This is a genomic window from Pseudomonas fluorescens, from assembly GCF_902498065.1.
In the GTDB taxonomy this organism is placed as follows: Bacteria; Pseudomonadota; Gammaproteobacteria; order Pseudomonadales; family Pseudomonadaceae; genus Aquipseudomonas; species Aquipseudomonas fluorescens_BJ.
The window spans coordinates 115344-173014 of the sequence record NZ_CABVIR010000003.1 but is presented as its reverse complement, the minus strand read 5'-3'; the positions used below and the strand labels follow the sequence as shown (position 1 = coordinate 173014).

The window sequence follows — 57671 nt, the reverse complement described above, 5'->3', positions numbered from 1 at the left end:
GCGGTAGGCCGCGAGGATGCCGACGTAACGGCTGCCCTCTTCCACGCTGAGCTTGAGCGAGAGGGTTTCACCCGGACGCAGTTCCAGTTCTTCGCTGGACACCAGGTCTGGGGCCAGGGATTCCTTGGCGCGCTCGTAGAGGCTGAAGAAGTCGGCGTTTTCGAAGGTCACCGGATGCTTGAGCTCGAACAGACGCACGACGATTGGCGACGGACGCCCGTTGAGGTCCGGGTTCAGTTGATCGCTGCCGGTGAGCTTCAGGTTGACTTTGGTCACTTTGGAATACGGCGACAGCGACGAGCAACCGGCCAGCAGCACCAGCACCGCGAACGCAGTCAGCATCTTGAGAAAAGCGGTCGAGCAGCGAGACATGCGCATCATCCTTGGTGGTCGGTGTAGAGGGTGGAGATCAGGCGAATCTGTTCTTCATAAGCCTGAGCGAAGTCGCGAGCCAGCAGCCGCTCGCTCCAGTCATCGTCCTGACGCAGGGCCTGGTGATAACGACCGTAGGCTCTCCAGCGGCTGCCGGACGTGGCCAGCAACGGCTTGTTATCTCGCTCGAAACGCAGGGTCAGTTGCTGCGGCGCGAAGTGCTCCAGCGTGCCGCGAACAGCGGCGCGGCTGGCGGTCAGCAAGGCCACCTGATGCGCCTGCAAATCGCGGAACGCGCGGGAGACCGACTGCTCGGCCGGCAACTGGCCCGGTTTGTTCGGCTGCAACAAAATGCCCAGCGCTTCGCTGGCATCGACGGCGGATTTCAGCGGGTTTCTGTTAGTGCCTTGCACGGTGGTCTGGGCCAGACGCAGCTCGTTTTTCAGTTCGCTGCGGGTGCGCAGGCTCTGCTGCAAACCTCCGACGCTTTGCTTGAGCAGGCGCGCAGCGTTCAGCGCCAGGGCTTCGCGAGCATCATGGTCGAGGCCTTTGAGGTCCACACCCAATGCGGCGCCGAAGTGCTCCCAGAAACCTTCGCTTTGATGCTCACGCGCTTTCGGCACAGGGCCTGGCGAAGGTTCGGCCGGGGCATCGATCAGCTCCGGGACCATCAGGCTTTCCATGTCGATGCGCGCGTAGTCGGCGTGTTGACGAGTGTCCTCAATGGTCGTGCTCGGAGTGATCAGCTCTTCAATTTCCGAGTACACGCGCTCTTGCTGATCAAGGGCGTTCAGCGGATCGAGGTCGAGGAACGCGTCATCCGGGATGGTGCTGCCCGCTGCTTGTGGGCGACCGACTTCCACATCAAAGGTTGCCGGGTCGCGCACCATTCGCGCACGGATCTCGAAATCACCCAGCACGTAGACGCTGCCATGTTCGATGCGAATTGCTTCGCCCTTGCGCAGGCGTGCACCGCTTTCGCTGTCCTGAATACCGTTGCTGCTGGTATCGGTCAGGAAAAACGTGCCTTCGCGGTAGCTGATCATCGCGTGGTGGTTGGACAGGTGACGCTTGCGGTCCGGGATGATCCAGTCGCAATCCTCGCCCCGGCCAATCACGCCACCTGCCTCTTTGAAGGTCTTCTGGCACGACTCCGTGGGCACGAATTGCTTGGTGTTGAGCATTTCGAAAACCAGTTCCATGGTGATACTCCTTGCGGTCACTTTCCGCGATTGACCGCCTGCGGATCACCCAAGGGGCGATAGGTGTTGTCGTTGAATTTGTAATTGCCGTTGCAGCCGCCGAGGCCGCAAAGAACGACGAGGGTCAGCAAGACGGCTTGCCAGTGACGAACAGACATCAGAGGGTCTCCAGAGGTAGACAAAGCACAAAGCGCCGGTCCATTCGGGCGGCGCTGAAATAAGCAGACGAGGTGAAGTCGGCGGTCTGTTGCCTAGCCATCGAAGTCACCGTAATGGATGTTCAGGCGCCCGAGGCGGTACAGCAGCGTGCGGCGTGGCAGGCCGAGTTCGCGGGCGGAGAGGGTCTGGTTGCCGTCGTTTTTGCGCAGGCAATCGAGCAGCAGACTGCGTTCGACCCGCTCCAGGCGTTCACGCAGGTTCAGGCTGCTGTCTTCCGGCATGGCTTCCATGCGCAGGGAGAAATGTTCGGCCAGCAACTCGCCGCCCTCGCACAGCAGTACCGCGCGTTCGACCAGGCCTTTGAGTTCGCGCACGTTGCCGGGGAACGCATAACCGGACAGGTGATCCAGTGCCGCATCGGACCAACGCACCGCATCCCGTTGCAAGAACGAACAGGCCTTGTCGGCGAAATGCCGGGCCAGATCGAGGATGTCGCCTTCGCGCTGACGCAGCGCCGGCAACTCGATCGGAAATTGCGCGAGCCGGTAGTACAAGTCCTCGCGGAATTTGCCTTCGCTGACCAGTACCGACAAATCCCGGTGCGTCGCGGCGATGATGCGCACGTCGATCTTGTGGGTGTCGTTAGAGCCCAGCGGGCGGATCTCGCCTTCCTGCAACACGCGCAACAACTTGGCCTGCAGCGACAACGGCATGTCGCCGATTTCATCGAGCAACAAGGTGCCGCCATTGGCCGCGTCGAACAGCCCGGCGCGGTCGCGATCAGCACCGGTGAAGGCACCTTTGCGGTAGCCGAACAACTCGCTTTCCAGCAGGTTCTCGGGGAACGCCGCACAGTTCTGCACGATGAACGCCTGGGAACGGCGTGGGCCGCAGTCGTGAATGGCGCGGGCAACCACTTCCTTGCCGGTGCCGGTTTCGCCGCGCAACAGCACGGTGTACGGGCTGTGCAGGACTTTGCTGATCAGCGAGCAGGTTTCTCGCATGGCTTTGCTTTTGCCGATCAAGCCGTAACCACTCGCGTTCGGGACGCTGGCTTTGAACGGTCTTGCATCACCCGTTGGCAGACGCAGACGGTGCAGCAAATGCAGTTGGCCAAGTACGAACGAGCCCAGCTGTCCGAGGGAATCGGCAAAGCCTTGCAGGTCGATGTGCCGGCGGCTGGCGCACAGCAACAAGCCTTCGACAGCCTTCTGCTGATTGACCAGCGGCACGCACAGCAGCGACTGCCAGGGCGTGGCCTGCGGTGGCAGGAAGCTGGTTTCGTGCAGGCTGCCGCTCAGTTCGCCGAGGCTCACCACACGGTTCTGGCACAGGGCGAATTGCAGCAGTTGTTCACCGTTGTAATCCGCCGGCAGGCTCGCCGATTCGCGCGGTTGCAGAATGCCGTTCAAGCACTCGGCATTCATTCCCAGGCACGTGTGGGTCGCGTCCAGCAGATACAGCTGCGTCAACTCGCACCCGCTGAGCTCCGCCACCCCGCGCACGAAGTCACCCAGCAGCGCAGCGCCGTCCGCCGCCCGCGACAGGCTGGCGAACTGCGCCAGCAAGGCTTCGGCATACACCAGCGGCTGCGGCACTTGAGTGAACATCACACCCACCTCAGACGAACTCGCAGGTCACGCTGGCGCCACCGTCGAGCGTCGCGTGGACACGCTTGAGGCTTTCCCCGGTGGCCATCGCGTCTAGCAAGCGGTCGGCCACCAGCGGCAGTACGTGCAGGTCCAGCAAGTGGTCGATCAGGCGTGCGCCGCTGTCGCTTTGGGTGCAGCGTTCGGCCAGGTGATCGACGAGGTCTTGCGAGTACGTGAAATCCAGCTGGCGACGGTTCAGGCGCTCGCCCAAACGACCGAGTTTGATTTCGATCAGCTCGCGCAGCACCGGGCCGCCGACCGGGTAGTAAGGCACCACACGCATGCGCGCCAGCAGCGCCGGTTTGAAGTGTTTGCTCAGCACCGGGCGAATGGTTTCTTCCAGCACTTCGGCGGTCGGCCGCGCGCCGTTTTCGCAGAGTTCGCTGATGCGGTCGCTGCCCAGATTCGAGGTCATGAGGATCAGCGTGTTGCGGAAGTCGATCTCGCGCCCTTCGCCGTCGTTGGCCACGCCTTTGTCGAAGATTTGGTAGAACAGGTTCAGTACGTCCGGGTCGGCCTTCTCGACTTCATCGAGCAGCACGACCGAGTACGGCTTCTGGCGCACGGCCTCGGTGAGCATGCCGCCCTCGCCGTAACCGACGTAACCCGGTGGCGCACCGATCAGGCGCGACACGGTGTGCTTCTCCTGGAACTCGGACATGTTGATGGTGGTGATGAAACGGTCACCGCCATACAACAAGTCGGCGAGGGCCAGCGCGGTTTCGGTCTTGCCGACGCCGCTCGGGCCGACCAGCAGGAACACGCCAACCGGTGCATCGGGTTTGTTCAGGCCGGCAGCGGTGGCGCGCATCGAGCGGTCCAGTGCGTGAACGGCTTGTTCCTGACCACGGATGCGGGTGCGCAGGTCAGTGGCGAAGCTGGCGACCTTGGCGTTGTGTTCGCGGGCCAGTTGCGCCAGCGGCACGCCGGTCCAGGCGCTGACCACTTCGGCGACCAGGCGCGGGCAGACTTCGAAGCTCACCAGGCGTTCTTTGACCTGCAGCTCGGTCAAGGCTTTGTGAGTTTCGTTGAGCGCGGCCTCAAAGGATGCGACATCGTTAGCCGGCGTTTCGAGGGTTTCGATCACGGTGCCTTCGGCGTCTTCCTCAACCGTGACGGTCGGTTCGACAGCAGCCGCTTCACGGGCCTTGGCCAGTTGCTGGCGTAGATCCAGCAAGCGCTCGGCCAGTTTTTTCTGTTCAGTCCAGAGGGTTTCCAGTGCGAGCATTTCAACTTCGGCGGCCGCCAGACGATCTTCCAAAGCGTCCAGCGCTTCGTGATCGATCAGCAAACCGGCCTCGGAATCACGACGCAGCGCCTGACGCTGACGCCCCCCTTCTGCCAGTTCGCCACGCAGACGTTCAAGGCTCTCCGGCGCAGCGGCGAGGCTGATGCGTACGCGGGCGCACGCGGTGTCGAGCACGTCGACCGCCTTGTCCGGCAGCTGACGACCGGCGAGGTAACGGGCGGACAGTTCGGCTGCCGCCACCACCGCGTCATCGCGCAGGTAGATACCGTGGCTCTTCTCGTAAACCTGAGCCAGGCCACGGAGGATGGTCACCGCTTCGCTGACGGTCGGTTCGTGCAGTTGCACCGGTTGGAAACGACGAGCCAGGGCCGGGTCTTTTTCGAAGTACTTCTTGTACTCCGCCCAAGTGGTTGCAGCGATAGTGCGCAACTCACCACGGGCCAAGGCTGGCTTGAGCAGGTTGGCCGCGTCGGAACCGCCGGCATTGCCGCCTGCGCCGATCAGCGTGTGGGCTTCGTCGATGAACAGGATGATCGGTTTCGGCGACGCTTTGACTTCATCGATCACGCCTTTGAGACGACGTTCGAATTCACCTTTGACGCTGGCGCCGGCCTGCAACAGGCCCATGTCCAGCGACAGCAACTCCACGCCTTTCAACACTTGCGGCACTTCACCGGCGGCGATGCGCGACGCCAGGCCTTCAACGATCGCAGTCTTACCGACACCTGCTTCACCGACCACAATCGGGTTGTTTTTGCGGCGGCGGGCGAGGATGTCGACCATCTGCCGGATCGCACCATCGCGGCACAGCACCGGGTCGAGTCCGCCGTCGCGGGCCTGTTGAGTCAGGTTGTGGGTGAAGCGCTCCAGCAGCGACTCGCCCGGCACAGCTGGTTTGCCGGTGGCCGGTTGCTCTTTCTGCGACAGGGCGAATTCTTTCAGGCGCTCGATGTTCAGCTTGGCCAGCAACGACTGATAGCGGCTGCCGGCGTAGCGCATCGGGTTGCGCAGCAGTGCGAGGATCAACGCGGCGTGCTCGACCTGGCTCTGGCCCAGTTCAAGGTTGGCCACCAGCAACGCATCTTGCAGCCACTGCACCAGTTCCGGGGCGAACACCGGGTTGCGCGAAGCGCTGTGCTCGACCCGCGATTGCAACGCGGCGCTCAGCTCGCCGGCATCCACTTCGGCGTCTTGCAGCGCGCGTGCGAGCAGGCCTTGCGGGTGCTCCAGCAGGCCCAGCAGCAAGTCTTCGACGAGAATCTTGCTGCCGCCACGGGCGACGCAGCGCTCGGCAGAACTTTCCAGATCACGACGGGTTTCGGCGTCCAGCGCCTGGATAAGTTGTTGCAGGTCTACGTTGATCATTGGTCATCTGTCCTTAATGAATTTTGCTGCCCAGGGTCACCACGCCGTCCGCTTTTTCGCGGCCCAGCCAACTGGTCCATCCCAGGCGACAGGCGTTCTGCTCGCCGATGCGCAGTTCGCGAATTTCTTCCTGGCGCAGCACCAGGCGAATGTCGTAGTCGAGCGGGTCACGCAGGGTGAACCGCACCAGCGCGCACAGCGGTTGGTAGCCGAAACCGATCGGCAGGAATTCGTGAAAGCGTGGCCAGTCGAGTTCGCGTATGTGAATGCGGAACTTGCCGCTGCGGTCGCGCACGTGTTCGCCCAATACCAGGTCTTCACCGAGCAGGCTGTTGGCGCGGCCCAACCGATTGCGCTGCTCGTCGAGAATTTCCACGCGACGCTCGATGCACTGCTCGATGGTCAGCTCGGCGTGCTTGAAGTAGTAACGCAGCACCGCTTCTATCAGCGCCGCCGAGTGCGCGCGCAAGCTGAGCAAGCCGAGGTACGGCAGCAGGCGTTTCCAGTTCAGTTCCTGGGCCTTGCGGATCTCTTCGCCGCCGAGGCCAATCAGGGCAAACAGTTGCGCCGAGAACGGATCGAGCGCACCACTCTGGAAGCTTGCTCGGTAGCGGTACTTGCGCCAGATCGGCAGCATCAGCCGTTGCAGGCGATGGTGAAAAAGGTCGAGAAAATTGCGGGTCGGGTTGCCGTCTTCGCTGTCGCCCAACGCCTGCTCACCGTAGAACGCCGGCAGCGGTGAACCGGAACCGACCAGGCCGATCAGGTTGAACCGCAGGCGCGCGCGCACCTGTCCGTGCTCGCGGAAAAACTCCACGCGATCAACGTCACTGCCAGGGAAACCCAGGCTCGGGTTGGCCTGGAACTCCAGCTGATCGTAAAGGTCGTCTTCGCTCAGGTGCGGGTGGGCCTCGCGCAGCCGGTCAACCACCAGCAGCACGGCCTGAAACAGCGAGTACTCGCGTATTCCTCGGGTCAGTCCGCTTAAAGAAGCGGCTGCAGGCCCATACGTGGTGTCCATTGGTACACCTCTCCTTGTGTACTTTTTACCCGCAGCTCGTGGTACGAATTGAGACTGGCGTAAAGCGCGAAAAACTCGTTGAGCACCGAAGCGAACACGAACAGGTCGCCCTCGCCGATATACCCTTGCGGGTCGATGGTCAGCTCGGTGCGCAACCCGCGAACCGGCAACCCTCGGTGCAGTCGATCGACATGCTGGTGCTTGATCGACTTGAGCCCGCCGAGCAGGCATTTGCTGACTTTTTCCGCGTGTTGGTCGTAGTAGCGCGGCAGGTCGTAGGTTTCGAGAATCACCTTCAACGCATTGACGTCGGCCAACGACAGGTAGTTGAGCGACATGTTGCTGATCAGCTTCCATAGGAAGTCACGGTTCAGCGGCGGCGCGAAACTTGAAGTGGCCGGGGTAATGTTGCGGAAGCTCAGGAACTCCGGCGTGTTTTCGCAGACCTTGCAGATGTCGCCGAGCTTGAGTTTGCGCGGCAGGTTCTGGTTGGTGCACATCAGCTCGATCGACAAGGTTTCGTGAGCTTCGGTGTGGCGGATGCCGAAGCTCAGGTACGTGTCGAGGCCGTCGTGCAGCAAGGAGGAACGCTGGCGAATGCTGTAATGCGGACGGCTGTTGGGCACGTCAAAACTCGGGTCGTGCTCGAAGGACTCGAACGGCACGTACTCCTGATAACCGAGGCCGCCAGGCTTCCAGCCGGTCACGGTCTCCACCGAGAACACGCCGCAGTTTTGCAGATCGAATTTGGCCGGCAGCAGCAGGTATTCGTCCTGCTTGCCGTCGAGGCGGATCGGCAAGGCGTCGTGTTTGAACAGGTTGACGATGGGCGTGCAGTAGAGCTTCACGTTGTCCAGGGTCGGACGCATGCGCATGATGCCGCTCTTGCGAATGTCGAAGCGCAATTCGAGGCCGCGCATTTGCTTGAGCGCGTCTTCCGGCAACGCTTTGAGCAGGTCCAGTCCGTTGACGTCGACGAAGAGGAATTTGTCCTGGAAGGCGAAGTATTCCTGCAAGTAGCGGTAACCGCGGAAGGTGTTCAGCGGATACGGGATCATCGCTTCTTCTTCGGCAAAACCCACCGGCTGCACGCGGTCACCGGGCATCTTGAACGCCATCGGCGTGCCGTTGACGCCGTTGATGGGCTTGCCGGCGCCGTCCAGCGGGATCAGCTCGATGCCTTCAAGGTTGCGCAACAGGCTCAGGTAAAGCATCTGGCTGATGTAGCGCTCGCCGGCGAAGTGCAGACGCAGACGGCTCAACTCAAGCTCACCGAGATGACCCTCAGCACTCATCTCCAGACGCATGCTCAACAGCGAACCATCGCCCTTCACCGAGTAATTCAGCGCGGCCAGGTCCAGCGACAAGACTTCGGTCGGGTAGCAGGTGCGGAAGCGGCAACGCACGTCATCGATCGGCACGCTCTCAACCGGCGTGTCGCGCTCGACCATCAACGCAGGTCCCGAACGTTTCAAAGGGTCGAACTGCAAAATGCTGAACGCCGGCAGTGGGCGCATGTAGTTGGGCCACAGCAGGTGCATCAGGGAATGGCTGAGCTCCGGCAGTTCGTCATCAAGCTTCTGACGCAGGCGACCGGTCAGGAATGCGAAACCTTCCAGCAACCGCTCCACGTCCGGATCCCGCCCGGCCTGCCCGAGGAAAGGCGCCAACGCCGGGCTACGCTCGGCGAATCGACGACCTAACTGGCGAAGTGCTGTGAGTTCACTTTGGTAGAAGTGGTTAAAGGACACGCGCAATACCTGTTTGTCGTTAGCTGACGTTGACTTGACCGCTGCCATCCAGGCGCGCGGTGAAACTGATCTGGCGCTTGAAACCATCAACTTCCAACAGGCCTTCGATACTGAAGGACAGGCGAAGCTGATCGTGTTCACGCGGCAGGGAGATGACACGCACCTCGCTCAGGCGCGGTTCGTAGGCTTCGACGAAGCTTTCGATGGCCAGGCGGGCCTGACTCAGGGAGTCGTGCAGGCTCAGGCGCATGTCATTGAGATCGGGTAACCCGTAGTCGGACAGCGTTTGCACGCTGCCCGCACGGGTGCTGAGCATCTTGGCCAGATGGGCAGCCACGGAAGCCATGGCGGAGACCTCGCGGCTCCAGCCGACGCGTTTGTCCGCGTCGCCACCCAGGCGTTCGAAAAGGCTGCCGTATCCAGTCATGAGTCAGGCTCCGCTTACTCTTTGTCCAGCTTGCCAACCAGCGACAGGGTGAAATCGGCACCCATGTACTTGAAATGCGGGCGCACGTTCAGGCTGACGCGGTACCAGCCAGGCTCGCCTTCGACATCGCTGACGATGATCTGGGCAGCGCGCAGCGGACGACGGCCACGGACTTCGGCGCTCGGGTTTTCCTGGTCGGCCACGTACTGGCGGATCCACTTGTTCAGTTCCAGCTCGAGGTCGGTACGTTCTTTCCACGAACCGAGTTGCTCGCGCTGCAGCACTTTCAAGTAATGAGCCAGGCGGTTGACGATCATCATGTAGGGCAGTTGGGTGCCGAGCTTGTAGTTCAGTTCTGCGGTCTTGCCTTCTGCGCTGATGCCGAAGAACTTCGGCTTCTGCACCGAGCTTGCGGAGAAGAACGCCGCGTTGTCGGAGCCTTTGCGCATGGTCAGGGAAATGAAACCTTCCTCGGCCAGTTCGTATTCACGACGGTCGCTAACCAATACTTCGGTAGGAATCTTGGTCTCGATTTCGCCCATGCTTTCGAAGTGGTGCAACGGCAGGTCTTCAACCGCGCCACCGCTTTGCGGGCCGATGATGTTCGGGCACCAGCGGAATTTGGCGAAGCTGTCGGTCAGCCTGGTGCCGAACGCGTAGGCAGTGTTGCCCCACAGGTAGTGCTCATGGCTGTTGGCGACGGTTTCCTTGTACACGAACGATTTGACCGGGTTTTCTTCCGGGTCGTACGGGTTACGCAGCAGGAAACGCGGCACGGTCAGGCCAAAGTAGCGGGAGTCTTCCGACTCGCGGAAGCTCTGCCATTTGGCGAATTGCGGGCCGTCGAAGTGATCTTTCAGATCCTTCAGGTCCGGCAGGCCGGTGAAACTTTCCAGGCCGAAGAACTTCGGGCCGGCCGCGGCAATGAACGGCGCGTGGGACATGCAAGCCACGCTGGACACGTACTGCATCAGTTTCACGTCCGGCGAGCTTGGGGACATGAAGTAGTTGGCGATGATCGCGCCTACCGGCTGACCACCGAACTGACCGTATTCAGCGGTGTAGATGTGCTTGTACAGGCCAGCCTGCATCACTTCCGGCGAATCTTCGAAATCGTCCAGCAGGTCTTCTTTGGAGACGTTGAGGATTTCGATCTTGATGTTTTCGCGGAAGTTGGTGCGGTCGACCAGCAACTGCAGGCCACGCCACGACGATTCCAGGGACTGGAAGTCCGGGTGGTGAAGGATTTCGTCCATCTGACGGCTGAGCTTGGCATCGATCTCGGCGATCATGCGGTCAACCATGGCTTTCTTGACCGGCTCACCGTTGTTCTGCGGCTTGAGCAGCTCTTCGATGAACGCCGACACGCCGCGCTTGGCGATGTCGTAGGCTTCGTCGTCCGGCGTCAGGCGGGTTTCGGCGATGATGCTGTCGAGAATGCTGTATTCGCCGTTCTCGTTACTTTTTTGTTGCGCTGCACTCGTGCTCATTTTGGCTTCCTTGGCTGATGAAGACTCAGGCGTCCTGGGCGGCGGCGTTCAGGCCCAGCTCACCCAGTACGCGACTGCGGGATTCGTCGTCGGCGAGAACGCCTTCGATGGCTTTGCGGAACGCAGGCGCGTTACCCAGTGGGCCTTTGAGGGCCACCAGCGCATCGCGCAGTTCCATCAGTTTTTTCAGCTCGGGCACTTGCTCGACCAACGAGGCCGGGTTGAAGTTTTTCATCGAGTTGATGTGCAGTGTCACGGCCAGTTCTTCAGTGTCGCTTTCTTCCTGAAGGCGGTTCGGTACGCTCAGTGTCAGCTGCAGCTCTTGCTTGGCCAGCACTTCGTCAAAGGTCATTTTGTCGATGCTGATCGGCTTGCGATCTTCGACTTTGCGTTCGTCCTTGCGGTGGGTGTAGTCACCGATTGCCAGTAGTTTCAACGGCAGTTCGATCTCCTCCTGCGCACCACCGGTGGCAGGTTTGAAGGTGACGTTGATGCGTTCCTTGGGGGCTACCGAGCCTTCTTTGGCCATGGCTTTTCTCCTTGCGGTTGTGGCCCTGGGGCCTATTCAAGTACCACTTCGAGATCGAGGTGGCACAGCCTGCGATAAATCTCTTCCTTGCGTTCACGTACGGCATGGTTTTGCGCCAACAACTCGCAGCAGCTATGCAGTAAATTCAGCACTTCCAGCGCAAGATCGGGCTCCCAGGCACACAGGCCTGAGTCCTGTAATGTTTGGTCGAGGGTTTCGAGTTGGGTCTTGGCCAGTTCGTATTTCTTGGCCATGAAGCACAGCCGCGCGAGGGCGAACTGCCAGAAAAATCGAACGCGGCCGCCGTGGGCGCCTTGCAGGCCTTGCTTGAGGATTCGCACGGCGGCCTTGAGGCCGTCCTTGCGCAAAATCGGCAAGACTTCTTCGAGCGCCAGTTCCCAGGGCGGCTGGGTGTCGGCGGTCTCGACAATGCGTGGCGCACTGGGGCTTTTCAGGTGCGGCATGACATTGGCGCTGATCCAGGCGCGGGTGGCAGGGTCGGCAAACGGCGCGCCGTCGTGGAAGCGTAATTCGACGATGCCAGGCAGATGCTGAACCAAAAGCGCGAAGTGGATTTCCACTTCGCGCATTGCCATCTCGGCGTTCAGTGCCTGGAGACACTCCCAGACCATTCGTTGGCCATCGAACCAAAACGGTGCCTTCGCCAGGCTCGCCTCCAGTTCCACAAGCAGGTCGGCGTATTTGCCCTGATCGTAACGGTCCTGATAGGCCTTGAGCTTGTCCGCCGGCAAGCCGCGCAGCGCGGTGATCTGTTCGGCGTTGCGCTCGGGGACGGCGTCGATAGGCAGCCACAGCAACGTGCGATTGAGGCGCAAGGCGCGCAGGTCGGTCGCCTTCTGCTTGAGCCACCAGGCACACAACGGACGGGCATTTTCCTGCTGGGCACGCAGGGCCTTGTGGGCTTCCTTTTCGTTGTCGATCGGAGCGCCGGGGGTGAACAGCTGCGCGGCGGCTTGTTTGACCTGAGCCACGGCAGCACCGACCACGCCGGGTTCCGGCTGGTTGTCGGCGGCGCGTTGCACCCTATTTTTCAGGCGGCGGGAGATCGGCAACAGCAGCGGCGCGTCATCGCCCAAGTGCTCGGTGCACGCGGCATCAAGGCCTTCCAGGTGTTCCACAAGACGGCGGAACATCGGCAACTGCTCTTTGATCGCGATATTTTCGGTCAGCACCTGCTCAAGACGCGGCACCAGCCAACTGATTGCCGCGGAGCGGGTGCGGGCCTTGTTCGGGTGGACTTCGGCCCAATGACTTTCGCACAGGTAGTGCAGCAAACCGAGACCAGCGAGCAGTCCCTGAAAAGATTCGCGCTGGTACAGCGCCCAGGTCAGCCAGGCACCGACGCGCAAATCCTTGGACTGGGTGCGCAGCAGGTTTTCGCTGTTTTCACGGATTTTCAGCCAGTCGATCTGACCGACTTCGTGCATGGACGAGCCCTTGGCCAACTCACTTTCCAACGCCTCATAGTCGCCCGAAAAGCGAACATCCTCGCCCGCGAAATTCTCTTTGGAAATAGAGACTTTTGCGAGATCGAGATAATGCGCAGACAGTTTGTTTGAGTAGGACATCCTTAGCCTTTAGTGTTGATTTCACTCGTATGCCAATTGAAGTTTCAGTGGCTTGGGGAGTTAACGAAGAGCCATGAGAAATCACATCCAATTGAGATTTTACAAAGTGGATGCATCGGGCAAACGTCACAGCCACTGGCTGTCACTTTATTAAACAATTTGGCGCGAGATGTTTTGTTGACTTTCGAATATCACCCTAAATTACGCTGAGCATTTTTTAGAAGATTCGAGTTCAGCACAATGGAGATTTCCCTGTAAAAAATTGATCTCGAATCGCTCGACAGGAGGTCGAACCTCCGCCTTGGAAACAGGGGGCGAAGCATGACAAGACTTGAAAAAAATAAAAGTAGGACGTTTCCGAAAATGTATTACGCAACGTGAGTATGTGATGGAAAAAGTCAGTCACCAGCGAGCCATCGTTTTGATTGCACGGTATTGTTTTAACTCGGAAATTCTTCTCACATTTGCCAAAATCGAAAGAAAATCAAAATTTTAATAACTACCCCTACAAGCGCTGCCTACCTGGTTCACAAGGCTTTGTATGCGGAACGCTCTTACAAGCGTCCGGGAAGTTTCTTACATCAATATGTTTCAAACCTTGTTGGCGCGAGTTGAATTTTTTCTTTCGCATAAACGCCGTGACCTATTGCGGGGAAGTCGCTTTGCGGCAGAGTTGCTCCCCGAGTTTCGAGGCTATCGTTATAAGCATCTGGAGGTACAGGCATAGAACGATATCAATAGCTTCTCTTTTCCGACGACATCAGTAATATTCGGTAACTCGGGAAGTTTCGCACACAGTTTCTAGCCCCTTCCTACATCATTCCTTTACCGCGCGCTGATAGTTTTTCGGATTCTTGTGACTCGATCAGTTGAACCATGACAAGTGTGTCGTAACTTTTTATCTCTTTGCTCAAGGATGAGCTAAAAAAGCAAAAGGATAAGCGCATGTTCGCATCGGCTAATGCCGCGCAATTCACCCTTACGATTCCGACGGTTCGCAACGATTTTAAAGTGCTGGCATTTGAAGGTACTGAAACCATCAGCGCGTTGTACTCGATCAGCGTCGATCTGGTCAGCAAATACCCGGATTTCGATCTGGAAAGCTTGCTCAACCAACCTGCATTTCTCCAATTCGGCCTTACGGGCGAAGGCATTCACGGCCATATCAATGGGGTGTCCGTGGGCGATGTCGGCAAACGCCTAACGCGCTATCGCATGAACCTGGTACCGGTACTGCACGACTTGCAGTTCAGCCATGATCAGCGGATTTTCCAGAACCAGACGGCGCCTCAGATCATCGCTCAGGTACTAAAGGGGCATGGCATCCAGGCCGATGCGGTGACCTTCCACGTCAGAACGAGCCCCGAGCGCAAGTACTGCACTCAATACCGGGAAAGTGATTTCGAGTTCGTCCAACGGCTGTGCGCCGAGGATGGCATTGCCTGGCATCACCAGCATTCCCGGGAAGGTCATGTGCTGGTGTTCACCGATGACCAGACATACTTCCCCAAACTGGGTGAAACGCCCTATCTGCAAGACGCCGGCATGGTGGCGGAGCATCCGGTGGTCAACCAGTTTTCCATGCGTTACAGCACTCGCCCCAGCATCGTGACCCGCCGTGACTACGACCTGAAACGCCCGAACCGTTTGCTGGAAAGTCGCTTTACTGCTGAGTTCAGCCCTGAGCTTGAAGACTATCGTTATCCGCAATTTTTCGAGAGTGAAAAACACGGCAAACAGCTCGCTCGGCAAGCACTGGAGCGACACCGCGCCGACTATCAATTAGCGGAGGGCAAAAGCGATCAGCCGTACTTGCGCAGCGGCCACTTTTTCAGCCTGACGGATCACCCACGTGGAACGTACAACGATCTATGGCTGTTGCTCAGTGTGACCCACTGCGGAAAACAGCCCCAAGTGCTCGAAGAGTCGGCCCCCCTACCTAGAGATGGTTTTACTCAGGGCTACCGCAACAGTTTCAGCGCACTTCCCTGGGACGTGTTTTATCGGCCACCACTGCCAGCACCACGGCCGGCGCTGGTCTGCCAGACAGCCCGCGTCACCGGGCCTGTCGGCGAAGAGATCTACTGCGATGAATATGGTCGCGTCAAAGTGGAATTTCATTGGGACAGGGCTGAGCACAACAGCGAGAAAAGCAGTTGTTGGCTACGGGTGGCGTCCAGCTGGGCGGGGGATTATTTCGGCGCGGTGACTATTCCGCGTATCGGCATGGAAGTCCTCGTCACCTACCTCGAAGGCAATCCTGACGACCCGCTGATCACCGGTTGCCTGATCAACAAGGTCACGCCGGCGCCCTACCCCTTGCCCGAGAACAAAACCAGAACGGTACTGCGCAGCCACAGCTCGCCGCACACCGGAGGCTACAACGAACTGTCGATTGAAGACCGTGCCGGACTGGAACTGATCTACCTGCGCGCTCAGCGGGATATGGAACAGAAGGTCGAGAACGATAGCCGACTGGACGTGGGGAATGAACGCAAGGAAACCATCAAGGGCAACAGCATTTCGGTGCTCGGGGCTGAAGAACATCGCACGGTTACGGCCGATCGCAAGGTTCAACTCAAGGCCAGTGACTATCTGCAAGTTTGGGGGAGCAGCCACAACCAGATTGGCGAAGCGTTGGTGGTTGAGGCCGGTGAGCACGTCCATATCAAGGCGGGTGCCAATTTGGTGCTGGACGCGGGCGCCAGCATTACGTTGAAGGCAGGTGGTCACCATGTCGTGATTGATGCGGGTGGGGTGTTCAGCAGTAGCGAGGTTGAGGTCGGTGGTTCGCCGGTGACGGGGATGGCGGCGCATGCGTTGTTGCCGGGGACGGTGGCGGGGTTGTTGGCGGCTGTTGTGCCTGAGCCGTTGGAAGAGGATCAATTGGATGAGCTGGAGGAAGAGGAGGAAGAAGTCGAAGAAGAGGGAATTACTTTGCGGATCGGGGTATTTTTTGATGGGACCGGGAATAACCGATCCAACAGTGAGATGGTTGCTGGTTGTTATGCGCGGGATGTGAATCTGCTGGAGGAAGCCGAGGATATTCAGCGGTTTTGTGAGGCATATGGGTATGACGCTAAGGGGAACACGCCGGATACCAGTTATGGGAATGACACGAGTAATGTGGCGAAGCTGCATACCCTATACACAAATGACAGTGAGCGGCTATTGGCTGATGACGAAACCATAGGGTACATCCCCGTTTATCTGGATGGCATCGGTACTAGCAGTGGTGAAGAGGACTCACCTTTTTCACTAGCAACCGGCGTGGGTGCACAAGGTGTATTAGCGCGGGTTGCACAGAGTCCATCGCGTATTCTAGAAAGGGTTGAGCGGTTCAAGCTATTTAATCCTGATCGAAAAATTGCACGTGTCGAGTTCGATATCTTCGGTTTCAGTCGCGGTGCGGCAGCTGCACGGCATTTTGCCAATGAAGTAAAGAAAGGAAAGAAGAGTCCATTGGCAGCGCTGCTATCCGCCAACGCGACGCTATTTACCGAGGACTTTTCCTGGTGCACCAACACCGATGTCGCTATCAACTTTATCGGCATTTTCGACACCGCTGCCGCAGTAGCTAGCGTGGCTGACGGCGACTTTAGCGTCCACGACGCCAACAACCCCGGTGTCAACTTGTATCTGGCGCCCGATGTGGCAAAAAAGGTCGTGCATTTGGTGGCGCGGGACGAGCGCCGCCATAACTTCTCACTCAACAGCGCCGGTGCTGCTGATATCAAGCTGCCTGGCGTCCACTCTGACTTGGGTGGCGGGTATATACCCAACTTCATTGAACGAGTTCTGCTGAGCAAGCCGCGCTGCAGCCTCGATGTAGATTTTCACGTGCCTTCTACATCGTCAGCCGCGTATCGCTGGGCCCAGCAGGAGCTGGGTCGCCTTCAGGATCAACTCAATCTGTATGGGCTAACACTAGAGGTGAAAACCTGGGCGGTGGAGATGACTAGCAACGCTAAAGGCGACAGATCCAAATCGAAAAATGTTTATGCGGCAGTCCATAGCAAGCGGACTGTGCACAACGATCTGGCCTTGATTTACCTGCGCATCATGCGGGAGTTGGCAGCGAGAAATGGCGTGCCTTTCCGCGTTATCAGCGGTAAAGATCCAAAATTAGCTTTACCCGAGGAGCTCCATACCATCTCGCAAAAACTGATGACGTATGCGCTGGGCGAAACTCGTAGTGCGGGCTTGAGCGTGTTCGAGGAAGAGTTGCTCTATCAACGCTACATTCATCTATCTGCCAACTGGAATGCGGCCAAAGGCTGGAACAACAGCGACCTGAACATCGTATTCATCAATCGCCCCGCCGAAAACTATGAACGCGGGGTGCATCCAAATGAGTAAGCGCCCATGGAGAATCACATTAGGCTTTGCGCTGCTAACTGCGTTGTTGGCGGGATGTGTCTCTCACGAGATCAGATCATTACCTTACGACGCTTGGAGCCTCGATTTTTTTACTCCCGACTATATGGAAGTCTGGATCGAAACGGCAGATGCCGTGGATATAAATGAGCACGTGTTTCGAGGGGCGGGTAGCGGTATACCGGCTATGGGGTATCCACGTGCGATGAGCAAAGGCGTACCTTCCGAGTTCAGGGGCAAACCAGCGGGATGGGGAGAAAATCCTGGGGGAAAAGGCCGTTACGTCACCGGGGCTGATCTGCCTCGTTTGGTCTATGTACGCTGGCAATCCACAGCAGAACCGCAGACCTACGAGGCTTACATCGAGATCCCCCAATCAGCGCGCAACACCATGCTTAAAGGTGAAGAAGCTTTTTGCGGGGCTTCTGGCAAATGGAAAACCGATTACCGAAAGTTTTTGACTGTCGGCTTGGCGCCAGGAGGGATCGCCAAGGTGTGGGTTGGAGGGCCCTGTCTTAAATCGACCGAGGTCACCCGAGTCCAAGGCACGATTAGTCCAGAAGGCCCATACAGTGGGCAGTCTGACGGTGCCTATTACCCCCTTCAGGAGGAGTCCAAAGCCTACATCGACAAATTCGGTATTCCCTATGGAAGTTGGTAAAGAGTACGAACACTTCCGGTGGTTAAACGCCGCCCGACAGCGGATGTCGTTGATATCAATGAGCAGGTGTTCCGGAGGGCGGGCAGCGGCATACCGGCTATGGGATATCCACGCGCGCTGAGTAAGGGCGTACCGTCTGAGTTCAGAGGCAAACCGGCGGGATGGCGAGAAAATCCAGGAGGAATGGGGCGGTATGTAAAGGGCGCTGATCTACCCCGGTTGGTCTACGTACGTTGGCAGTCGATGGCCGAACCGCAAACCTACGAAGCCTGCTGATGGAGCGGGCGCTTGATCATCTGCAAGCGCAAGAGATGGCGGCGCATAGCGCCAAGGTGTTGCCAGTACTGAGCATCCCCACGCAAAGCGCGTGGGAATGCTTAAAGACCTACAGAAAACTCAATCAAGCATTCGGGCAAGGCACCGGTGCCCAGTCGCCCAAGTCCGGGTTTTTGCACATGCTGTTGACCTGAGTGGTGCCAGCGCTGGCGACCTGTTTGCTTTCAGCCTGTTTGGCTTGTGCGGTCTGCAGGGTTTTCTCGGTGGTGACCGCTTCTTTCGGCACGGTTGGCAGCACGGGTTTTTTCGCCGGTTTCACTGCTTTTTTGCTCTTGGTCGGGGTCACGGCTGGCGTGGTTTCGGCGCTCGCCACGGTGACCACGTCGGTGCGCTGCACGCCGACTTGCTGCAGGTCTTTTTCATAGGCCTGGGTGTAGTTGCTCAGGTCTTCGCTGGCTTTACCGTTAACCGCGACGATCAGGTCGTTGGACTCTTTGAGGCCCGCGACGATTTCTACCAGGCGCTTGCGGCCCTCGGTGTCGTTGACGGTCTTGGCCTTGCGGTCGGCGACCAGTTTGGTAAACGCGTTCTGGTAGCACTGCTGCGAAGTCTTGGCGTACGCAGTGCTGCGATCGATGTCGGCGGCGCTTTTGTTGACGTCGGTGGCGTAGGACGCGATGCGCTGGTTGTCATCGGCGATCTGCTTCTGGCGCTCGGTGTAGTAACCGGCCGCGCCGCCTGCCAGGGCACCGCCCGCTGCACCGATGGCGGCATTGCGGCCACGGTTCTCGGAATCGGTCAGGGCGCCCAGCAGTGCACCGCCGACAGCGCCGACAGCCGCGCCGGTGACGACCGACTTGGTCATGTTCGAATCGGTGGCACGCAGATGCTGCACCGGCTCGTAGCAGTTCGGGTAGTACTCGACCTTGGTGCTCGAGGCGACCTTGGAGGTCGGCGACGTGGCGCAACCGGTCAGTACGGTGCTGAAGCCGACGGCGATCAGCAGCAAATGACGCTTGGAAAGCGAAGCAACAGGTTTACGGGAGGAAAGCATAGGTGTGTTCTCTTTTAAGTTTGACTAGCTCAGCACGGCCCACCGCCGCCTGAGTCCCTTCCAAGCTCGCTGTACAACGAACGATCAAGACCGCTGAGCGTTCGATGCGAGCAATTCCTTCAATATCGCCGCCGGGTCGGCTCGTCGTTGCTGACGATAATCACCGACATGGCGAACGAATAACGTCGCGCGCGTGACCAGGCTCTTGCCCAGTACCGGCTTGCGATCCAACTCTTCCTTGATACGTTGAAACTGCGCCTGGATCACGGCATCGGTATAGCGCGTGCCGGTTGCCAGGTTGTCGATGTAAATCGCCACCGCGCCGTCCAGCGCGCTGCGGCCGTTGTCGATGGCCGTGGCGAACAGCTTGGCGCTGGCCTCGTCCTTGGCGTCCACGGCCTGCTGGCGACTCTTCTGTAAATTGGTCAGGCGAATGTTGTAGTTGTTGACGGTTTCGGCCACCAGGGCCGCCGACTGGATCAGGTTGCCGGCCGCTTCCTCGCGCTGCTGGGCGATGAGCGAGACGTTGCGCTTGAGCTCTTCGTTGACCAGCCCCAACTCGGCTTGCAGGCGCGGGTCGATGCTGGCGGCGATGATGCTGTCCAGGCGTTTGGTCGGGTCCTGGGCGTCGTCGATGGCATCGGTCAGCGAAGCCAGCCGACCTTCTTTCTGCCATTGGGCAAACAGTTCCTTGTAGCGCGAACGTGGCGCCGACAACGCGCCAATCGCGACCCGGAACCCGGTGGTTTCGTTGTTTTGCTCGGTGCCGTCGGCGGCGAACAGCGGGTACTCACGGCGCATCCCGGTGAACAAGGTGCCCTCGCCTTCCAGGTAATTGCCGCCCTTGACCACGAAGCCACCGTAGGTGCCCTGACGGCGTCCGGCATGCACTAGCTGGAAGGACTCCTGGACCATCTCGGCGGCGTTGCCGATTACGTCGAACAGGCCGATGGGGTTTGGCAGTTTGGTGCCGATCGGCATCAGACGCGCTGCCTGGCCGGTGCCACCGGCGACCTGATTGAAGACGGCCCAGTCCGCCAGTGGCCCGTCACTTTCGCTGCCTTCCAGACGACGGGGAAACAGGCGCCCTTCCAGGTCTTGACGGCTAATGGCCTGCCCGCCACGGGCCGCAAATTCCCATTCAACCTCGGTCGGCAACCGGACGAAACCCAGCCCGCCCTCTTCAGCCGAGGTGCCGCGACCGCTCACCGGTAGAAGGTCCTTGTGGTATTTCATCAACCAGGCGCTGTACACCGCCGAGAAGCGTTCGGCCTCGAATCGCGACAATTTCACTTTGGGCAAACGCCCGGCCATGCCTTGCGGCGCCTCGGCTTGCAATGCCTCGCAGGCCGGCGCTGGCTCGCCGCTGGCCAACGATTGCGCCTGGGCCATGACCTGGGCGTATTGGCGGGCAGTGACTTCGTATTTGCCGATGAAATAGAGCATCGGTTTGAGCGGCGTCTTGGCGTCAGTCTTGGGCATCAACGGCGTGATGGTCTTGCCCCAACCCTTGGGCAGATCCTTGAGGGTGAACTGGCCGTTGATAAAGTCCCGGCGGTAACCGGAGATGAACGACTGTTGATAACCGGCCTCGCCCTCACTGAATGGATAGCCGAGGCTGATCTCGCGGTCGTCCAGAGTGCCCTGGGCCAGAATGTAGACGTAGCGGAATACCATCTGCCCTTCGCACGGCAGCGGCAGGCTGACGTCATCGGGCAACGGCTTGGGGTTGTCCAGTTTGTCTGTGCTTTCATCAGCCCAGACCATGCTGGCCAGGCTCAGCGCCACGGCGGCGCCCAGTAACTTATACATCTCTGACTCCTTCAAACGCCTGGATACGCGCCACTCGCCAGCCACCACAGGCCGCTGCCACGGCGCTGACGCCGAGCACGGCCACCAGGGCCAACGCGTAGTGACGCGCCAGCAGATGGCTGGCGTACTCGCCTGGCATCTGCACAAATAAATGGTTCAGGCCCGATTGCGCCAGGCCATACAGCCCGGCACTCAACAGGGCGGCAAGGCCGGCGCTGTACAGCGCCTGCAACACCACAAACCAAAGCAACGCTGCCGTGGAAAACCCCAGCAGGCGCAACACTGACAACTCTCGGCGCTTGCGCTCCACTGCCGCCAACGCGCCGGCAAAAATCGCCGCGAACGCTCCCGCCAAGGCCAACCCGGCGATGATCCAGAACACGATCGACAGGTTGCGGCTCAGCGATTGCACCTGGGCGATGGTCTGAGCCTGGGTCGAGACCAGCAGGTTCTGCGCAGCGAAGTACTGACGCAGCGGCTCGACATCCTTGAGGCTGCGGGCATACAGGCGAAACGCCGGATACACCCGCTGCGCCAAAACGCCTGCCGTATCTCCCGGCCAACCGAACGCTGGCACGGCGCGGCCGTCCCGGTAATCTTCAGCCGCTTCCAGTAACGTCAACGGCGCGAACAATCCGTCCCGGGCGAAGGCTTCCAGCGGCAGAACGTGCAGCACCTGGACGCGAGTGCGCTGCGCCTCACCACGACCGGCCACCTGCCGGCCGAAACTGGCCTGCAGCCAATCACCGGCCTTGGCCCCGAGCTTTTCCGCGGCGGTCTGGCTGAGCAGCACCTGATCCAACCCTTGGGGCACCGGCAGATTGCCGAGCAAGGGGTCGTTGGCGACGGTGGGGATCATTTCGACGGTTACCGTCGCAGCGTCAGCGGTCAGATCCGCCGTCGCGGCAATTTGCCGGGTGCGCGGCAAGGCGAAAGCCACGTCGCTGCGCTGGCTCAATTGTTCGATAAACGCGGCGCTGAACCGGCCGCCGCCCAAGGGGATGACTTCCCGGGTGGCCGGGTCGTTTTCCAAGCGCTCGGTCAAACTGCTGACCAGGCCGAATTTCAAGCCGAACAGCACCAACAGCGGTGCGACCACCGCCACCAACGCCAGAACCGAACAGGCCGACAGCCACGCATCGTTGCGGTAATCCTGCCAGGCAAGGGAAGCCACCAGCGCGCGCATCAGCAGGCCTCCCCGAGGGTGGCGGTGACACCGCCATCGACGTCGCGACGACAACTGATGCGCCGCACCTGCAAACCGCTGGCGCGGGCCAGCGACTCGTCGTGGGTGGCGACAACGCAGCACACGCCGTGTTCGCGGGCCTGGGTCACCAGTAACTGCATCACGCGTTCCGCGTTCAGCGGATCGAGGGCGGCGGTCGGTTCATCGGCCAGCAGCAGACGCGGCCCATGGGCCAGGGCGCGGGCGCAACTCACCCGTTGCCGTTGACCGACGGACAAGTCGCCCGGTTTTTTGCCCAGTTGCTCGGCGATATCCAATGCCCCGGCCAGGCGATCCACGCTGCCGTCGTCTTTCAAGCCGAGCAGTTTTCGCGACAGATCGATGTTGCCGCGCACGTCCAGAAAACCCAGCAGGCCACCGGTTTGCAGCACGTAGCCCAAATGCCGGCGGCGCAGGTCCGCCAAGGCACTTTGAGCATCTGCACGCCACAGCCCGGTGATGTCCGTCCTGGTTTGGTCGGGCGCAAAATCGAACTGTCCGGCCTGATCCGGAGCCAGCACCAGCGCCAGCAAATCGAGCAACGTGCTTTTGCCGCACCCACTGGGACCGACCACCGCCAGTTGTTCACCGGCACGCAGTTGCAGCCGTGGAATCACCAGGCTGTAGCGCTGGCTGCCGGCGCCCCGGCTTTTGTGCACCGCGCTCATGTTCAGCATCACGGCAGCGTCGACAACGGAACGCGGTACAAGGCATCACCCGGTTCGGCATCGCCGAAACGCACCCAGTTGGCCAGGTCGTTGTGGAAGGTTTCGTAGAGGCGGATTTTCGAATCCAGCTCGTCGATAAAGTCTTCCTGCTCGGCCACACTCAGGGAAAGCCACAAGTCCTGAGTCATGCTCAACGACTTGCTGCGGTAAGGCAGCCCTTCCAGGTACTCACCCAGAACCCCGCCATCGGCCAGGTTGCCGCCCTTGCGCAAGGCCGAAGGATCGCGGCTCATGTAGGCACTGGCGCTGGCGATTTCCTGGAAGAAATTCTTCGGCGAGGTCTGGGTCTTGCGGGCGGCATCGACGATCAGTTTCAGCGATTGCTGCAAGTCGTTGAGCTGCAATTTGGTCAGCATCACGCACACCTGAAACGCCGGCAGTGCCGAGTTGGTCAGGTCGCGGTCGGCGGTCCAGGCGCTGACCAGTTGCGGCGCCTGACTGGCGGCTTTACGCCCCAGGAAGTCCATGTGCATCGCGTAGCCGACGGCCGCCGATTTGTCGCTCAGACTCGGCGCGGCGCTCAGCAGCGGCACGGCTTGCGGCTTGTTGCTACGCACCTGATGCACCAGGTCGGCAAACACCGAACCGATCTCGTCCACCCGCTCACCGAACTTGCGCACATCGGCGCCCGGCACCGGAATGTACAGGTCGCCGATCTGCGGATTGGCATCGGCGGTCAGGGTGCGATATTGGCTTTGCGCACCACCGTGGGTTTTCTTGCCAGCATCGCTGAGCAGGTGCAAGGCGTAGATCTTGATCTGCTTGCCCAGCGCTGCCTGACGCACTTCGGCCTCGTTCATTTGCGTGGCGGCATACGGGTCGTTCTTGCGCAAGGCACCGGCATCGGTGACCAACAGGATCAAGCGCCCGCCATAACCGTGCCAGTCCATGCCCTCGACTGCTTCCATCACACCGGCAAACGCATCTTCGTTGAACGAATGGCTGGAAACCGTGGACGCCTTGACCTGCCGCGCCAGGTCCATGAAGCGCTGCGGGTCGCGGCCCTGCTCCAGGGTGATCAAGGTTTTGGCGACGTATTCCAGGCCCGGGGTTTTCTGGATACTGCTGCGAAACCCCACCAGTCCGAAGCTGACGCTGTCCTGCTCGCCGCGCCCGGCAATGCGGGTTTGCAGTTCGTGCACGACGTCGCGCACCTGATCGATGTAGGGCTGCATGGACACGGTGGTATCGACCACCAGCACCACGGCGGTGCGGAACGCGTCGGCGTTAGCGGTAGTGATTGGCGTGTTGCTGGCAGCGACCTTCGGAGCATTACCGGGGTCGATGGACGCCACGTTCAGCAACTGCACCGGCTGACCGTTTTCATCGAAGCTCTCGCGCGAATCGAAGATCGGCAACAGGTAAAACTGGTTCTGCGGCACCGCGCTGGCCGCCGGTTCCAGGGCCAGCACGCGTTGATTGTCTTCAGGGTTCTGCTGGGTCTTGAGCAGCAGGTTTTTGGCCGCCGACGGATCGGCCAGCAGCTTCTCCACGTCGCCGGGCTGACGCAGGAACATCACCGGCGCACGACCGGAGCGTTCGGTGAACTTGAGCACCAGGCTCTGCTTCCAGTCGCTGACCTGCGCGGCCGGCAACCAGCCGTCACTGCGCCCGTCGGTGGCGGCGCCGACCCGCAGCCACGGGCTGCCATCAACCTCTTTGCGTTGATAGACGTAAAGCACGGAAAACGCCGGCAAGGCCTTGTCAGGCGCGCCCCCCGCTTCGCTGGCGAGCTTCGCCCCCGGCTTGCTGAGCACCCGCTGGAACAAGGTTTTTTTGCCGGCCATCAGCAGCGGACGTTGACCGCCATCGACCTCCGCCGCCGCCACGGCTGGCTTCATCGATGGTGGCATGGCGGGCGCCGTATTGAGCGGGGGTGTAGAGGTCGTCGGTGCTGAAACCACCGGCGTCTTCACGTCGGCATCGACTTCAGCATCACTGCCCAACCACCAATAACCCATGCCGCCCAAGGCCAGCGCCACGGCCACCGCGACGGCAGCGAGTGCGAACACGGGGCCCTTTCGCTGCTCCGAGATCGAGGACTGCGGCGTCGGCTTGACGGTCGGCGGAACTGGCGCAGTTCGGGATTGAGGCTGCGCGGGGCCGCTAGGTATGTCGATGGACACCGGCGTCAATCCCGCCAGGTCATCGCCGGTCGATTTCAGCGACACCGGAATCGCCAACGGCTGAATCAAGGTCGCTTCAACTTCAACCGATGCCTTGGGCAGATTATCCAGCGCCTGCAACAGCGCTGCCGCGTCCGCAAAACGCTCCGCCGGATTCTTGGCCAACAGCTTGCGCAGCACGTCCTGATAACGACCGTGGTGCACCGGCAGCTCCGGCAACGGTTCGGTCAAATGCGCCAGGGCCGTGGAGAGCGCGTCGTTGCCGGTGTACGGCAGCTTGCCGACGAGGATTTCGTAAAGCACCACGCCCAGCGCATACAGGTCGGCCCGGCCGTCAATGTCCTGGCCGCGTGCCTGTTCCGGGCTCATGTAGCTGGGAGTACCGACGGCGAAACCGGCCTGGGTGAATTGGGTGCGGTCGTCCAGGGACTTGGCGATGCCGAAGTCCGAGAGCACCGCCGTGCCATCGGCACGGAACAGAATGTTCGCCGGTTTGACGTCGCGATGCACCAGCCCCAGCCCATGGGCATAGCCCAGGGCCGAGGCGATCTGGCGGATGTAGATCAGGCCCTGCTCCGGCGTCAGGCCGGCGGCGATACGTTCCTTGAGCGTGCCGTTGGGCAGGTACTCCATGGCCATGTAATACAGCTCACCGACATTGCCGATGTCATGGATGGTGACCGTATGCGGGTGAGACAGGCGCGCCAGGGTTTTGCCTTCACGCAGGAAGCGCTCGCAGAAGCTCGGGTCGGCCGCCAGCGCGGCGGCCATGATCTTCAATGCCACCTTGCGCTCCAGCGAGCGCTGGGTCGCGAGGTAAACGCTGGCCATGGCGCCTTCGCCGATCTCATCGCCGATGTCGTAGCCGGGGATCAGAATGTTCACGGTGGGGTTCATGAAGGCACCTTCACGACGATGACGGTGATGTTGTCCGGAGCGCCGCGCATCAGGCCCAGGGACACCAGGCTGCTGGCGATCTCCCCAGGCTCGTCGTGGCTCAGCACCTCGCTGATTTCATGGTCCTCGACGGTCTTGTTCAACCCATCGCTGCACAGCAGGTAACTGTCGCCGGGCATCAACAGCAGCTCGACCATCGCCAGGTCCAGTTGCGCATCGACCCCGATGGCGCGGGTGACAATATTGGCCCGCGGATGCACTCGGGCTTCGGCTTCGCTGAGCAGGCCGCTGTCCTGCAAATCCTGAACGTAACTGTGGTCCCGCGAGATACCTTCAAGCAGGCCGTTGCGCAGGCGATACAAGCGGCTGTCACCCGCCCACAGGCACACACCGCGCAAGTCACGCGTCGCCAACACCACCACCGTGCTGCCCATCATGGTCACGCCGCGGTTGGCGGTTTCTTCACGCACAGCGGCGTTGACTCGCAGCAGATCGTTTTTCAGCGCCGCGACGTATTCATCCAGCGAACGGCCTAAGGCAATTCGGCGCAGGCTATCGACAATCAGACTGCTGACGTAGTCGCCCGCCGCGTGCCCGCCCATGCCATCGGCGACCACCCACAGGCCGTTTTCCGGCAGGTCCAGACAAGCGTCTTCATTAACCTGGCGAACCATGCCGACATGGCTCTTGCTTGCAGATTTGAAGGTTTTTCCAGCGGTTAGGCGCATCTACACAACACCTTCTTGGCCGAGCAAAAATTGCGCAAAATCGGCGGCGACAGGCAGGCCCTGACACCGCAATAAAGCGGGGGCGATACGCTCCGAACCCTGGCCCCACCACAGGCTTGTGCCTTCGCAGGCCTGTTCGGCAAGCGCGATCATTCGCGCCTTCGGGTCAGTGGCATCAAAGCGATGCAGGCCGGCAAAACGGCTGCTTGGCATGCGTGACAGGCACCCCGGGCTACCCAGCGTCTCCAACCCTGCACCGAAGGCTTCGAAGCTCGCCTCCACGCTCAACGTGCTCAACAGCAATTGCTCAACCTGTTCAAACCAGACATCCGGACCGCCCACCACCGACGCCGGATCAGCGTCGTGATCCAGCAGCACCGCGACGGTCAGCGGAAAATACCGGCCAACCCGATCGATGCTCGGCATCACCACCCCAACGGCGGCCTGCGGCCCACATACACCGGGCCCGACCATAAAGCGCCACAGCGGACTGACCAGATAGGCATCCAGCCAACGGTCCCCGAGGCTGGTCTGGCTGGCGAGCAGGCCCGCCGCCAGCCACGAATCCCAGGGGCCGATAAAACTCGGCGGCAAGCCTCGGCTGACAAAATCCCCGCGGCTGGCCAACTTTCCATAGAAGCCCGGCGTGTTCATAACCGCTCCGGCAAGCTGAAACCGCTGAGCACGCGGCTCTTGAACGGGTTGAAGGCGCTGTTGGCCCGCAGTTCATAAGAGGCGCTGGCACCGTCGACCCGCAGTCGCAGGTTGAAGCGATCCGGCGAATTGCCGGCCGTCAGATCCGATTGCTCCAGCAGACGGAACCAGGCCCAGGGCCCGTCCAGGGTGATCCCGGAACGACCGTTGGCCGAAGGCGGCATGATAGAGATCCGCACCACGCCGATGCTGCCGGGGTTGGGCCATTGCATGGAGGTCGGGCGGCTCGGGCCGTGGTCGTAGCTCAATTGCTGGCCATCGAGGTCAAGCAAAAACTGGCTGATGGTGGCGTCCATCGCCACTGGCTTGAGTTCGAAGCGCACCATCGGTTGGGTACCGCCGGAACGGAAAAACGCATCCCGGATGGTCGCTGCCCGCTGGAAGGTTTGCAGCACGCCCGGGGCGATACCGAGCTTCTGCGCGGCGCCCGGTTGCCAGCGCCAGGCCTGGGTCGAGGTATCCACGTACGGCTGCAGGTATTTGCGGAAGTAGTTGTCCATCACCCCGCCCACGCCGAAGAACTGGCCGAAGTCGTCCAGGGTCGCGTCCCGCGCACTGCCCGGCGACATCGGATAACGCCCGGCCAGGGACTGGCGGTAGATGTTCACCACTTCGCTGGTCCAGGCCGCATTCAGTTGATTGCGTACCCCGCCCATCATGCTGTTGGTGGTGGAGTTGACCACCGACTTGACCAGGCCCTGTACCAGCGGCGGCTGACGTTCGGCGTTGAGGCTGACCCGTGTCGCGGCCGCTGCGGCCTGGTTCTTGGCTTCGCCGAGCAAGGCGTCGCCGCTGGCGCCGACCATGGCGCTGACCTGCACGTACAGGGCGTTCATGTCGGCCAGCAGGCCGTCGATGGCCGCTGGCTCGCCGTCGTTCTTGCTGACGATGCTGTTGAGCTCGGCAAAATGCGCGGTGATCGGATCGTCACTCGCCTCAGGTGTGTTTTGCGTCGCCTGCTCCTGGCCGAGCAAGGTGCCCAGGCGCTCCTTGAGCTTGTCGACCCCGCCTTCCACCGGCGCGCCCTTGGCGGCCAGCAGGCGATCTTCCTGTTGCAGGTCGGTGTCTTTCGCCACCGCCACCAGCAGTTTTTTCAACGGCGAGGTCGGACCGGAAATCACCCGCAACACATCCGCGGCCTGAGCCACGCTGGTGATCGGCACAAAGTCGATATCAGCCAGCAAGGCGTCCCACTGACGCTGGTAATCCTGGAAATACAGGCGGCGCACGTCGGCGGCCAGGCTGGCAACGTTCTGTTGTTCTGACTGGTCGTGACCGAGCACCCACTGCTCCTCGGCCAGGGTGCCAGTCTGGTTCAGGCTGGTGAGTAAAAACCCTTGCCGATAACCCTTGGCCGTGAAGAAACCGCTCAAGGGTTCGCCCAGCGGCTTGCCACTCTTGCGCCTGAACACCAGCGCAGCATCGCGCCCGGCCGCTTCGTTGATACGAAAGTCCGGAATGCCGTCCGGCAGTTTCTGCCGCTTGACCCGGTCATAGACACGCTGGGCCACCGGCAGTTGTTGCAACTGTCGGCGCAGGTCGTCGATCAGGCGCGGGTCCAGACGTGCGGTGGGCGGATGGCGCTCGAACAGCGCCTGCAAGTGCTCCGCCAGGGCCAGACGCTGCTCGGCCGGCAAGTCGCGCGGCAGGCTGCGGTCCCAGTCCAGGGCGATCCACGCCTTGATGAAGTCGGCATCGTAATGCTCGCTGTCGGCGAGCATCAGGTAGGCCTTCAAGCCTTCATAAAGGAAGTCCGAATTGCCGCCGCCGTGCAGTTGTTCTTCGATGCGCGTGAGCAAGCGTGGCGCGAAGACCGCGATCAACAGCTTGCGATAGACGCTGGCGGACTCGGCTTCAAGCATGTCGCCCTGAAACAGGCCCAGGCCTTCGGCCCAGTTCGGCGCGTCGCCGGCCAGGTGCTTCACCGCGTTGAGCAACGGCAATACGGCGAGCACGTCCCGCTGGGCCGGGCTGAGGTTTTGCACGGTCTGGCCCAGGGGCGCGACTTTCTGATCGACTTGCGCGATATACGCTTGGTTGGCGCGGTAGCTGACCCACCACAAGGTCCCGACCACCAGCACCAGAACCACGGTCGAGGCCAACACACCCCGGGCAATCCACTTGCGCCGACGTTCGACTTTCGGGTTGACTCCCACCAGCCCACGCTCGGCAAAGGCCACGGCACTGAAGAGTTTTTCGATGAAGTAACTGCGCCCGGTGCCGTTCTGGCGCGCCAGATGTTGGCGGTCCAGGCTCATGCTCTCGGCCATGGAGCCGATCAGACGGTCAATCGGGCTGCCTTCCTGGGTGCCGCTGGTGAAATACACCCCGCGCAACAGCACCCGCTCTTCAAAGGCGTTGGGTTTGAATACGCCCTCAAGGAAGCTTTGCAGGCAATCCTTCAACGCGCTGAACTGCTGCGGGAAGCCGTAGATCAGATCGCGCCGCGCCGGGTCGCGTTCCTGTTGCAAACGCTCCACCAAACGATCGTTGAGGCGCTGCTCGAGGCCAGCGAATTCGCTTTTCAGATGGGCCAGCGGGCTGTCATTGCCTTTACCGTCGTCCAGGGCAAAGGTCATGCCCCAGACCTGAGTCCGCTCTTCCTTGCTCAGGGTATCGAAATACTCCATGAACCCCGGCACCAGATCGAGCTTGGTCAGCATCAGGTAAATCGGAAAACGCACGCCCAGTTGCGTGTACAGCTCCTGGATACGCTGGCGGATCGCGGCGGCATGGGCGGCGCGCTCGGCATCGCTGCCCAGCAGCAGGTCGGAGAGGCTGATGGCGATGAACGCACCGTCAATCGGGCGCCGGGGCCGCTGTTTTTTCAACAGGCCGAGAAAACCCAGCCACGCGGCTTTATCGACTGTCGCGTCGCTGTCCTGGGTGGTGTAGCGCCCGGCGGTGTCGAGCAGCACGGCCTGATCGGTAAACCACCAATCGCAATTGCGCGTGCCACCGACGCCGCGTACCGCCCCGGCGCCCAACTGCGCCGCCAACGGAAAATGCAGCCCGGAATTGACCAGCGCCGTGGTCTTGCCCGAACCCGGCGGGCCGATGATGACGTACCACGGGAGTTCGTAGAGATTGCGGCGCTCGTCACCACCCAGCTTGGCTTTCTTCAACAGCACCAGGGCTTCGTCCATGCGCTGGCGCAGGGTTTCAAGCTCTTCGGCCGTGGCAATGCTGGTCGGGTCCGGCGGGGTTTGCGCCGCCAGGCTGCGCATCACTTCGGCGGCCTGACGGCGGGCCTGGATGATGTGAAACACCCGGTAGGCAATCCACACCGCGAACACCAGAACGATCAGCGCCCAGCGCCGACCTTCGGGCACCAGGAATTCGAACAGCGGCCCGACAAACCAGATGATCAGGCTCAGGGCGATCAGCCCCAGCAGCGGGATGACCCAGCGGATGATAAAACTGAAAAACGCCTTCACTCGACCCCCTCCGCCAATACTGTGATTTCGACCCGACGATTGCGTGCGCGGCCCTCTGTTGTAGCGTTCGAGGCCAGCGGCTCGGTGTCGCTACGGCCTTCGGCGCTGAAACGCTCAGGCTGGCCGGTCTTGGCCGAGAGGATTTGCTGCACCGAAGCGGCCCGGGCCTCGGACAAGGCCCAGTTCGATGGAAACCGCAGGGTGGCAATCGGGCGATTGTCGCTGTGGCCGGTCACCCGGACCTGACCCTTGACCTTGCGAATGGCATCGGCGATGCGCAGCATCAGCGGCTGGAAATTGTCGACGACGCTGGCGCTGCCCGAGGCGAACAGTTCATCGCCACGGATGGTCACCACTGAACGGTCAACGGCATCTTCCACGGCCACCCGACCGGCCTTGATTTCATCGGCCAGGAAGCCTGCCAGACGCGGGCGCTCGATCAGTTTCGGTTGCACCACCGGACGGTCGATGGCCTGCACCGGGATTTCGCCCAGGGCATGGATGTTCTTGAACACCGGTTCAGCATCGGAAGCCAGTTTCAAGCGCAGGCCGAACAGCAGCGCCAGCAGCAACGCCACGCCGATGACCACGGCGATCCATGGCGGCATGAATTGCGCCAGCCGATCGCGGGCCACGGTGACGCCGCGCCAATGGGGCGAGAGTTCACGCTCGTAATCGCCACGGGCGCTGCGGATGACCGCACTGGTGCGCTCACGCAAGGCTTCCAGTTGGCTGCGACCGTCGTTCATGACCCGATAGCGCCCTTCGAAACCCAGGCACATGCACAGGTACAACAGCTCCAGCAGGTACAAACGTTCGCGGGGGCTTTGCAGACAATGTTCCAATAGCTGGAACACCTTCTCGCCGCCCCAGGCTTCGTTGTGCACGGTGATCAGCAGGCTCTGTTTACCCCAGTCGCTGGTGCCGCCCCACGGCGTACTTAACACCGCTTCATCCAGGGCGGTGCACAAGGCGTAACGGGCCAGCAACACATCGTTGCGCACCACGCCGGCGGCCTCGGCGCGCTCCTCGAACTGGCGCAGGTAGGCCAACAATTGCGCCCGCAGGCTCGCCGGCGCCGGATGGGCGATGGTGTTGCGCAAGCGGGTCAGCAGAGCCAGCAGCGGGCCAGCGGCGCTCTCCAGGGGGTTGAGACCTTCGGCTTTGTCGCTCACGAGCGGCGCAGCCGGCATCGAAAGCGGCGCGGGCTGGGCGCGGCCAGCCGCCGGGCGGACCGGGTCGGCGCCACGACCACCGGGGGTCGGCATGAACTGGGTACGATCGTCATTGTTCATCGCGGTTTATCCTCGGATCGCCCAGAACGCCAGGTTCAACCCCGGGAACTGCCCCGCGATGTGGAACGCAAAACCGCCGGAGTTGGCCAGTTGCTGCCAATGCTCGCTGCCCCGGTCCAATTCGTAATAGGTGGAGCCGGCGTGGTAAGGAAGTTGCCGTGGTGCCACCGGCAGCGGCAGTAGGCCGATGCCCGGCAATTGCAGGTTAACCAGATTGCGGATGTGCTCCACCGAGCCGACTTTGCTCTGTTGGCCGAAGTGGCCGCGCAGGGTTTCGGCGGGCACGTCGGCGCGCACCACCAGGATGAAGCTGGCGCTGTCGAGCAGGGTCTTGTCGGCCAACATCGCGACATGGACGCCGTAGGCTTTTTCGACAATCGGAATCGGCGTGGCCTTGCTGTCGATCAACATCGAGAGCGCTTCACGCAAGGCTTGCACCACCGGCGCAAAACTCAGCGCCAGGTTATCGTGCTGGTACTGCGGGTATTCCTGCGGTCGCCTCCCGGAAGCGGTAAAGGTCGAGAACTCACCGGCCAGGCTCACCAGTTCGCTGTAGAACCGCTCGGGGTGCAACGGACTCAACTGGCTCAAGTGCTGGATCAACGGCTGAGCGCGGTTGACCAGTTGCAGCAGCATGAAGTCGGCAATTTCCGAGGCACCGCCGGCACCGGACGCCACCACCCGCCCGGCGAGGGCTTCGCCTCGTTGGTGCAACAGGCCCAGCAGTTCGCTGCGAAACGCGGCCAGCGGTTTGGAGGCGGACACATCCAGCAAGGGCGGAACGTAAGTGTCGTCGAGCACCAGGGCGCGGTCGGCGCGTTTCTCCTTGATTCGCACCAGGCCGATGGCGGCGTAGTCGCTGATGCCATCTTCGGCTATCAACAATCGCAGCGCCCTCGAACCCACGGCCACCGGCGCACGGTTTTCGAACGGCGCGTTGTCGTCCCGTACTTCGCGCACCTGGCTCACGTAGCGCGCAGCGCCCAGGGTTTCGCCGTCATCAACGGTGTCCCGGGCACCGGCGCGCTTGAGCGGCAAGGCCAGGTACACCAAACCATCGCGCAGGTTGTCGTCGACATTCAGCGGGCTCGGCGCCAGGTCATCCTGGGGAATGTTAAATGGCGTGCCGTCCGGCAACAGGCCCCGCGCCGAGATGATGGCCAGTTTGCCCTGGGCCAACAGGCCCTGATCGATCAGCAATTCGGAAAAACCCCAGGCGCCGGCCGACAACGGGCGGCTACGGGCATCGATGAGGTTTTCAAGGTAACGGTCATGCTGTTGGAAATGCTGCGTTCCAATGAACATGCCTTCTGACCAGACCACGCGATTGTTCCAGGACATGGGAGCTCCGATTGCTTATTGGGCAGGGCTGGATGGGGGAACCACGATGGCGCTGCGCACGGCGCGCACATCGAGGCTGATCTGGTATTCGGTGTACTGGCGCGGCGGGACATTCATCACCGTGCGCCACTGCGCCTGATCCAGTTCGCGATACCCCACCAGCACACCGATGTGGCGGGTGGCCGGGTCGAGGTCGCGTTGCAGGCTCAATTGCTGGCCGGGCTGGACCAGCACTTCGTCCTGGTCGATCAGATCTGCGCCGAGCGTTGCCTGGGCCCGTTCGGCCAGGGCGAAATAATCGGAACGGCCGAAGGTGGCAGCATTTTTCAGTTCGAAAATGCGCACCCGGACCGGGGCCGGTTGGCCGGTGGTGCCGGGGTTGAGGCCGGCGATGGCGTGGAAGTGCAACTCGACGGCGGCGGTGTCGGCCTCGGCCTCAGCGGCCTCGGGTTTGACCGTATCCTTTGCGCACGCGGCCAGCAGAAGCGCGGTGGCAACTGCGAATAAAAACCTGGGAATCATCCTGCGTCCTCAATGACGTTTCAGCTATCCGTTGTTCCGTTTTTTGCTATGAATGGCGTTGTAAGGCGGCGCTCAGCCGCGACGCTGCCTCGTACTGTGTTCTTCGTAGGCGCGGCTGAACTCCCGACCGAACAGGTCTTGGAAATCCTCTTGGGCCTCACGGGAAATATTGCTGTAGAGCTCGGTGAACTGTTGCCAGTACTGGGCCTGTCGCGAGCCATTGAAAATGCTCGACAGGCCACCGGGCTTGCCCATGCGCTCTTCCAGTTGCGCCGGCTCGAAGCGCGCCAGCAGGTGCTTGATGGCTGCTTCCACACCGGCCATCACTGCCAATTGGTGGGCACGCAAGTCATCGAAGCTGTCGCGCACCGCCAGGTCCGGCGCCATGAACGCCTGATTGCTGTGGCGCAACAGCAACAGCAATGCTTCATCGACATTGGGAGCGAATTTCAGCGGGTTGTTTTCCACCGGTTGAATCATCGTCTGCTGAATGCGGAACTCGCCCTTGAGACTGCTGCGGGCGCGCAAGACATCGATCAGGCCTTCGACCATCAGCCGATAACTGCGGCCGATGCTTTCCATCTGCGCTTCGGCCTGGGCCTTGTCCAGGCGCAACTGATCCAGCCCGGCTCCACGCAGGAAGGCTTGCAACAGGTCGGGTTGAGAATTATTGGCCGGGCTGACCGGATTGACCGGGCTCTCGACGATGGCCGCGGGCGGTTCGCGCAAGGGTGCTGGCTCGATCGGTGCGCTGACTTGAGGCAGGGGGGGCGGCGCGACCTCTGCAACAGGCAAGGGGGCAACCGTCACCGGCGCAGGCTTGTCGCTGAACAGGTCCCAATCTTCCGGAATCACCGGCGTTGACGTCAGCGGCGCAGTCTCGATCACAGGCGTTGGGTGGGTAATCGGGGTCGGTGGGCGGAAGTCGTGCTGCTCGGCCGGGACATGGTCGGGCTGGGTGGCCGGCGGGACGGTGGTCGGTGCCAGAAAGTCGAACAGGTCCGGCATCGTGTCCATGGCCGATACGCCCTGAAAATGCGCAGGTGGTGTCATGGGCAACGACGTCGGAGTAGTCGCGAAGGCGCCCTGACGCCCCATCAGGGCCTCGAAGCTGTTGGACGAATCGGCGAAAGGGTTGCTGTCAGTCACCGGCAGACTGAAATCGATGCGCGCCTGGATTTCGTAATCACCGATGCGAATAACTTCGCCATCTTGCAATGGCTCGCTGTTTCCCTTGCGCAAACGAATACCGGCCTTAACCAATTCCACACCATTAGTGCTGTTATCGGTTAAGTAATAGCGGCCATCTTTGTATTGAATAACGCAATGTTTGCCGGAAACCAAACGCTCAGGGTCGGGCAATATCCAGTCATTATCAGAATTACGGCCAATCGCCATCACTCCCTGATTCATAGATTTTTCAGAGCACTGACCAGGGGTAATTTTGTGATAACTAGTGATAGTCAAACACAGCGACATCTTGCCTCCTTGCTAAACACTTTGCGCGCGGGCGAGTGAGGGCTCTACGCCCGTGCTACTCGCCGACAACCCTTGCAAACAACCTGGAAAACGGCCTTTTTACCAGCATGATTGCTGATCTTAACCGGCTTACGTGACAAAAAACCTGCATCAGTGCCTACCTCGACCTATCGGTCGCGCGGGTTGTTAAGCACCTCACATCTGTCACACAGAGGAAATAGCTTACCTTGACAAGCCATAAGTACTACACCAAAAATGCACAACTTCTTGAATATACATGATGGCACTTTAAGATCACCAAGCATCTAAAGGGCCATTACACGCAAGGAAACATGTGAAGTTCCACCTGGAACTAACATGTGAACTGCCCGACTCTCGAGCGGGCGATATGGAGATCAAATTCAGTGGAAGTGCCTTTGTTGCTCGCCGCCGTTTCCGCGACTTCGCCTTGTGGCGAAGATCTGGAATATGACGCGGATTTTTTGCACCTGGAACGCGATTCCCTAGGCAAGCCCGAGCGCAGCATGGGCGATTCGATATTGCCTGCCGAACCTCCTGAATGGCGCAGCATCCAGCAGCGAAGCCTGGAGATGTTGCAACGCAGCAAAGACCTGCGTATCACCCATTTCCTTTTGCAAAGCTCCCTTGCCCTCGAAGGCGTCACCGGTCTGGCCCGCGTCCTGACACTGATCAGCGAGTTGCTCAAGCAATACTGGGCCGACCTGCATCCGCGCCTCGATGCCGAAGACGACAACGACCCCACCGTGCGCATCAATGCCCTCGCCGGCCTGACGTCCGATGTCACCATTCGCCTGCTGCGCGAAAGCATCCTGGCCCGCTCGCGTACCTTTGGCCCTGTCAGCCTGCGCGCCGCCGCCAACGCCAGCGGCCTGCAAAGCTTCCCTGACGAAAACCTCGGCGCCGAGCAGCTCGCCGGGGCGTTCCTCGACAGCGATCCCGAACAGTTGGAAATCACCCGCGCTGCTTTGCACGAGGCTCGCAGCGTCGCCGAGGCCATCGAGCAACAGGTCAGCGAACAAATCGGTTCCGCCCAGGGCGTTGACCTTGGTCCATTGAAGCAACCGCTCAAGATGGCCTTGCAGATCCTCGGCCAGTTCGCCCCCCAGAGCGGCGACAGCCCCCTGCCCGATACCCTCGACGACGACAGCGCCGCGCCGGTTGAATACGCCACCGCACCGAGCGCACCGCGCAGTACCGGCACTGGCGAGATCAACAACCGCGACGACGTGCTGCGCAGCCTGGACCGGATTCTTGCGTACTACACCCGTCATGAGCCTTCCAGCCCGCTGCCGGTGCTGTTGAACCGGGCGAAGAATCTGGTGCACGCCGACTTTGCGGCCATCGTGCGCAATCTGATTCCCGACGGCATGAGTCAATTTGAAAATCTGCGCGGACCAGACAGCGAATAAAAGCGAACGGATCACGCAGTCACGTCACCGGTCCCATCGGTGACGCCAACACCGTCGCTTAAGCGACCAGGAGCAGCAACGTGGCGAAGCAAAGTTCTCAGAAATTCATCGCGCGCAACCGCGCGCCTCGAGTGCAGATCGAGTACGACGTCGAGCTCTACGGCGCCGAGAAAAAGGTCCAGTTGCCTTTCGTCATGGGCGTCATGGCAGACCTCGCCGGCAAGCCCGCCGAGCCGCTGGCGCCTGTGGCCGATCGCAAGTTCCTCGAAGTGGATGTCGACAACTTCGACTCGCGTCTCAAGGCCATGCAGCCACGCGTCGCGTTCCACGTGCCCAACGAGCTGACCGGCGAAGGCAACCTGAGCCTGGACATCACCTTTGAAAGCATGGACGACTTCAGCCCTGCCGCCGTGGCGCGCAAGGTCGACTCGCTGAACAAGCTGCTCGAAGCACGCACCCAGCTCGCCAACCTGCTGACTTACATGGACGGCAAGATTGGCGCCGAAGAAATCATCATGAAGGCCATCAAGGATCCGGCGCTGCTCCAGGCGCTTGCCAGTGCGCCGAAGCCAGCCGAGCCTCAGGCTTAATCAGGACGAATGATCATGACCGATTCAGTACGTGCAGACGCTCAGACACTGAGCACCACCGAAGAAGCCAGCGAGTTCGCCTCCCTGCTGCTGCAAGAATTCAAACCCAAGACCGACCGTGCCCGCGAAGCCGTCGAGACCGCCGTGCGCACCCTGGCCGAACAGGCCCTGGCGCAGACCGACCTGGTGTCCAACGACGCGATCAAGTCGATCGAGTCGATCATTGCCGCCATCGACGCCAAGCTCACCGCTCAGGTCAATCAGGTCATTCACCACCCCGACTTCCAGCAACTGGAAAGCGCCTGGCGTGGCCTGCATTACCTGGTCAACAACACCGAGAGCGACGAGCAGCTCAAGATCCGCGTGCTCAACATCTCCAAGACCGATCTGCACAAGACCCTGAAGAAATTCAAGGGCACCGCGTGGGACCAGAGCCCGATCTTCAAGAAGATGTACGAGGAAGAATACGGCCAGTTCGGCGGCGAACCTTACGGTTGCCTCGTGGGCGATTACTACTTCGACCAGTCGCCGCCGGATGTCGAGTTGCTGGGCGAGTTGTCGAAAGTCTGCGCCGCCATGCACGCCCCATTCATCGCAGCCGCCTCGCCGACCGTGATGGGCATGGGCTCGTGGCAGGAACTGTCGAACCCGCGCGATCTGACCAAAATCTTCACCACCCCGGAATACGCCGGCTGGCGCTCGCTGCGTGAATCGGAAGACTCGCGCTACATCGGCCTGACCATGCCGCGCTTCCTTGCGCGTCTGCCATATGGCGCCAAGACCGATCCGGTGGAGGCCTTCGCCTTCGAAGAAAGCACCGACGGTGCCGACAGCTCCAAATACACGTGGGCCAACGCAGCTTATGCAATGGCGGTGAACATCAACCGCTCGTTCAAGCACTTCGGCTGGTGCTCGCGCATTCGTGGCGTGGAGTCTGGCGGTGAAGTGGAAAACCTGCCGGCGCACACCTTCCCGACCGACGATGGTGGCGTGGACATGAAGTGCCCGACCGAAATCGCCATTTCGGACCGCCGTGAAGCGGAACTGGCGAAGAACGGTTTCATGCCGCTGCTGCACAAGAAAAACACCGACTTCGCCGCGTTCATCGGCGCCCAGTCGTTGCAGAAACCGGCCGAGTACGACGACCCGGACGCCACCGCCAACGCGAACCTGGCCGCGCGCCTGCCGTACCTGTTCGCCACCTGCCGTTTCGCTCATTACTTGAAGTGCATCGTGCGCGACAAGATCGGCTCCTTCAAAGAGAAGGACGAAATGCAGCGTTGGTTGCAGGACTGGATTCTCAACTACGTCGACGGTGATCCGGCGCACTCCACCGAAACCACCAAGGCCCAGCACCCATTGGCTGCGGCCGAAGTGATCGTCGAGGACGTGGAAGGCAACCCGGGGTACTACAACTCCAGGTTCTACCTGCGCCCGCACTATCAGCTCGAAGGTCTGACCGTGTCGCTGCGCCTGGTATCCAAGCTGCCTTCGGCCAAAGGCGCATAAAAACCTGCTGAACGGTACACGGTAAAAATGTGGGAGCGAGCCTGCTCGCTCCCACTGGGGTCTTCATTTGGTTGGAGATCACCTTGAACCCCCTTCAGCAGAACAGATTTCGCAAGGTCGGCGTTAACCAAACAATGTGGTAGAGACCACACAGGGAGAAAACATGGCTGTTGATATTTTCATCAAGATCGGCGACATCAAGGGCGAGTCCATGGACAAGGCCCACAAGGACGAAATCGACGTCTTGAACTGGAGCTGGGGCATGGCTCAGTCCGGCAACATGCACGTGGGCAGCGGCGGCGGTGCCGGCAAGGTGAATATCCAGGACCTGTCGCTGACCAAATACGTCGACAAGGCCACACCGAACCTGATGATGCACTGCGCCAGCGGCAAGCACATCGACAAGGTCAAGCTGACCGTGCGCAAGGCCGGCGGCGAAAGCCAGGTCGAGTACATGATCATCAACCTGGAAGAAGTGCTGATCACTTCCCTGAGCACCGGCGGCTCGGGTAGCGATGATCGCCTGACCGAAAACGTCACCCTGAACTTTGCCCAGGTGATGGTCGACTACCAGCCGCAGAAAGCCGACGGCACCAAGGACGGCGGCCCGATCAAGTTCGGCTGGAATATCCGTTCCAACACCAAGCGTTGATGCGAAGCCCCCTGGCGCCGCGCGCCGGGGGTTTTGGTGCTTGCTCGAATTTCGACCATCCCCTTTTCGGTATCTGAGTCATGGCCAAGCCTTCGTTTATTAATTTGTGGAAAGCGTATTCCGATCTGCTGGTTACTCATCCTGACGCAAAGCCTTGCGACGGTCCGTGGGCAAACCAGTGCGCTATCCGTATGAGCATGACGCTCAATGCGGAGCGGACCATCAAGATCAACAAATCTACCTATATCGAACCCAAATGTGCGCATGAACATGCCAGGGGAGCCGAGTCGCTGGCGAACTGGTTATGGAAGCATCATCTGGGGCGGCCACTGATTCTCGGTGGAAGTGCCGAAGAACGCCGCAAGTTGAAAGACAAGACCGGGCTCATCTTCTTCAAGGACTGTTTCCGGCAGCCTGGGGAAGCTGCAGAAAATCGCACGGGCGACCATATCGACCTTTGGAATCGCGGTTTTACCATCGGCCGTTACAGCGACCTTACCTACCAATCCAGAGCCATCTGGTTCTGGGAGCTCACATGATCAAATCCAGCCGAAACCTGGCGGCATTGTGCTGCGTGTTGCCGAGCCTGTGGGCGTGTGCCAGCCAGGAAACTACTCCAGCTTCCGTGGATCAAGTCGTCATCTTGGGCGGACAACGATTGATGCTGGAGAACGATCAGCAGCAATGCGTGTTGCGTAAACCGGATCAGAGCGTGCTGCCCCTCGAAATGCCATGGCCTTGCCAATTTGCTGTCGACCGACAGGGCAAACCTCACGTCGAATCCTTCAACAACGTACCGATCGTGATCGTGCTGCATGTGAACGTTGACCCAGCGAACAGTCGTGAATGCCGGTCCGAGTACCGCGCCATTCGTCAAATCAACGGCCAGCTCGAACCTTCGATCGTCGCACCCAGTGCCAGTTGCTTGCGCGGTGCAGGCGATCAGAAAGACTACACAGCGCTTTTCACTTGGTAAGCGACTTCACATGCATTCGCCCACGACTTTGCGTATCACTCATGACAGGTTGGCTTTGAGGGTTGAAATGACTAAGCGAACCCTGTTGATTCTGCTCTCTAGCGGCCTCCTGTTGAGCGCCAATGCCTGGGCCGAACAAAAGCAACTCGCGGCACCCAGCAATCAAGTCATTTTTGCCGGACAAACACTGACCCTGGAAAACCACGATCAGCAATGCGCCTTGCGCAAACAGGACCAAAGCCTCTTGAAACCAGACATGCCGTGGCCTTGTTTTCTGAGTGTCGACCGAAAAGGTCAGCCACGGGTCGAAATCTTCAACAACGCCCAAATCATTATCGTGGAGCACTCCACGCCCGAACCCGCTCCGAGCCATGATTGTGACGCTCGGTATCAGGCAATCCGCCAAATCAAAGACCAACCCATGGAAGTGTCGAAAGTCGCTCATAGTGCTGGCTGCATGACCGGCGTCATGGACCAGAAAAATTTCGTGGCGCATTTCTCGTGGTAACCGAAATCGCCACCCGCGATCGCCTGCAACCGTCCCTGCTGGACCGGTTGACCGACGACGACCCGAGCAACCTCAAGGAAAGCGCCGACAAGCGCGTGCTCTCTCTGACCCAACTGAAAGCCTCGGTGCTGCGGGACCTGGCGTGGTTGCTCAACACCACTTCATTGCTCAGCGCCGATGCGACGTTGCACACCCCGGCCGGCACTTCGGTCATCAATTTCGGGCTGCCAGCCCTGGCCGGCAACAGTGCCTCGAATGTCGATATCGCGGCGCTTGAAGCGTTGATCCACCAGGCCATCGCCACATTCGAACCGCGGATTCTGCGTAACACCTTGCGCGTGCGGGCCCGGGCATCCGCCGAGATGAACCACAACGCCCTGAGTTTCGAGATCGAAGGCGATCTCTGGGCCCAGCCAGTGCCACTGCGCCTGATGTTGCAAACCGACCTGGACCTGGAATCCGGTCATGTGCGGGTGGTCAACGCCGAACAGCGGAGACGCTCATGAACCCCCGCCTGCTGGAACTGTACAACCAGGAATTGCACCACGTTCGCGAAAGCGCCGCGGAGTTCGCCCAGGAATACCCGAAAATCGCCAGTCGGCTGACGTTGTCCGGTATGGACTGCGCCGACCCTTACGTGGAGCGCTTGCTGGAAGGGTTCGCCTATCTGACGGCGCGGGTCCAGCTCAAGCTCGACGCCGAATACCCGACCTTCACTCACAACCTGCTGGAAATCGCTTACCCCCATTACCTGGCGCCGACACCGTCGATGACCGTGGTGCAGTTGCAGGCCGACCCCGATGAGGGTTCGCTGAGCAGCGGCTTCCCGCTGCCCCGGGACATGGTCCTGCGCGCCGCCCTGGGCCGCGAAAGCCAAACCTGCTGCGAGTACCGCACCGCCCATGCAGTGACGTTGTGGCCGTTGCAGGTCAGCCAGGCCGAGTACTTCGGCAACCCGTCCGCCGTGCTCGGGCGCCTGGCCGCCAGCGAACCCAAGGCCAAGGCCGGTCTGCGTCTGACCCTGCGCACCGGTGCCGAACTGCCATTCAACAGCCTGGCCCTGGAGAACCTGCCGCTGTACCTCAGCGGCGCAGACGAGCAGCCCTTCCGCCTCTACGAACAACTGCTGGGCAACGCCTGCGCCGTGTTCGCCCGGCAGCCCGGCAGCGATTGGGTGGAACGCCTGCCGCAGGACGCACTGCGCTCCCAGGGATTGGACGATACCGACGCCGCGCTGCCCGTAGTCTCGCGGGCCTTCCAGGGCTATCGCCTGTTGCAGGAATACTTCGCCCTGCCCCAGCGGTTTCTGTTTGTCGACTTCACCCAATTGAGCCGTGCGGTCAAACGCTGCGACGGCCAGGAACTGGAATTGATCGTGCTGTTCGACCGTCACGATCCGAGCCTGGAAGGCAGTGTCGGTGCCGCACAGTTCCTGCCGTTCTGTACTCCGGCAATCAACTTGTTTCCCAAGCGCCTGGATCGCATCCACTTGTCGGAACGGGTCAATGAACACCATGTGATCGCCGACCGTACCCGGCCGATGGATTTCGAGATTCATTCCCTGACCACTCTCACCGGTCATGGCACCGGGTCGGAGCAGCCTTTTTTGCCGTTCTATGCGGTACGCGATCCGTCTCGCTACGGTCGCGATCAGGCCTGGTACACGGTGCGGCGCGAACCCCGCGTACTGTCCAGCGGCCAGCGACGCAACGGCCCGCGCTCGACTTACATCGGCAGCGAAACCTTCGTCAGCCTGGTGGACGGCCAACAGGCGCCTTATCGCCACGACCTGCGCCAACTGGGCGTAACAGCGTTGTGCACCAACCGCGACCTGCCGCTGTTCATGAGCGTGGGCAACAGCAAGACCGACTTCACCCTGGCCGACAGCGCACCTGTAGCGGCGGTGCGCTGCGTGGCAGGCCCGAGCCGCCCACGCGCCAGCCATGCCCACGACGCCAAGGCCTGGCGGTTGATCAGCCAGCTTTCGCTGAACTACTTGTCCCTCAGCGAACAAGGCCAGGGCGCCGCCGCACTGCGCGAACTGCTGCGCCTGTATGGCGACAGCAACGATGCGGCGTTGCAATTGCAGATCGAAGGCCTGCGCGAAGTCAGCAGCAAGGCCTGCACACGACGCCTGCCAATGCCGGGCCCGATCGTGTTTGGTCGTGGCCTGGAGATCACCCTGGAATTCGATGAAAACGCGTTTCGCGGTACTGGGGTTTTCTTGCTCGGTGCAGTGTTCGAGCGCTTCCTGGCACGCTACGTGTCGATCAACAGTTTTACCGAGACGGTGATCCGTACCACCGAACGCGGCGAGATCATGCGATGGAAAGCCAAACCCGGACGCCGTCCGACCCTGTGAGTACCCTGGACGCGATGCACCAGGAGCCCTGGGAATACGACTTCTTCCAGGCATTGCGGCGTATCGAGTGCGAATCGCCTGAACTGCCGCGCCTGGGCCATTCGTTGCGCCTGGCCGATGATCCGCTGCGCCTTGGGCAACAGGCCGATTGCACCTTCGCCCCGGCGACCCTGGCGTCGGTTCAGCCGGGTGTCGACGGTTCACCGGCGCGTCTGGAGCAGTTCTTTTTCGGCCTCGGCGGCCCCAACGGCCCGTTGCCGCTGCACATCACCGAATATGTGCGCGAACGCCAGCGCAACAACGCCGACAGCACCAGCAAACGCTTCCTGGATGTGTTCCATCACCGCCTGCTGAGCCTGTTTTATCGGGCCTGGGCCGAAGCACGGCCGACGGTCAGCCATGACCGCCCGGACGATGACTACTGGTCGGCACGCCTGGCAGCACTGAGCGGCCGGGGCATGCCGAGCCTGCTCAAACAAGGGCTGATCCCCGACACGGCGAAGTTGCACTACAGCGGCCATCTGTCGGCACAAACCCGCTACCCGGACGGTTTGAAGGCCATTCTCAGCGAGTACTTCGGCCTGCCAGTGGAGATCGAAGAGTACGTCGGCCAATGGATGGAGCTGCCGGAACGCAGCCGCGTGGGTGTCAGCGCCCATCAATTGGGCATGGATTTTTGCCTGGGTCGTTATGTCTGGGATCGCCAGCACAAATTCCGCATTCGCCTCGGGCCACTCAAGCTGGATAACTACATGGGCATGTTGCCCGGCAGCCAACCCTTCAACGAGCTGGTGGCCTGGGTCGCCGAATACCTGGGCCATGAACTGGACTGGGACTTGAACCTGATCCTGGAACAGCCAGAAGTACCGGCGCTGCAACTCAATGGTCGCTTCCGCCTGGGGTTCAATACCTGGCTGGGCCGGCCCGAAACAGATGCCAAGGATTTAATACTGGCCAGGCATTACGCCGAGCAGGCCAACACCTCACAGACCTCAAGGAGCCATGAGCATGGGTGAAATCAGTCGCGCCGCGTTGTTCGGCAAACTCAACAGCGTGGCCTACAAAGCCATCGAAGCCGCCACCGTGTTCTGCAAGCTGCGCGGTAACCCTTATGTGGAACTGGTCCACTGGTTTCATCAGTTGCTGCAACTGCAGGACTCGGACCTGCACCGCATTATCCGCCAGTTCAATATCGAGCCGGCACGCCTGGCCCGGGACCTGACCGAAGCCCTGGACCGTTTGCCACGGGGCTCGACTTCAATCACTGACTTGTCCTCCCATGTGGAGGAAGCCGTGGAGCGTGGCTGGGTCTACGGTAGCCTGATGTTCGGCGAAAGCCAGGTGCGTACCGGTTACCTGGTGCTGGGCATCCTCAAGACGCCGAGCCTGCGCCACGGGCTACTCGGACTGTCGGCAGAGTTTGACAAGATCAAGGTCGAGGCCCTGAGCGAACGTTTCGACGAATACGTCGGTGACTCACCGGAAAATGCGCTCAGCGCCAGCGATGGTTTCAACGCAGGCAGCGTACCGGGTGAAGCCAGCGGCGCCATGGCCCCAAGCGCCATGGGCAAGCAGGAAGCGCTCAAGCGTTTTACCGTCGACCTCACCGAGCAGGCCCGTAGCGGCAAGCTTGACCCGATTGTTGGCCGTGACGAAGAGATCCGCCAACTGGTGGACATCCTCATGCGCCGTCGGCAAAACAACCCGATTCTGACCGGTGAAGCCGGCGTCGGTAAAACCGCCGTGGTCGAAGGTTTTGCCCTGCGCATCGTCGCCGGTGACGTGCCGCCAGCGCTCAAGGATGTGGAATTACGCAGCCTCGATGTCGGCCTGTTGCAGGCCGGCGCGAGCATGAAAGGGGAATTCGAACAGCGCCTGCGCCAGGTCATCGAGGACGTCCAGGCCTCGCCAAAACCGATCATCCTGTTTATCGACGAAGCCCACACGCTGGTAGGTGCCGGTGGCGCCGCCGGCACCGGGGACGCGGCCAACCTGCTTAAACCGGCCTTGGCCCGGGGTACCCTGCGCACCGTGGCCGCCACGACATGGGCCGAGTACAAGAAGCATATCGAGAAAGACCCGGCCCTGACCCGTCGCTTCCAGGTGGTGCAAGTCGCCGAGCCGTCCGAAGACAAGGCGCTGCTGATGATGCGCGGCGTGGCCTCGACCATGGAGAAACACCATAAAGTGCAGATCCTTGACGAAGCCCTGGAAGCCTCGGTCAAGCTGTCCCATCGCTACATTCCGGCACGCCAGTTGCCGGACAAATCCGTGAGCCTGCTGGACACCGCTTGCGCCCGGGTCGCCATCAGCCTGCACGCCGTGCCGGCCGAAGTGGACGACAGTCGTCGCCGCATCGAGGCGTTGGAAACCGAACTGCAAATCATCGCCCGCGAGCACGCCATCGGTATCGTCATCGGCGCCCGCCAGAGCAACAGCGAAAACCTGCTGGCCGCCGAGCGCGAACGCCTGGCCGAACTCGAAAGCCGCTGGGCCGAAGAAAAAACCCTGGTGGACGAACTGCTCGCCACCCGCGCCATCCTGCGTGAAAGCGTCGGTGTGGTAGACAGCGACGTTGGCAGTGAAGACAGCCACGCCCTGCGCGAGAAACTGTCGGACCTGCAACAGCGCCTCAGTGCCCTGCAAGGCGAAACCCCGCTGATTCTGCCAACGGTCGATTACCAGGCCGTGGCCTCGGTGGTCGCCGACTGGACCGGTATTCCGGTGGGCCGCATGGCTCGCAACGAATTGGAAACCGTGCTCAACCTCGACCAGCACCTGAAGAAACGCATCATCGGCCAGGACCACGCCTTGCAGATGATCGCCAAGCGCATCCAGACCTCCCGCGCCGGCCTCGACAACCCGAGCAAGCCGATTGGCGTGTTCATGCTCGCGGGCACCTCCGGCGTGGGCAAGACCGAAACCGCCCTGGCCCTGGCCGAAGCCATGTACGGCGGTGAGCAGAACGTCATCACCATCAACATGAGCGAATTCCAGGAAGCCCACACCGTGTCCACCCTCAAGGGCGCGCCACCGGGTTACATCGGCTATGGCGAAGGCGGTGTGCTGACCGAAGCCGTGCGGCGCAAACCCTACAGCGTCGTACTGCTGGACGAGGTGGAAAAAGCCCACCCGGACGTGCATGAGATCTTCTTCCAGGTCTTCGACAAAGGTGTGATGGAGGACGGCGAAGGCCGGGTGATCGACTTCAAGAACACCTTGATCCTGCTGACCACCAACGCGGGCACCGAGTTGATTGCCCAGGTCTGCAAAGACCCGCAAAACGTGCCCGAACCCGAAGAGATCGCCAAGGCCCTGCGCCAGCCGCTGCTGGAGATTTTTCCGCCGGCATTGCTGGGCCGCCTGGTGACCATTCCGTACTACCCGCTCAGCGACGAGATGCTCAAGGCCATTACCCGCCTGCAACTCAACCGCATCAAGAAGCGCGTGGAGAACACCCATAAAGTGGCGTTCGATTACGACGACGCGGTGATCGACCTGATCGTCTCCCGCTGCACCGAAACCGAAAGCGGTGGACGGATGATCGACACCATCCTGACCAACAGTCTGCTGCCGGACATGAGCCGCGAGTTCCTCACCCGCATGCTCGAAGGCAAAGCGCTGGCAGGCGTGCGGATCAGCGCCCGGGATAACGAATTGCACTACGACTTCAGCGACGCCGCCTGACCGTCCTGGAACACGGTCAATGTGGGAGCGAGCCCGCTCGCGATGAGGCCATGACATCCAGCATCGATGTTGGATGTCAGCCCGCCATCGCGAGCAGGCTCGCTCCCACACTTGATCTGGTTTCTGCTGGAAAAAGCGGCGCGACGATTACAACGTTTACGGGATAACTGATGCTATTCAAGCAACTCTCACGCCTGGCAAAAATCACCAGCCCCCTGGGGCCGGATGCACTGTTGCTCAAGGACATGGGCGGCGGCGAAGAGCTGGGGCGGCTGTTCAACTATGAGTTGCAGCTCCACTCGCTGGACAACGCCATCGACCTCAACCAGTTGCTGGGCAAACCCATGTGCCTGAGCCTGCAATTGGACGGCGGTGGCGAGCGTCATTTCCATGGCATCGTTGCCCGTTGCAGCCAGAACGTCGACGAGGGCCAGTTCGCCAGCTACCAGGCCACGCTGCGGCCCTGGCTATGGCTGCTGACCCGTACCTCCGATTGCCGGATTTTCCAGAACCTGACCATCCCGCAGATCATCAAGCAGGTGTTTCGCGACCTGGGCTTTTCCGATTTCGAAGATGCCCTGAGCCGGCCTTATCGCGAGTGGGAATACTGCGTGCAGTATCGCGAAACCAGCTTCGATTTCGTCAGCCGCCTGATGGAGCAGGAAGGGATCTACTACTTCTTCCGCCATGAACAGGGTCGTCATGTGCTGGTGCTGGCCGATGCCTACGGCGCCCACACCAGCGTGCCCGGCTACGCCTCGGTGCCCTACTACCCCAAGAATGAACAGCAGCGTGAACGCGATCACATCCACGATTGGCACCTGGCCCAGGAAGTCCAGCCGGGCTCGCTGGAACTCAACGACTATGACTTCCAGCGCCCCAGCGCGCGAATTGACGTGCGCTCGGCCATGCCCCGTCCGCACACCGCCGGCGACTATCCGCTGTACGACTACCCCGGCACCTATGTACAAAGCGAAGACGGCGAACATTACGCCCGCACCCGCATCGAAGCTTTGCAGACGCTGCATGAACAGGTCGAGCTCGCCGGCAACGCTCGGGGCCTGGGTCCGGGTCATTTGTTCAGCCTCACCGGCTTCAGCCGTCAGGACCAGAACCGCGAGTACCTGATCGTCGGCGCCCGCTATTACATTTCCCAGGAAAGCGGGGAAACCGGCGGCGGCGCGGCCTCGGCGCAGTTCGGAAGCAGCCTGACCTGTATCGACGCCCAACAAAGTTACCGCCCCCTGCCCAACACCCTTCGCCCCATCGTCAAAGGCCCGCAGACCGCATTGGTGGTCGGGCCCAAGGGCGAGGAAATCTGGACCGACCAGTTCGGCCGGGTGAAGGTGCATTTCTATTGGGACCGTCATGACCAGTCCAACGAAAACAGTTCGTGCTGGATTCGCGTGTCGCAATCCTGGGCCGGTAAAAACTGGGGCTCGATGCAGATCCCACGGATCGGCCAGGAAGTGATCGTCAGTTTCCTCGAAGGCGACCCGGACCGGCCGATCATCACCGGCCGCGTCTATAACGCCGAACAAACCGTGCCCTATGACTTGCCCGAAAACGCCACCCAGAGCGGCATGAAAAGCCGTTCGAGCAAAGGTGGCACACCGGCGAACTTCAACGAAATCCGCATGGAAGACAAGAAAGGCGCCGAGCAGCTGTACATCCATGCCGAGCGCAATCAGGACATCGTGGTCGAGGTCGATGAAAGCCACTCGGTAGGCCACGATCGCAACAAAAGCATCGGGCATAACGAGACGGTCACCATCGGCAACAACCGCCTGCGAATCGTCAAACAGGAAGACATTCTTTCGGTGGGTCAGCGCAAGACCGACAGCATCAGCCAGAGCTACGTCATTGAAGTGGGTGAGAACCTGCGGCTGGTCTGTGGTGAAAGCATCCTGGAGCTCAATGCCAGCGGCCAGATCAACTTGAGCGGCGTGCAAATCAGCTTCCATGCCAGCGGTGATGCCGAGTTCAACACCGGTGGCGTGTTGCACCTGAACAATGGCGGCGGCCCTGGCGCCACGCCTGACGGCCAGGGCGTCAAGGCCAGCATCGACGCCAACATCAATGCCGCGTTTCCCAAGCCCAAGGGCTAACCAAGAGATTCAGGCGCCATGACTTACCGCATCAATGAATTCCAGTTCCAACTGCCGGCAGGCGAACTGCAAGACGCGACGATCAACATCCTCAAGTTCCCTGAACTGGGCACTTCGCTGATTGTCAGCCGTAGCTTGCTGGCCGAGGGCGAAACCTTGCAAAGCAACTTCGACGACCAGCTCAAGCGCCTGGAAAAACAAGTGCAAGACTTGCGTTTTCAACCGGGCGTTGCCGTGCGTCTGGGCGCCAGCCAGGAAGTCGAAGGCATCGAGTTGCGCAGCCAGTTCAACAAGGGCAACGACAAAGTCTTCCAATACCAGTTGGCACTGGTGTTGCCCGGCACCCGCAAAATGCTCGCCTTGAGCTACGTGAAGGCCGAAAAACTCGGCGATGCCGAAGCCGCGCATTGGGCGACCATCAAGAGTTCACTGTTGTTCGATGTTCCGGCCTGATGAACACCCTGCATGTCTGACGCAAGCGAAGAAGATGGTGAGTGAGTCGATATCGACCTATAACGGTGAGCGACCGCACCTGCCTTTGAAATACGAAACGCCCGATGCGGTGCATCGGGCGTTAGGGTGAAACAGGTGTAAACCTATTTCAGGACTAGACAGCTCCCTCATTATCGAAGGGGTTCGCCCCATCAGATATTGGCAGGCACAAAATCCGGCCCACCCAATGTGTCGCGCACCATCACCGCCGAGCGCATCAACGGCGTCCACATACCGTCCGGGCTGTTCCACGCCGCGCCTGCCCAACGGGTGTCGGCGACCAACTCGGCCTTGTGGCTTTCCAACTGGCGCTTGAGCGCCACGGCGACGCTGCCCATATCCACGTCAAACAAATCGCCATAGGGTCCTTGCGGCTGCTTGCGCTGTTTGTCCTGGCAAAAGCGGTAGTACCAAACCCAGTCGTGAGCGATGTAGATCGCCCGCGCGCGGTCTGGATAAGTCGCCAGCATCTTCAGCAAGGCCGACACGAAACGCGTGGGGAAACTTGCGTCGTGAGTCTGGCGCCAATACGGCATGATCAATTGATCGAACGCCGCCACTACGTTCTGTGGTTCGTCGTTTTCGTTCTTGGCTTCGAGAAAGTAGAACGGCTCGCCCACCAGAAATTTGTCCAGTTCATCATTGGCCAGCGCCAACAGCAGCACGTTGTCTTGCGGGTTGCTCATTGAATTCTCACTACGTCTCGGGTCGTCATCAGCGCATTGATGTCGTTACCGTGGGAGATGGGTACATTGTCCAGCACCGCTTCGCGCATGCCGCCGGGATGAGTCAGGCCGCCCGGTCGCCAAAGCGAGTTCACACCACCTTCGTTACCGGTAGGCATCAGCACCTTGGGGTTATCCAGGTTCATCATGTAGATGTCCTTGCCAACCAGCGATCCCGGATCGTACCCCAAGGCCGACTCCAGTACTGAAACGTCGCCGGTTTTCTTGTACTCGGCGACCACGGTGTTCAGGTCGGATTTTGCCATGACGAACTTGTTCGGATTGAACGAGCCGTACTTGGGGTTGGCGATGTCGTCGGAGGTGAAGAGAAAACTGCCGCCCTCGTCCTCGAAAGTCTTGAGGTGTTTGTCAACATACGGGCCTTCGAGATAGTCGCTCGGCGGCGGCCTACTGCCCTTGGGAATCGCCATGATATCGGCTTCGGTCATACCCGGTTTGTAGGCTGCCGCACGGGGTTTCGGTGCGGCACCGAGACGAGCCATTTTCGGCCCCAACCCCAGCAGTGCCATGCCGGCGATACCTTGAAGCAGGTCGCGATAGCCCGGTCCAAGACGGTCGCCCAACTCGCCTAACAGCGCCATGCCGCCCATCATCGCGCCGCCAATCACCGCGAACCCGATAAAAGCCGCCGCGCCTGCCATTGCGGCCAGGACGGCTGCCGCGCCCATGGCGACCATCCCCAGCGCTTCGAGACCGGTGTGCAGCCAACCTTCGATATCGAGGACAAACGCAACGGAGATCGTTGGCCCGCCGATAAAAGTATTGGGGCTGCCGCTCTTGATGTGCGCGCCGCAGACCATCTTGCTCTGCAACCGCGCCGCCGGTTTACCGTTGATGTAGACGCAGGCGCTGCCTTCGGCGATCAGCACCGGAAACGGCCAGACCGGGTGATTCAGCGGCAGGCCCGAGCATCCGGCAGCGACGTCGACCCCGGCGCGCATCGCGTTGCGGCTATTGATACGGACGTTGAAGCTGCCCATGATCAACGCCCCCGTGGTCGGTTCGGGCAAGTTGAAAAGGGTGTTCAGGCCCTTGATGATCTGGAACATCGACAGGCCGCCCGCCGCAATCGAACCGGCCATGATAGCCAGCGCCACGCCGCCGGTCGCCACTGTGGCCGCCACCACCGCAGCCCCGATCAACGCCCCGGCGACGGCGCCCGCCACCATCGCGGCGACACCAAAACCGTGGGCTACTTCATCGCCAAGGCGCGCAGCCGCTAGCATATCCATTGCGTTTATCTTCTTCCTTGAAGGTGATCAGGCGATCTGAGGCAGGAGCTTGAGTGAATGCATGGCAACTTTCCACGCCGGTTCGTGATACACGAGATCGTTCGGCGTGGTAGTCAGCGTCGTAATCAACCCCACAGGCTGGCGGTCGATGAAAACCTGGCGCAGCATCAGCTCACGCCCTTCGCGCTGCCAGCTGTAATCGAGCAGCACGGCAGCATGGTCGTGAAGAACGAAGTTCCACCGTTGGCTCAGGCTGAATCCGGGCAATTGCTGTTCGGCGCTTGCCAGTTGCCCGTCAACATAGTCACTGAACAGCGTGTCACCCCGGCTCGGATCGCGACTGATGACGAAACTGGCTTCCTTGGCTCCGCCGACGGCGGGCAGCTTGAAGATGTTGATGCTCTGGTCCTGCCAACTGTCAGGTATATCGAGATCGGCTTCTTGAAGGCGATAAAGCGTCATGATTCGGACCGTTTTCCAGGCTAGAGGGATGGCTCAGCAAGCGGCAGATGTTCAAGCAATAAATGACAACAATCAAGGAACATGGACAAGCCGTTTTTGAGGCCATGACACCCGTCTCACTTTTGATGCCTGCGCGAAAACCAACGGCTATGATGTGTCTCAAGACCCCGAAACTGATCAAACGCCTGAGGATGGCGCTGATGAGTACGCCGTAACCAACAAGGAGAAAGATGCAATGGAAGGCATTGAATTGCGCAACAAGCGCAACGATTACCCGGCAGCCAGACCCTTGCGTCGGATGAACATCCCGCATGTCTGACGCACTCTGGGCCGCCCGCCTGGGTGATGCGCTGAACCACACCTCAATGATGGCCGACATCCTCGGCGGCGTGCTGGAGGTGGCGGCCAACATCGCGATTACCGCGTTAGCCACCGCCGCCGTGGTGGCGGCTACGGGTATCACGGTCGTCACCGGCGGGTTGGGTTGCTTTGTGCTCGGCTTGGTAGTGGGCACGGTCGTCGGTCTCGCCATGAGCAAGACCGGGGCCGACAAGGGCCTGAGCAATTTATGCGAGAGTTTCAGCAATTCGCTGTTTCCGCCCACGGTGCAGGCGAACATTCTCACCGGCTCCACCAACACCCTCACCAACAGCATTCCCGCCGCCCGGGCCGCCGGAGCGATCCCGTCCCATGTCGCGCCGGCCGGTACCGAGCTGGAAATGCCCGAGCCGGAAGCAGAAGCCAGCTACCTCGACATGGCCGAAAGCTTCTTCTCCCAGATGTGGCGCCCCACCGTTGCCACCCCGGCGCCTGGCGCGGTGCCCAAACCGTTGGACCTGCTCGTCTGCATGAAGCATCCGCCGATGCCGCCGCAGTTTCTGGCCGAGGGCTCGGACAAAGTCACTATCAACGGCCAGCCCGCCGTGCGCAGCGGCGATCGCAGCACCTGCGATGCCAAGGTCGTGTCGGCCGGGCTAATCTCCTCCAACGTCACCATCGGCGGCGGTTCGGTGGTGGTGCGCGAGATCCGCAGCGGCAAAACCCCGGGCGTGGGGCTGGCGGTCACAGCGTTGCTGATGCTCAAGGGCGGAAAGGGGAAATTCTTCAGCAAATTGCCGTGCATGCTGATCGGTGGCGCGACGTCGATGGCCGTCAGCAGCGCGATGGGCGCGATGGCCAACGCTGCTATGGGCTCGCCGAACCCGGTACACGCGGCGACCGGGGCCAAGGTGCTGGGTGGCGAAGAAGAGCTGGATTTCGTGTTGCCTGGAATCTTGCCGATGGATTGGCAGCGCTTCTACAACAGCCGCGACGAGCGGCGCGACGGGATGTTCGGCGCGGGTTGGAGCGTGTCCTATGAGGTGCGGGTTGAAATCCTGCCGCACCTGGAGGGCGGCGAAACGCTGGTCTACAGCGATGAACAGGGCCGGCGTATCGACATGGGTTCGATCCCCCTGGGTGGTGCGGTGTTCAGCGCCGGTGAAGGGCTTAGTGTTCGGCGGCATCGCAATGGGCAACTGCTGATTGAGAGTGATGACGGCGTATACCGCTTGTTCGATGCAACACCTGGAAACTCATCGGCACTGCGCCTTAGCCAGCTGGGTGATCGTAATGACAACCGCATCTATCTCGACTATGACGACACCGGACGCTTGGTGCGACTGCGCGACACCTTCGATCTGGTGCAGGTCGAGCTGATTCGCGAACGCGAACGCGTGACCCAAATAGAACGCCTGTACCCCGACCAACACCGCGAAATACTCGCCAGCTATGGCTTTGACGCAGCCGGCAACCTGGCCGAAGTGCGCGACGCCACCGGCCAGGTGCAACGGCGCTTCGCCTACGATGCCGGACAGCGGATGGTCGAGCATCAGTTGCCCACGGGGCTGCGGTGTTTCTATGAATGGGCGTTGATTGAAGACCGTGAATGGCGCGTGGTCCGGCACTGGACCGACGAGGGCGACGCCTACCAGTTCGACTATGACCTGAAGGCCGGCACTACGCGCATCACCGATGGCTTGCAGCGCGTCAGTACGCGGCGATGGAACAGCCAACACCAGATCACCGAATCCACCGACAACCTCGGCCAGACCTGGCGGTTCGAGTGGAACGACGAGCGCCAATTGCTCAGCGCCACCGATCCACAGGGCGGGCGCTATGCCTACAGCTACGACGAGGCCGGCAACCTGATCGGCGAAACCGACCCGCTGGGCCGCAGCGACTCGACTTTATGGCTGGAATTCTGGGCCTTGCCGCTGGTGGACACCGACGCCGCCGGCCACAGTTGGCGGTACCGCTATGATCAGCGCGGCAACTGCATCGCCGAAACCGATCCGCTGGGCCACATCACCCGCTACCGCTACGACACCCACGGCCAGGTCGTCGAGATCATCGACGCCACCGGCAAAAGCAAAAAGCTGCGCTGGAACCCGTTCGGCCAACTGGTCGAGCACATCGATTGCTCGGGTTACCCGACGCGGTTCAGCTACGACAACCGGGGCTATCTGCAAGTCATCACCGACGCCCTCGGCGAACGCACCCAGTTCAGCTACGACGCCCAGGGGCGCCTGCTCAGTAGCCAATTGCCGGACGGGCGCACCGAGCAATATCAGCGCGACGTCAGCGGCCAGTTGGTCGGTTATACGGACCCGGCCGGGCACACCACGCTCTATCAACACAACCGCCGCGGCCAGGTCCGCCAGCGCACCGACGCCCACGGCCGGCAGGTGCAATTCGGGTACGACAGCTACGGGCGGCTGCAAGCGCTGACCAACGAAAATGACGAGAGTTATCGGTTTGCCTGGGATGCCGCCGATCGGCTGACTGAACAACAAGACCTCGACGGCAGCGCCAAGCGCTACACCTATGACCTGCTGGATAACGTCGCGGCGGTGACGGCTGCTCCGGCGCCTTTCGGCAACGGTTTGGCCATCGTCCCCGAGACGCCTCTGGCCCCCATCGTTCATCGACTGGAGCGCGACGCCATCGGACGGCTGATCGCCAAAATCACCGACGATGGCCGCACCGACTACACCTACGACCCGCTGGACCAGCTCACCGCCGTCACCTTCACCGACCACCACGGCAACGCACAAACCCTGAGCTTCGCCTACGACGCCCTCGGCCAGTTGCTCGAAGAACAAAGCGCGGCTGGCAGCCTGCAATATCACTATGACGAACTCGGCAACCTGATCCAGACCCAACTGCCCGACGGCCGCTGGATCAATCGCCTGTATTACGGCAGCGGCCACCTGCACCAGATCAATCTCGACGGCCAGGTCATCAGCGACTTCGAACGCGACCGTCTGCACCGCGAAGTGCTGCGCACCCAAGGCCAGATCAGCACCCGCAGCGAGTACGACCGCAGCGGCCGTTTACGCTCACGCCAACGCCGACACAGCAGCCAGCCATCGCTGATGCCGGCCGCCGTGCAGAAACATTTTGAGTACGACCCCGCCGACAACCTGATCGGCAAACTCGACCAGCAACCCGCCGGGCAACACCGCCAACGGCTGCACTACGACGCCACCGGCCGCATCATCGCCAGCCAGGACAGCCTGCACGGCCAGCGCGAAACCTTCGCCTACGACGACGCCGCCAACCTGCTGGATGGCCCGCAACCCGGCGCCGGGTTGGTGGTGCACAACAAACTGCTGACCTTCCAGGACAAGCGTTACCGCTACGACGCCTTCGGCCGGATGATCGAAAAACGCAGCGCTAAACGGGGCCTGCAGCGCTTCGGTTACGACGCCGAGAGTCGATTGATTGAAGTGCGCAACCAGAGTGGCAGCGGCGAAACTGTGGTCAACATGACTTACGATCCGCTCGGTCGACGCATCGAGAAAACCGAACACGACAAGAACGGCTACCCTCTGGGTCAGACTCGCTTCACCTGGGACGGCTTGCGTCTGCTGCAAGAACATAAAGGTCAGAGCAGCCTCTACCTCTACGCCGATGACGGCTATCAACCACTGGCCCGGGTCGATGGCACGGGCGCGCAACAAAAAGTCCGCTACTACCACAACGACCTCAACGGCCTCCCCGAACTACTCTCGGAAACCGACGGCCACACCGTCTGGCAGGCCACTTATCGGGTCTGGGGCAATACCGTTAAAGAGGTCCGCGAACCGTACTACATCGAAGAGCAGAACCTGAGGTTTCAGGGCCAATACCTGGATCGGGAGATTGGGCTGCACTACAACACGTTCCGGTTTTATGATCCGGATGTGGGGCGGTTTACTACGCCGGATCCGATTGGGTTGGCGGGAGGACTGAATTTTTACAGTTATGCCCCAAACCCCCTGACCTGGATAGATCCGCTTGGGCTATACAATGGTGAAGGATCTCGCGACCTAGGGAAATATCATGTGTTCCATGAGCACTCACTGAACGCGTCCGAATACAAAATGACTGACGCAGAGCACTTTAGCCGCGCAAATGAATCTGTTTACAAACGAATGCAAACAGATCCGGACTTTAAACGTCAAATGCAAACTAAATACCCTGGCACTGTAGAGCATGTGCAACCACGATCGAATGGGACGTTCAGAGGAACCTCCCCAGCCAATATGACTTGGCATCATGGAAACAAACCAGGCTCATTACAGCTAGCCGACTTCAATGATCATAAAACGTATCATAAAATCTACCACCCTGATGGTAAAGGCGGTCGAAATAAATGGGGCGGCGGTACGAAATGTCGAAAATAAGGAGTACTTATGATAACCATTAATGGCTTTGACGAACTTCTGCAAAAATGTAATGACCTACCCAATGTCGGCTGGTTATATGTGGATACTGATTTTGATTTGGAGTCAACAAACGACATCCTAAATAAAAAATATTACCTTGCAGAAAATGACGACGAAGAAATGGAGTTCGATGACAAATACGGAACATTTCTTGAGTCTCCAATACTCAAAGCGATCATTGAAAATAAAACAGAACATCATCCGAACGCCAGCAAAGAAGAACTACTGAAAGCAGTTACTTATTATTTGGAAAACGATGACTTTCTAGACTAGATTAGAAAAGGAGTCGGAAGGGCTAAACAACTTCCGGCTTTACTTTTTAGCGAAAACCATAACATGCATGTTTGGATAAAAAACGGGAATAAGTTTTTCTACCGAGAGACCTGGCTGCACTCAACACGCTCCGGCTTCATGATCCGGATATGGAGCTCCCAACTCCACCGAGTGGATTGACCCTGCTAAAAGAAGGTGAGGTGGCCGGTTACGGTGCCAAAGCCCACAAGAATGCGACCGCCTGCACCGCGAAGTGCTGCGCACCCAAGGCCAGATCAGCACCCGCAGCGAGTACGACCGCAGCGGCCGTTTACGCTCACGCCAACGCCGACACAGCAGCCAGCCATCGCTGATGCCGGCCGCCGTGCAGAAACATTTTGAGTACGACCCCGCCGACAACCTGATCGGCAAACTC

The 57671-nt window shown here is 60.5% G+C and carries 43 protein-coding genes and 1 pseudogene (2 of these 44 cut by a window edge); 18 read left to right on the top strand and 26 right to left on the bottom strand.

The features are described 5' to 3' along the window. The 11 genes from tssJ (F8N43_RS13475) to tssA (F8N43_RS13425) all read right to left on the bottom strand — a co-directional run. Nucleotides 1-372 carry the 5' portion of a type VI secretion system lipoprotein TssJ gene (gene tssJ, locus F8N43_RS13475; protein ID WP_150631326.1) on the bottom strand. 129 nt of this gene lie to the left of the window's left edge, so 372 of the gene's 501 nt are visible here — the first part of the coding sequence; the start codon lies at nt 370-372; the stop codon falls past the left edge of the window. A gap of 5 nt (nt 373-377) precedes the next feature. After that, nucleotides 378-1574, bottom strand: a complete 1197-nt coding sequence (gene tagH / locus F8N43_RS13470) for a type VI secretion system-associated FHA domain protein TagH (RefSeq protein WP_150653913.1) — start codon at nt 1572-1574, stop codon at nt 378-380. A gap of 17 nt (nt 1575-1591) precedes the next feature. Next, on the bottom strand, nt 1592-1732 hold the full coding sequence (locus tag F8N43_RS13465) for a type VI secretion protein (RefSeq protein ID WP_150631324.1): 141 nt from the start codon (nt 1730-1732) through the stop codon (nt 1592-1594). A gap of 93 nt (nt 1733-1825) precedes the next feature. Then, entirely contained in the window at nt 1826-3343 is a 1518-nt protein-coding gene (locus F8N43_RS13460; RefSeq protein WP_150631323.1) for a sigma-54 interaction domain-containing protein, read from the bottom strand. A 10-nt stretch (nt 3344-3353) separates the two neighbouring features. Next, nucleotides 3354-5999: a type VI secretion system ATPase TssH gene (gene tssH / locus F8N43_RS13455; protein ID WP_150653912.1), complete on the bottom strand. Its 2646-nt coding sequence runs from the start codon at nt 5997-5999 to the stop codon at nt 3354-3356. Nucleotides 6000-6012: 13 nt separating this feature from the next. Continuing rightward, the gene (gene tssG / locus F8N43_RS13450) at nt 6013-7020 is read right to left on the bottom strand and encodes a type VI secretion system baseplate subunit TssG (RefSeq protein ID WP_150631321.1); all 1008 of its coding nucleotides are present in this window, start codon (nt 7018-7020) and stop codon (nt 6013-6015) included. Then, on the bottom strand, nt 6984-8771 hold the full coding sequence (tssF, locus tag F8N43_RS13445) for a type VI secretion system baseplate subunit TssF (RefSeq protein WP_150631320.1): 1788 nt from the start codon (nt 8769-8771) through the stop codon (nt 6984-6986). Before tssF (F8N43_RS13445) ends, tssG (F8N43_RS13450) begins: the two co-directional genes overlap by 37 nt. Nucleotides 8772-8790: 19 nt before the next feature. Continuing rightward, entirely contained in the window at nt 8791-9198 is a 408-nt protein-coding gene (gene tssE / locus F8N43_RS13440) for a type VI secretion system baseplate subunit TssE (protein ID WP_150631319.1), read from the bottom strand. Nucleotides 9199-9212: 14 nt separating this feature from the next. After that, on the bottom strand, nt 9213-10688 hold the full coding sequence (gene tssC, locus F8N43_RS13435) for a type VI secretion system contractile sheath large subunit (RefSeq protein ID WP_150631318.1): 1476 nt from the start codon (nt 10686-10688) through the stop codon (nt 9213-9215). Between the two features lie 25 nt (nt 10689-10713). Continuing rightward, the gene (tssB, locus tag F8N43_RS13430) at nt 10714-11217 is read right to left on the bottom strand and encodes a type VI secretion system contractile sheath small subunit (protein ID WP_150653911.1); all 504 of its coding nucleotides are present in this window, start codon (nt 11215-11217) and stop codon (nt 10714-10716) included. 32 nt (nt 11218-11249) lie between these two features. Next, a complete protein-coding gene (tssA, locus tag F8N43_RS13425) occupies nt 11250-12806 on the bottom strand; it encodes a type VI secretion system protein TssA (protein WP_150653910.1) in 1557 nt (518 codons plus the stop codon). A gap of 945 nt (nt 12807-13751) precedes the next feature. Here tssA (F8N43_RS13425) and tssI (F8N43_RS13420) point away from each other — a divergent pair. Continuing rightward, nucleotides 13752-17165, top strand: coding sequence for a type VI secretion system tip protein TssI/VgrG (gene tssI, locus F8N43_RS13420; protein ID WP_150653909.1), 3414 nt, complete (start codon nt 13752-13754; stop codon nt 17163-17165). Next, nucleotides 17158-17844: a DUF2931 family protein gene (locus F8N43_RS13415; RefSeq protein ID WP_150653908.1), complete on the top strand. Its 687-nt coding sequence runs from the start codon at nt 17158-17160 to the stop codon at nt 17842-17844. The genes tssI (F8N43_RS13420) and F8N43_RS13415 overlap by 8 nt, the downstream gene beginning before the upstream one ends. A 400-nt stretch (nt 17845-18244) precedes the next feature. Here F8N43_RS13415 and tagQ read toward each other — a convergent pair whose 3' ends face one another. The 12 genes from tagQ to tagH (F8N43_RS13350) all read right to left on the bottom strand — a co-directional run bounded on the left by tagQ (nt 18245) and on the right by tagH (F8N43_RS13350) (nt 35478). After that, complete coding sequence (gene tagQ, locus F8N43_RS13405) at nt 18245-19174, bottom strand: type VI secretion system-associated lipoprotein TagQ (protein ID WP_150638161.1); 930 nt, start codon at nt 19172-19174, stop codon at nt 18245-18247. 84 nt (nt 19175-19258) lie between these two features. Continuing rightward, a complete protein-coding gene (locus F8N43_RS13400) occupies nt 19259-20986 on the bottom strand; it encodes a formylglycine-generating enzyme family protein (protein WP_150638163.1) in 1728 nt (575 codons plus the stop codon). Further along, entirely contained in the window at nt 20979-22172 is a 1194-nt protein-coding gene (locus F8N43_RS13395; protein WP_150653907.1) for an ABC transporter permease, read from the bottom strand. The genes F8N43_RS13400 and F8N43_RS13395 overlap by 8 nt, the downstream gene beginning before the upstream one ends. After that, on the bottom strand, nt 22172-22888 hold the full coding sequence (locus F8N43_RS13390) for an ABC transporter ATP-binding protein (protein WP_150634687.1): 717 nt from the start codon (nt 22886-22888) through the stop codon (nt 22172-22174). The genes F8N43_RS13395 and F8N43_RS13390 overlap by 1 nt, the downstream gene beginning before the upstream one ends. Next, nucleotides 22888-25962 carry a serine/threonine-protein kinase gene (locus tag F8N43_RS13385; protein WP_150653906.1) on the bottom strand — a complete coding sequence of 1025 codons (3075 nt, stop codon included), beginning with the start codon at nt 25960-25962 and terminating at the stop codon, nt 22888-22890. The genes F8N43_RS13390 and F8N43_RS13385 overlap by 1 nt, the downstream gene beginning before the upstream one ends. Further along, nucleotides 25959-26690, bottom strand: coding sequence for a PP2C family protein-serine/threonine phosphatase (locus F8N43_RS13380; protein ID WP_150638171.1), 732 nt, complete (start codon nt 26688-26690; stop codon nt 25959-25961). The genes F8N43_RS13385 and F8N43_RS13380 overlap by 4 nt, the downstream gene beginning before the upstream one ends. Continuing rightward, nucleotides 26691-27344 carry a type VI secretion system-associated protein TagF gene (tagF, locus tag F8N43_RS13375; protein WP_150638173.1) on the bottom strand — a complete coding sequence of 218 codons (654 nt, stop codon included), beginning with the start codon at nt 27342-27344 and terminating at the stop codon, nt 26691-26693. Further along, complete coding sequence (gene tssM, locus F8N43_RS13370; RefSeq protein ID WP_150653905.1) at nt 27341-30841, bottom strand: type VI secretion system membrane subunit TssM; 3501 nt, start codon at nt 30839-30841, stop codon at nt 27341-27343. Before tssM ends, tagF begins: the two co-directional genes overlap by 4 nt. Further along, nucleotides 30838-32136: a DotU family type VI secretion system protein gene (locus tag F8N43_RS13365; protein WP_150653904.1), complete on the bottom strand. Its 1299-nt coding sequence runs from the start codon at nt 32134-32136 to the stop codon at nt 30838-30840. Before F8N43_RS13365 ends, tssM begins: the two co-directional genes overlap by 4 nt. 6 nt (nt 32137-32142) lie before the next feature. Further along, nucleotides 32143-33477 carry a type VI secretion system baseplate subunit TssK gene (gene tssK / locus F8N43_RS13360; protein WP_150634597.1) on the bottom strand — a complete coding sequence of 445 codons (1335 nt, stop codon included), beginning with the start codon at nt 33475-33477 and terminating at the stop codon, nt 32143-32145. Nucleotides 33478-33492: 15 nt separating this feature from the next. Continuing rightward, nucleotides 33493-33999: a type VI secretion system lipoprotein TssJ gene (gene tssJ, locus F8N43_RS13355; protein WP_150634598.1), complete on the bottom strand. Its 507-nt coding sequence runs from the start codon at nt 33997-33999 to the stop codon at nt 33493-33495. Between the two features lie 72 nt (nt 34000-34071). Further along, a complete protein-coding gene (tagH, locus tag F8N43_RS13350) occupies nt 34072-35478 on the bottom strand; it encodes a type VI secretion system-associated FHA domain protein TagH (protein WP_150653903.1) in 1407 nt (468 codons plus the stop codon). A gap of 404 nt (nt 35479-35882) precedes the next feature. Here tagH (F8N43_RS13350) and tssA (F8N43_RS13345) point away from each other — a divergent pair, with 404 nt between their 5' ends. The 13 genes from tssA (F8N43_RS13345) to F8N43_RS13285 all read left to right on the top strand — a co-directional run bounded on the left by tssA (F8N43_RS13345) (nt 35883) and on the right by F8N43_RS13285 (nt 49753). Next, nucleotides 35883-36908, top strand: a complete 1026-nt coding sequence (tssA, locus tag F8N43_RS13345; protein ID WP_150653902.1) for a type VI secretion system protein TssA — start codon at nt 35883-35885, stop codon at nt 36906-36908. Nucleotides 36909-36988: 80 nt separating this feature from the next. Continuing rightward, nucleotides 36989-37498 carry a type VI secretion system contractile sheath small subunit gene (tssB, locus tag F8N43_RS13340; RefSeq protein ID WP_150634601.1) on the top strand — a complete coding sequence of 170 codons (510 nt, stop codon included), beginning with the start codon at nt 36989-36991 and terminating at the stop codon, nt 37496-37498. A 15-nt stretch (nt 37499-37513) separates the two neighbouring features. Further along, a complete protein-coding gene (gene tssC / locus F8N43_RS13335) occupies nt 37514-39007 on the top strand; it encodes a type VI secretion system contractile sheath large subunit (protein WP_150634602.1) in 1494 nt (497 codons plus the stop codon). A gap of 163 nt (nt 39008-39170) precedes the next feature. Continuing rightward, nucleotides 39171-39659, top strand: coding sequence for an Hcp family type VI secretion system effector (locus F8N43_RS13330; protein WP_150634603.1), 489 nt, complete (start codon nt 39171-39173; stop codon nt 39657-39659). 80 nt (nt 39660-39739) lie between these two features. Next, on the top strand, nt 39740-40198 hold the full coding sequence (locus tag F8N43_RS13325; RefSeq protein ID WP_150634604.1) for a type VI secretion system amidase effector protein Tae4: 459 nt from the start codon (nt 39740-39742) through the stop codon (nt 40196-40198). Then, nucleotides 40195-40635, top strand: a complete 441-nt coding sequence (locus F8N43_RS13320) for a hypothetical protein (protein ID WP_150634605.1) — start codon at nt 40195-40197, stop codon at nt 40633-40635. Before F8N43_RS13325 ends, F8N43_RS13320 begins: the two co-directional genes overlap by 4 nt. A gap of 10 nt (nt 40636-40645) precedes the next feature. Then, nucleotides 40646-41143, top strand: a complete 498-nt coding sequence (locus F8N43_RS13315) for a hypothetical protein (RefSeq protein ID WP_224787829.1) — start codon at nt 40646-40648, stop codon at nt 41141-41143. Continuing rightward, nucleotides 41137-41649 carry a type VI secretion system baseplate subunit TssE gene (gene tssE, locus F8N43_RS13310; RefSeq protein ID WP_150634606.1) on the top strand — a complete coding sequence of 171 codons (513 nt, stop codon included), beginning with the start codon at nt 41137-41139 and terminating at the stop codon, nt 41647-41649. The genes F8N43_RS13315 and tssE (F8N43_RS13310) overlap by 7 nt, the downstream gene beginning before the upstream one ends. Next, nucleotides 41646-43505 (top strand): type VI secretion system baseplate subunit TssF, encoded by a 1860-nt coding sequence (gene tssF, locus F8N43_RS13305; RefSeq protein ID WP_150638183.1) that lies wholly within the window; start codon nt 41646-41648, stop codon nt 43503-43505. Before tssE (F8N43_RS13310) ends, tssF (F8N43_RS13305) begins: the two co-directional genes overlap by 4 nt. After that, the gene (tssG, locus tag F8N43_RS13300; protein ID WP_150653901.1) at nt 43469-44521 is read left to right on the top strand and encodes a type VI secretion system baseplate subunit TssG; all 1053 of its coding nucleotides are present in this window, start codon (nt 43469-43471) and stop codon (nt 44519-44521) included. Before tssF (F8N43_RS13305) ends, tssG (F8N43_RS13300) begins: the two co-directional genes overlap by 37 nt. Further along, nucleotides 44514-47192, top strand: coding sequence for a type VI secretion system ATPase TssH (gene tssH, locus F8N43_RS13295; protein ID WP_150638188.1), 2679 nt, complete (start codon nt 44514-44516; stop codon nt 47190-47192). The genes tssG (F8N43_RS13300) and tssH (F8N43_RS13295) overlap by 8 nt, the downstream gene beginning before the upstream one ends. Before the next feature lie 170 nt (nt 47193-47362). Further along, nucleotides 47363-49300, top strand: coding sequence for a type VI secretion system tip protein TssI/VgrG (gene tssI, locus F8N43_RS13290; RefSeq protein ID WP_150634610.1), 1938 nt, complete (start codon nt 47363-47365; stop codon nt 49298-49300). 18 nt (nt 49301-49318) lie between these two features. Continuing rightward, nucleotides 49319-49753: a DcrB-related protein gene (locus tag F8N43_RS13285; protein ID WP_052967849.1), complete on the top strand. Its 435-nt coding sequence runs from the start codon at nt 49319-49321 to the stop codon at nt 49751-49753. Between the two features lie 191 nt (nt 49754-49944). On the opposite strand, the gene F8N43_RS13280 is transcribed toward F8N43_RS13285, so the two are convergent. From F8N43_RS13280 to F8N43_RS13270, 3 genes are read right to left on the bottom strand one after another with little or no spacing between them, the layout of a single operon-like run. Next, nucleotides 49945-50478, bottom strand: coding sequence for a hypothetical protein (locus tag F8N43_RS13280; protein WP_150634611.1), 534 nt, complete (start codon nt 50476-50478; stop codon nt 49945-49947). Continuing rightward, nucleotides 50475-51770 carry a PAAR domain-containing protein gene (locus F8N43_RS13275; RefSeq protein ID WP_150634612.1) on the bottom strand — a complete coding sequence of 432 codons (1296 nt, stop codon included), beginning with the start codon at nt 51768-51770 and terminating at the stop codon, nt 50475-50477. The genes F8N43_RS13280 and F8N43_RS13275 overlap by 4 nt, the downstream gene beginning before the upstream one ends. A gap of 27 nt (nt 51771-51797) precedes the next feature. Continuing rightward, nucleotides 51798-52232, bottom strand: a complete 435-nt coding sequence (locus F8N43_RS13270; protein ID WP_150634613.1) for a DcrB-related protein — start codon at nt 52230-52232, stop codon at nt 51798-51800. A 311-nt stretch (nt 52233-52543) separates the two neighbouring features. Here F8N43_RS13270 and F8N43_RS13265 point away from each other — a divergent pair, with 311 nt between their 5' ends. From F8N43_RS13265 to F8N43_RS13255, 3 genes and pseudogenes are all read left to right on the top strand, one after another. Next, a complete protein-coding gene (locus tag F8N43_RS13265) occupies nt 52544-56941 on the top strand; it encodes an RHS repeat-associated core domain-containing protein (protein ID WP_150653900.1) in 4398 nt (1465 codons plus the stop codon). A 9-nt stretch (nt 56942-56950) separates the two neighbouring features. Then, nucleotides 56951-57256, top strand: a complete 306-nt coding sequence (locus tag F8N43_RS13260) for a hypothetical protein (RefSeq protein ID WP_150653899.1) — start codon at nt 56951-56953, stop codon at nt 57254-57256. Nucleotides 57257-57485: 229 nt separating this feature from the next. Then, a pseudogene (locus tag F8N43_RS13255) lies at nt 57486-57671 on the top strand (RHS repeat domain-containing protein); its annotated part runs 1191 nt beyond the window's last position; the annotation flags it as partial.

Bases quoted from the DNA above. Each gene is read 5' to 3' on its own strand.
- tssI (WP_150634610.1), top strand. From the start codon at position 47,363: ATGCTATTCAAGCAACTCTCACGCCTGGCAAAAATCACCAGCCCCCTG.
- tagH (WP_150653913.1), bottom strand. From the start codon at position 1,574: ATGGAACTGGTTTTCGAAATGCTCAACACCAAGCAATTCGTGCCCACG.
- tssJ (WP_150634598.1), bottom strand. From the start codon at position 33,999: ATGATTCCCAGGTTTTTATTCGCAGTTGCCACCGCGCTTCTGCTGGCC.
- F8N43_RS13395 (WP_150653907.1), bottom strand. From the start codon at position 22,172: ATGCGCGCGCTGGTGGCTTCCCTTGCCTGGCAGGATTACCGCAACGAT.
- F8N43_RS13385 (WP_150653906.1), bottom strand. From the start codon at position 25,962: ATGAACCCCACCGTGAACATTCTGATCCCCGGCTACGACATCGGCGAT.
- F8N43_RS13260 (WP_150653899.1), top strand. From the start codon at position 56,951: ATGATAACCATTAATGGCTTTGACGAACTTCTGCAAAAATGTAATGAC.
- F8N43_RS13330 (WP_150634603.1), top strand. From the start codon at position 39,171: ATGGCTGTTGATATTTTCATCAAGATCGGCGACATCAAGGGCGAGTCC.
- F8N43_RS13325 (WP_150634604.1), top strand. From the start codon at position 39,740: ATGGCCAAGCCTTCGTTTATTAATTTGTGGAAAGCGTATTCCGATCTG.
- F8N43_RS13380 (WP_150638171.1), bottom strand. From the start codon at position 26,690: ATGCGCCTAACCGCTGGAAAAACCTTCAAATCTGCAAGCAAGAGCCAT.
- F8N43_RS13365 (WP_150653904.1), bottom strand. From the start codon at position 32,136: ATGAACAATGACGATCGTACCCAGTTCATGCCGACCCCCGGTGGTCGT.
- tssC (WP_150634602.1), top strand. From the start codon at position 37,514: ATGACCGATTCAGTACGTGCAGACGCTCAGACACTGAGCACCACCGAA.
- tssH (WP_150638188.1), top strand. From the start codon at position 44,514: ATGGGTGAAATCAGTCGCGCCGCGTTGTTCGGCAAACTCAACAGCGTG.
- tagH (WP_150653903.1), bottom strand. From the start codon at position 35,478: ATGTCGCTGTGTTTGACTATCACTAGTTATCACAAAATTACCCCTGGT.
- tssC (WP_150631318.1), bottom strand. From the start codon at position 10,688: ATGAGCACGAGTGCAGCGCAACAAAAAAGTAACGAGAACGGCGAATAC.
- tagF (WP_150638173.1), bottom strand. From the start codon at position 27,344: ATGAACACGCCGGGCTTCTATGGAAAGTTGGCCAGCCGCGGGGATTTT.
- tagQ (WP_150638161.1), bottom strand. From the start codon at position 19,174: ATGCTTTCCTCCCGTAAACCTGTTGCTTCGCTTTCCAAGCGTCATTTG.
- F8N43_RS13460 (WP_150631323.1), bottom strand. From the start codon at position 3,343: ATGTTCACTCAAGTGCCGCAGCCGCTGGTGTATGCCGAAGCCTTGCTG.
- F8N43_RS13415 (WP_150653908.1), top strand. From the start codon at position 17,158: ATGAGTAAGCGCCCATGGAGAATCACATTAGGCTTTGCGCTGCTAACT.
- F8N43_RS13320 (WP_150634605.1), top strand. From the start codon at position 40,195: ATGATCAAATCCAGCCGAAACCTGGCGGCATTGTGCTGCGTGTTGCCG.
- tssG (WP_150631321.1), bottom strand. From the start codon at position 7,020: ATGGACACCACGTATGGGCCTGCAGCCGCTTCTTTAAGCGGACTGACC.
- F8N43_RS13270 (WP_150634613.1), bottom strand. From the start codon at position 52,232: ATGACGCTTTATCGCCTTCAAGAAGCCGATCTCGATATACCTGACAGT.
- F8N43_RS13390 (WP_150634687.1), bottom strand. From the start codon at position 22,888: ATGCTGAACATGAGCGCGGTGCACAAAAGCCGGGGCGCCGGCAGCCAG.
- tssG (WP_150653901.1), top strand. From the start codon at position 43,469: ATGGAAAGCCAAACCCGGACGCCGTCCGACCCTGTGAGTACCCTGGAC.
- tssI (WP_150653909.1), top strand. From the start codon at position 13,752: ATGTTCGCATCGGCTAATGCCGCGCAATTCACCCTTACGATTCCGACG.
- tssH (WP_150653912.1), bottom strand. From the start codon at position 5,999: ATGATCAACGTAGACCTGCAACAACTTATCCAGGCGCTGGACGCCGAA.
- tssB (WP_150653911.1), bottom strand. From the start codon at position 11,217: ATGGCCAAAGAAGGCTCGGTAGCCCCCAAGGAACGCATCAACGTCACC.
- tssF (WP_150638183.1), top strand. From the start codon at position 41,646: ATGAACCCCCGCCTGCTGGAACTGTACAACCAGGAATTGCACCACGTT.
- F8N43_RS13280 (WP_150634611.1), bottom strand. From the start codon at position 50,478: ATGAGCAACCCGCAAGACAACGTGCTGCTGTTGGCGCTGGCCAATGAT.
- F8N43_RS13275 (WP_150634612.1), bottom strand. From the start codon at position 51,770: ATGGATATGCTAGCGGCTGCGCGCCTTGGCGATGAAGTAGCCCACGGT.
- F8N43_RS13465 (WP_150631324.1), bottom strand. From the start codon at position 1,732: ATGTCTGTTCGTCACTGGCAAGCCGTCTTGCTGACCCTCGTCGTTCTT.
- F8N43_RS13315 (WP_224787829.1), top strand. From the start codon at position 40,646: ATGCATTCGCCCACGACTTTGCGTATCACTCATGACAGGTTGGCTTTG.
- F8N43_RS13285 (WP_052967849.1), top strand. From the start codon at position 49,319: ATGACTTACCGCATCAATGAATTCCAGTTCCAACTGCCGGCAGGCGAA.
- F8N43_RS13400 (WP_150638163.1), bottom strand. From the start codon at position 20,986: ATGTATAAGTTACTGGGCGCCGCCGTGGCGCTGAGCCTGGCCAGCATG.
- tssK (WP_150634597.1), bottom strand. From the start codon at position 33,477: ATGTCCTGGAACAATCGCGTGGTCTGGTCAGAAGGCATGTTCATTGGA.
- tssA (WP_150653910.1), bottom strand. From the start codon at position 12,806: ATGTCCTACTCAAACAAACTGTCTGCGCATTATCTCGATCTCGCAAAA.
- F8N43_RS13265 (WP_150653900.1), top strand. From the start codon at position 52,544: ATGTCTGACGCACTCTGGGCCGCCCGCCTGGGTGATGCGCTGAACCAC.
- tssE (WP_150631319.1), bottom strand. From the start codon at position 9,198: ATGACTGGATACGGCAGCCTTTTCGAACGCCTGGGTGGCGACGCGGAC.